Annotated in this window: 51 protein-coding genes (1 of these 51 cut by a window edge); 17 read left to right on the top strand and 34 right to left on the bottom strand. The window is 67.8% G+C overall.

The window, feature by feature from the left end:
* The 15 genes from IWX89_RS02015 to IWX89_RS01945 all read right to left on the bottom strand — a co-directional run.
* Nucleotides 1–2,547 carry the 5' portion of an FtsK/SpoIIIE domain-containing protein gene (locus IWX89_RS02015; RefSeq protein WP_196901908.1) on the bottom strand. Its footprint begins 1,998 nt before the window's first position, so the window shows 2,547 of its 4,545 coding nt (coding positions 1–2,547); the start codon lies at nt 2,545–2,547; its stop codon lies off the left edge, out of view.
* Between the two features lie 15 nt (nt 2,548–2,562).
* A complete protein-coding gene (locus IWX89_RS02010) occupies nt 2,563–3,051 on the bottom strand; it encodes a DUF6121 family protein (protein WP_196901907.1) in 489 nt (162 codons plus the stop codon).
* 49 nt (nt 3,052–3,100) lie between these two features.
* On the bottom strand, nt 3,101–4,108 hold the full coding sequence (locus IWX89_RS02005; RefSeq protein WP_196901906.1) for a tripartite tricarboxylate transporter TctB family protein: 1,008 nt from the start codon (nt 4,106–4,108) through the stop codon (nt 3,101–3,103).
* A gap of 235 nt (nt 4,109–4,343) precedes the next feature.
* Nucleotides 4,344–5,051 carry a hypothetical protein gene (locus IWX89_RS02000; RefSeq protein ID WP_196901905.1) on the bottom strand — a complete coding sequence of 236 codons (708 nt, stop codon included), beginning with the start codon at nt 5,049–5,051 and terminating at the stop codon, nt 4,344–4,346.
* Between the two features lie 2 nt (nt 5,052–5,053).
* A complete protein-coding gene (locus IWX89_RS01995; protein WP_196901904.1) occupies nt 5,054–5,719 on the bottom strand; it encodes a hypothetical protein in 666 nt (221 codons plus the stop codon).
* Nucleotides 5,716–6,765 carry a type IV pilus assembly protein PilM gene (gene pilM, locus IWX89_RS01990; RefSeq protein ID WP_196901903.1) on the bottom strand — a complete coding sequence of 350 codons (1,050 nt, stop codon included), beginning with the start codon at nt 6,763–6,765 and terminating at the stop codon, nt 5,716–5,718. The genes IWX89_RS01995 and pilM overlap by 4 nt, the downstream gene beginning before the upstream one ends.
* A gap of 40 nt (nt 6,766–6,805) precedes the next feature.
* On the bottom strand, nt 6,806–7,612 hold the full coding sequence (locus IWX89_RS01985; RefSeq protein ID WP_196902122.1) for an A24 family peptidase: 807 nt from the start codon (nt 7,610–7,612) through the stop codon (nt 6,806–6,808).
* Between the two features lie 29 nt (nt 7,613–7,641).
* A complete protein-coding gene (locus IWX89_RS01980) occupies nt 7,642–9,456 on the bottom strand; it encodes a hypothetical protein (protein WP_196901902.1) in 1,815 nt (604 codons plus the stop codon).
* Nucleotides 9,453–10,091, bottom strand: coding sequence for a hypothetical protein (locus IWX89_RS01975; protein ID WP_196901901.1), 639 nt, complete (start codon nt 10,089–10,091; stop codon nt 9,453–9,455). Before IWX89_RS01975 ends, IWX89_RS01980 begins: the two co-directional genes overlap by 4 nt.
* 74 nt (nt 10,092–10,165) lie before the next feature.
* Nucleotides 10,166–11,509: a prepilin-type N-terminal cleavage/methylation domain-containing protein gene (locus IWX89_RS01970; RefSeq protein ID WP_196901900.1), complete on the bottom strand. Its 1,344-nt coding sequence runs from the start codon at nt 11,507–11,509 to the stop codon at nt 10,166–10,168.
* 141 nt (nt 11,510–11,650) lie between these two features.
* Nucleotides 11,651–12,097, bottom strand: coding sequence for a type II secretion system protein (locus tag IWX89_RS18920; protein WP_196901899.1), 447 nt, complete (start codon nt 12,095–12,097; stop codon nt 11,651–11,653).
* Nucleotides 12,098–12,290: 193 nt separating this feature from the next.
* The gene (locus IWX89_RS01960; protein ID WP_196901898.1) at nt 12,291–13,520 is read right to left on the bottom strand and encodes a type II secretion system F family protein; all 1,230 of its coding nucleotides are present in this window, start codon (nt 13,518–13,520) and stop codon (nt 12,291–12,293) included.
* Nucleotides 13,520–15,064, bottom strand: a complete 1,545-nt coding sequence (locus tag IWX89_RS01955; RefSeq protein WP_196901897.1) for a type IV pilus twitching motility protein PilT — start codon at nt 15,062–15,064, stop codon at nt 13,520–13,522. The genes IWX89_RS01960 and IWX89_RS01955 overlap by 1 nt, the downstream gene beginning before the upstream one ends.
* Nucleotides 15,065–15,093: 29 nt before the next feature.
* On the bottom strand, nt 15,094–16,764 hold the full coding sequence (locus IWX89_RS01950; protein WP_196901896.1) for a GspE/PulE family protein: 1,671 nt from the start codon (nt 16,762–16,764) through the stop codon (nt 15,094–15,096).
* A gap of 248 nt (nt 16,765–17,012) precedes the next feature.
* The gene (locus IWX89_RS01945) at nt 17,013–19,907 is read right to left on the bottom strand and encodes a bifunctional diguanylate cyclase/phosphodiesterase (protein ID WP_196901895.1); all 2,895 of its coding nucleotides are present in this window, start codon (nt 19,905–19,907) and stop codon (nt 17,013–17,015) included.
* 336 nt (nt 19,908–20,243) lie between these two features.
* Between IWX89_RS01945 and IWX89_RS01940 the strand changes: the two genes are divergently transcribed.
* Entirely contained in the window at nt 20,244–20,615 is a 372-nt protein-coding gene (locus tag IWX89_RS01940; RefSeq protein ID WP_196901894.1) for a VOC family protein, read from the top strand.
* Nucleotides 20,616–20,669: 54 nt separating this feature from the next.
* On the opposite strand, the gene IWX89_RS01935 is transcribed toward IWX89_RS01940, so the two are convergent.
* The 3 genes from IWX89_RS01935 to rpoB all read right to left on the bottom strand — a co-directional run bounded on the left by IWX89_RS01935 (nt 20,670) and on the right by rpoB (nt 28,940).
* A complete protein-coding gene (locus IWX89_RS01935) occupies nt 20,670–21,356 on the bottom strand; it encodes a hypothetical protein (RefSeq protein ID WP_196901893.1) in 687 nt (228 codons plus the stop codon).
* A gap of 147 nt (nt 21,357–21,503) precedes the next feature.
* Complete coding sequence (locus IWX89_RS01930; protein WP_196901892.1) at nt 21,504–25,400, bottom strand: DNA-directed RNA polymerase subunit beta'; 3,897 nt, start codon at nt 25,398–25,400, stop codon at nt 21,504–21,506.
* Nucleotides 25,401–25,445: 45 nt separating this feature from the next.
* Complete coding sequence (rpoB, locus tag IWX89_RS01925; protein ID WP_196901891.1) at nt 25,446–28,940, bottom strand: DNA-directed RNA polymerase subunit beta; 3,495 nt, start codon at nt 28,938–28,940, stop codon at nt 25,446–25,448.
* A 394-nt stretch (nt 28,941–29,334) separates the two neighbouring features.
* On the opposite strand from rpoB, the gene IWX89_RS01920 reads away from it, so the two are divergent.
* From IWX89_RS01920 to IWX89_RS01905, 4 genes are all read left to right on the top strand, one after another.
* Nucleotides 29,335–30,204 (top strand): spermidine synthase, encoded by an 870-nt coding sequence (locus tag IWX89_RS01920; protein ID WP_196901890.1) that lies wholly within the window; start codon nt 29,335–29,337, stop codon nt 30,202–30,204.
* Between the two features lie 252 nt (nt 30,205–30,456).
* A complete protein-coding gene (locus IWX89_RS01915; RefSeq protein ID WP_307836341.1) occupies nt 30,457–31,128 on the top strand; it encodes a hypothetical protein in 672 nt (223 codons plus the stop codon).
* Nucleotides 31,129–31,368: 240 nt separating this feature from the next.
* On the top strand, nt 31,369–32,553 hold the full coding sequence (locus IWX89_RS01910) for a sorbosone dehydrogenase family protein (RefSeq protein ID WP_231382748.1): 1,185 nt from the start codon (nt 31,369–31,371) through the stop codon (nt 32,551–32,553).
* Complete coding sequence (locus tag IWX89_RS01905) at nt 32,553–33,056, top strand: SprT-like domain-containing protein (RefSeq protein ID WP_196901889.1); 504 nt, start codon at nt 32,553–32,555, stop codon at nt 33,054–33,056. Before IWX89_RS01910 ends, IWX89_RS01905 begins: the two co-directional genes overlap by 1 nt.
* 44 nt (nt 33,057–33,100) lie before the next feature.
* On the opposite strand, the gene IWX89_RS01900 is transcribed toward IWX89_RS01905, so the two are convergent.
* From IWX89_RS01900 to IWX89_RS01885, 4 genes are all read right to left on the bottom strand, one after another.
* The gene (locus IWX89_RS01900) at nt 33,101–33,403 is read right to left on the bottom strand and encodes a DUF427 domain-containing protein (RefSeq protein ID WP_196901888.1); all 303 of its coding nucleotides are present in this window, start codon (nt 33,401–33,403) and stop codon (nt 33,101–33,103) included.
* 77 nt (nt 33,404–33,480) lie between these two features.
* Complete coding sequence (locus tag IWX89_RS01895) at nt 33,481–34,068, bottom strand: hypothetical protein (protein WP_196901887.1); 588 nt, start codon at nt 34,066–34,068, stop codon at nt 33,481–33,483.
* A 52-nt stretch (nt 34,069–34,120) separates the two neighbouring features.
* Complete coding sequence (locus tag IWX89_RS01890; RefSeq protein WP_196901886.1) at nt 34,121–35,386, bottom strand: hypothetical protein; 1,266 nt, start codon at nt 35,384–35,386, stop codon at nt 34,121–34,123.
* Between the two features lie 109 nt (nt 35,387–35,495).
* Nucleotides 35,496–35,933: an EVE domain-containing protein gene (locus IWX89_RS01885; RefSeq protein ID WP_134508308.1), complete on the bottom strand. Its 438-nt coding sequence runs from the start codon at nt 35,931–35,933 to the stop codon at nt 35,496–35,498.
* A 43-nt stretch (nt 35,934–35,976) separates the two neighbouring features.
* Here IWX89_RS01885 and IWX89_RS01880 point away from each other — a divergent pair, with 43 nt between their 5' ends.
* From IWX89_RS01880 to IWX89_RS01865, 4 genes are all read left to right on the top strand, one after another.
* Nucleotides 35,977–36,576, top strand: coding sequence for a hypothetical protein (locus tag IWX89_RS01880; RefSeq protein WP_196901885.1), 600 nt, complete (start codon nt 35,977–35,979; stop codon nt 36,574–36,576).
* A complete protein-coding gene (locus IWX89_RS01875; protein WP_196901884.1) occupies nt 36,573–37,214 on the top strand; it encodes a DUF1684 domain-containing protein in 642 nt (213 codons plus the stop codon). Before IWX89_RS01880 ends, IWX89_RS01875 begins: the two co-directional genes overlap by 4 nt.
* A gap of 265 nt (nt 37,215–37,479) precedes the next feature.
* Nucleotides 37,480–39,030 (top strand): DEAD/DEAH box helicase, encoded by a 1,551-nt coding sequence (locus IWX89_RS01870; RefSeq protein ID WP_196901883.1) that lies wholly within the window; start codon nt 37,480–37,482, stop codon nt 39,028–39,030.
* A gap of 326 nt (nt 39,031–39,356) precedes the next feature.
* Entirely contained in the window at nt 39,357–39,890 is a 534-nt protein-coding gene (locus IWX89_RS01865; protein ID WP_196901882.1) for a GNAT family N-acetyltransferase, read from the top strand.
* Nucleotides 39,891–40,035: 145 nt separating this feature from the next.
* On the opposite strand, the gene IWX89_RS01860 is transcribed toward IWX89_RS01865, so the two are convergent.
* Nucleotides 40,036–40,623, bottom strand: a complete 588-nt coding sequence (locus IWX89_RS01860) for an NUDIX hydrolase family protein (protein WP_196901881.1) — start codon at nt 40,621–40,623, stop codon at nt 40,036–40,038.
* A 133-nt stretch (nt 40,624–40,756) separates the two neighbouring features.
* Here IWX89_RS01860 and IWX89_RS01855 point away from each other — a divergent pair, with 133 nt between their 5' ends.
* The 3 genes from IWX89_RS01855 (at nt 40,757) to IWX89_RS01845 (ending at nt 43,602) form a co-directional block, all read left to right on the top strand.
* Nucleotides 40,757–41,776, top strand: coding sequence for an ADP-ribosylglycohydrolase family protein (locus tag IWX89_RS01855; RefSeq protein ID WP_307836340.1), 1,020 nt, complete (start codon nt 40,757–40,759; stop codon nt 41,774–41,776).
* Entirely contained in the window at nt 41,769–42,737 is a 969-nt protein-coding gene (locus tag IWX89_RS01850; RefSeq protein WP_196901880.1) for a PfkB family carbohydrate kinase, read from the top strand. The genes IWX89_RS01855 and IWX89_RS01850 overlap by 8 nt, the downstream gene beginning before the upstream one ends.
* A gap of 136 nt (nt 42,738–42,873) precedes the next feature.
* A complete protein-coding gene (locus tag IWX89_RS01845) occupies nt 42,874–43,602 on the top strand; it encodes an alpha/beta hydrolase (protein WP_196901879.1) in 729 nt (242 codons plus the stop codon).
* A gap of 51 nt (nt 43,603–43,653) precedes the next feature.
* Here the strand turns inward: IWX89_RS01845 and IWX89_RS01840 are convergent, their stop codons facing one another.
* The gene (locus IWX89_RS01840) at nt 43,654–44,091 is read right to left on the bottom strand and encodes a DUF5997 family protein (protein WP_196901878.1); all 438 of its coding nucleotides are present in this window, start codon (nt 44,089–44,091) and stop codon (nt 43,654–43,656) included.
* A 76-nt stretch (nt 44,092–44,167) separates the two neighbouring features.
* On the opposite strand from IWX89_RS01840, the gene IWX89_RS01835 reads away from it, so the two are divergent.
* Both IWX89_RS01835 and IWX89_RS18915 read left to right on the top strand, forming a co-directional pair.
* Nucleotides 44,168–44,956: a LysR family substrate-binding domain-containing protein gene (locus IWX89_RS01835; RefSeq protein ID WP_196901877.1), complete on the top strand. Its 789-nt coding sequence runs from the start codon at nt 44,168–44,170 to the stop codon at nt 44,954–44,956.
* Between the two features lie 147 nt (nt 44,957–45,103).
* Nucleotides 45,104–46,336 (top strand): GAF domain-containing protein, encoded by a 1,233-nt coding sequence (locus IWX89_RS18915; protein ID WP_196901876.1) that lies wholly within the window; start codon nt 45,104–45,106, stop codon nt 46,334–46,336.
* A gap of 30 nt (nt 46,337–46,366) precedes the next feature.
* Here IWX89_RS18915 and IWX89_RS01825 read toward each other — a convergent pair whose 3' ends face one another.
* From IWX89_RS01825 to IWX89_RS01810, 4 genes are all read right to left on the bottom strand, one after another.
* Nucleotides 46,367–47,062 carry a GyrI-like domain-containing protein gene (locus tag IWX89_RS01825; RefSeq protein WP_307836339.1) on the bottom strand — a complete coding sequence of 232 codons (696 nt, stop codon included), beginning with the start codon at nt 47,060–47,062 and terminating at the stop codon, nt 46,367–46,369.
* On the bottom strand, nt 47,059–47,529 hold the full coding sequence (locus tag IWX89_RS01820) for a VOC family protein (protein WP_196901875.1): 471 nt from the start codon (nt 47,527–47,529) through the stop codon (nt 47,059–47,061). Before IWX89_RS01820 ends, IWX89_RS01825 begins: the two co-directional genes overlap by 4 nt.
* 66 nt (nt 47,530–47,595) lie before the next feature.
* On the bottom strand, nt 47,596–48,423 hold the full coding sequence (locus tag IWX89_RS01815) for an ABC transporter permease (protein WP_196901874.1): 828 nt from the start codon (nt 48,421–48,423) through the stop codon (nt 47,596–47,598).
* Nucleotides 48,420–49,415, bottom strand: coding sequence for an ATP-binding cassette domain-containing protein (locus IWX89_RS01810; RefSeq protein WP_196901873.1), 996 nt, complete (start codon nt 49,413–49,415; stop codon nt 48,420–48,422). The genes IWX89_RS01815 and IWX89_RS01810 overlap by 4 nt, the downstream gene beginning before the upstream one ends.
* Before the next feature lie 81 nt (nt 49,416–49,496).
* On the opposite strand from IWX89_RS01810, the gene IWX89_RS18910 reads away from it, so the two are divergent.
* Nucleotides 49,497–50,153 carry a TetR/AcrR family transcriptional regulator gene (locus IWX89_RS18910; protein WP_307836337.1) on the top strand — a complete coding sequence of 219 codons (657 nt, stop codon included), beginning with the start codon at nt 49,497–49,499 and terminating at the stop codon, nt 50,151–50,153.
* Between the two features lie 82 nt (nt 50,154–50,235).
* On the opposite strand, the gene IWX89_RS01800 is transcribed toward IWX89_RS18910, so the two are convergent.
* On the bottom strand, nt 50,236–51,057 hold the full coding sequence (locus IWX89_RS01800) for a transglutaminase family protein (protein ID WP_196901872.1): 822 nt from the start codon (nt 51,055–51,057) through the stop codon (nt 50,236–50,238).
* A gap of 72 nt (nt 51,058–51,129) precedes the next feature.
* Between IWX89_RS01800 and IWX89_RS01795 the strand changes: the two genes are divergently transcribed.
* The gene (locus IWX89_RS01795; protein WP_196901871.1) at nt 51,130–51,603 is read left to right on the top strand and encodes a pyridoxamine 5'-phosphate oxidase family protein; all 474 of its coding nucleotides are present in this window, start codon (nt 51,130–51,132) and stop codon (nt 51,601–51,603) included.
* A gap of 39 nt (nt 51,604–51,642) precedes the next feature.
* Here the strand turns inward: IWX89_RS01795 and panD are convergent, their stop codons facing one another.
* The 4 genes from panD to IWX89_RS01775 form a co-directional block, all read right to left on the bottom strand.
* Nucleotides 51,643–52,056 carry an aspartate 1-decarboxylase gene (gene panD, locus IWX89_RS01790; RefSeq protein ID WP_196901870.1) on the bottom strand — a complete coding sequence of 138 codons (414 nt, stop codon included), beginning with the start codon at nt 52,054–52,056 and terminating at the stop codon, nt 51,643–51,645.
* A gap of 47 nt (nt 52,057–52,103) precedes the next feature.
* The gene (locus IWX89_RS01785; protein ID WP_196901869.1) at nt 52,104–53,036 is read right to left on the bottom strand and encodes an FKBP-type peptidyl-prolyl cis-trans isomerase; all 933 of its coding nucleotides are present in this window, start codon (nt 53,034–53,036) and stop codon (nt 52,104–52,106) included.
* A 130-nt stretch (nt 53,037–53,166) separates the two neighbouring features.
* The gene (locus IWX89_RS01780) at nt 53,167–54,744 is read right to left on the bottom strand and encodes a chromosome partitioning protein (RefSeq protein ID WP_196901868.1); all 1,578 of its coding nucleotides are present in this window, start codon (nt 54,742–54,744) and stop codon (nt 53,167–53,169) included.
* Between the two features lie 122 nt (nt 54,745–54,866).
* Complete coding sequence (locus tag IWX89_RS01775; protein WP_196901867.1) at nt 54,867–56,702, bottom strand: cell wall-binding repeat-containing protein; 1,836 nt, start codon at nt 56,700–56,702, stop codon at nt 54,867–54,869.
* A 210-nt stretch (nt 56,703–56,912) separates the two neighbouring features.
* On the opposite strand from IWX89_RS01775, the gene IWX89_RS01770 reads away from it, so the two are divergent.
* Entirely contained in the window at nt 56,913–57,092 is a 180-nt protein-coding gene (locus tag IWX89_RS01770; RefSeq protein ID WP_196901866.1) for a hypothetical protein, read from the top strand.
* A gap of 22 nt (nt 57,093–57,114) precedes the next feature.
* Here the strand turns inward: IWX89_RS01770 and IWX89_RS01765 are convergent, their stop codons facing one another.
* Nucleotides 57,115–57,312 (bottom strand): hypothetical protein, encoded by a 198-nt coding sequence (locus IWX89_RS01765; RefSeq protein WP_196901865.1) that lies wholly within the window; start codon nt 57,310–57,312, stop codon nt 57,115–57,117.
* Nucleotides 57,313–57,471 lie beyond the last annotated feature (159 nt).

The raw sequence follows: 57,471 nt of genomic DNA, 5'->3' as shown, positions 1-57,471 counted from the left end.
GGCCATGATCAGGTGGATGCCGAGGGAGCGGCCGCGCTGGGCGATGTCGACGACGCCGTCGACGAACTCGGGGACTTCGGTGGCCAGGGCCGCGAATTCGTCGATGACGAGCACCAGGGCCGGTGGGCTGTCGGGGTCGCCGCGCTTCTCCAGCTCGAGCAGGTCCTTGGCCTTCTTGCGGTTGAGCAGGTGCTCCCGGTGGTGCAGTTCGGCGCGGAGGCTGGTCAGGGCCCGGCGCACGAGGTGCGGGCTCAGGTCGGTGACCAGACCGACGCAGTGCGGCAGGGTGACGCAGTCGGCGAAGGCGGAGCCGCCCTTGTAGTCGACGAAGAGGAAGGTGACCCGGTCGGGGCTGTACTCGGCGGCCATGCCGAGCACCCAGGCCTGGAGGAATTCGCTCTTGCCCGCGCCGGTCGTGCCGCCCACCAGCGCGTGCGGCCCCTGGGTGCGCAGGTCGAGGTGCATCGGGTCGACGCCCGCCGAACCGATGATGGCGCGCAGCTTGCCGGCCCGGCGGGGCTTGGGCTTGCCTCCGCTGCGGTCGTGGATCGACGTGTTCTGCTGCCAGCGGTCGATCACGGCGGCGCTGGTCTCGACCATGTCGTGGCCGAGCAAGGTCACGAGCGACACGGTGCGGGGCAGGTCGCTGGAGTCCGCGACGAGGGCGCCGGCGTCGATGACCGGGGCCATCCGCTTGGCGAAGTCGAGGGCCGTTGCCGAGTCGACCTGCTCGGTGACGACATCGGTGATCGTCTCGCCGAGGCGCACAAAACCGACGGTGGCGCTGCCCGGCTCGTCGCCCAGGGCGAGGTAGGTGCGGCAGACGGCCGGCAGGTCGGCGACGGTGGGGGCGATCCAGATCGGGTAGACGCCGGCGTCGGCGGCGACCTCAGCCAGCTGCACGAGCCGGGCCCGGTCGACGGCGACGTCGTCGGAGATGAGCAGTACGATCGCCGGGATCGGCGCCGGTGTGCCCTGCACGGTCTTCGCGGATCCGACCTCTGCGCCGCGTTCCAGGGCGGCGTCGTCCTGCACCATGGCGCCGCGGCGCCTCGCGGACTTCGCCCTGGCGAGGCGCTGAGCGATGACCTCCTCGATGCTGGCGAGCACGGACGCCCCGCTCGCCGCGCTGTCGGCGAGGTGGCTGCCGGCGATCGGGCTGTGCGGCGACGAGGTGTGCGGCATCCACTTGAGCCACCCCAGTTCGCGCGACCATCGAGGGGTCACCAGCGAGGCCACCACGAGTTCGGCGGGCGAGTGCAGCGCGGTGAGCTGCACCAGGACCGAGTTGATCGAGCCCATCGCCTGGTCGGGCGAGCCGGCCAGGCCCAGTGCGCCGGAATCGAAGAGGTTGTCGATCAGCGGCACGCCCTCGATCCGGCGGTTCGCCTCGACGACGGCGTCGAGCTTCTCCTGGAACTGGGGCAGCATCTCCCCCGTGCGGTTCTCCGCGACCGAGTTGCGGGAGTTCATGGTTCCCACGCCGAGCCGCACGTTCAGGAAGGACCAGTGCTCAGGGCGCCTGGTCCAGAGGAGCGGGCCGCGCCGCCCGGCGTCGTCGTAGGCATCGAGCGTGGATGGCGACTCGCCGAGGCGCAGGTCGCGCTCTCGAACCTGCTCGGTGGCCAGACGCGTGGCCAGCACCTCAAGCCGCGCTTCGAACCTGGCCACGGCCTTCTTCATCCGCTGCTTTTCCCGCGACTTGGACGTCATAAAGTTACCGATCAGCATGATCGGGGACATCAAACAGAAGATCAGCGTGTAGGGCTGGCGGGTGAGGGCGAACATCGCGCCGCCCATCAGCAGCGGGGTGATCATGGCAAGCAGGGGGAACGGCTGCTCGTCCTTTTCCGCGGGCACGTCGGGCGCGTTGAACTCCTGGCCCGTGTAGCGCGTCTCCACCTTCGGCGACCGGTTGAAGAAGATCGGGCCAGGTTTCGGCGCGGTATCCGCCGAGGCTCCGGCGATCATGCTGATCTCCACCTCGGAGTCGCCGAGCAGAAGGCGCTCCGCCTTCGCGATGCGCACGCGCCCGACGATGCCGCCGTCGACGACCACGCCGTTGGCAGAACCGAGATCGATGACCTCTACGGCGTCAGCGACCTCGAGGCGGGCGTGCTTCTTGGAGACCAGGTTGTCGTCGAGAACGATGTCGCAGGTCGGGTCGCGGCCGAGCACGAAGCTCCCGGCGGAGAGCGGGAACTCGCGCCCGGCATCCTGGCCGTTGATGACGCGCAGGGTGGCGACGGCGTGCGACTTCACCTGCGACGGCGCCTGGTACATGACGCCTGCGTCGGCCAGGCTCACGGATGCGCCGGAGCCGATCCACGCCTCGCCGACCGGGGCATCCGGCGGCAACATGAGCGGGTTGCCCTGACCGGGCAGGGTGGCCCGGAGGGTGAGGTTGCGCTCGGCAGAGTGAGGCACCTCAGAATCCACTCGGCTGATGGTGGTCGCGATCTCGGAGATGGTCGCCGCGGCATCCGCTGTGACGACGATGTCGCTCGAGGAGCCGGACGGGCGAACGAAGGTGAGTTTCAGGCGCATGCGTTTACATCCGAACTAGTCATCGCGGCGTTCCCACGGCCAGAGCGGGCGGCCGTGCTCGCCCACGCGCGAGGCGAGCAGCCAGGAGTAGGCCAGCGTGACGACGACGGCGAGGATGCCGGTGGCCAGGGAGAACGGGCTGAGCAGCATCGCCGCGCTGAAGGTGAGCACGTGGAAGGGCTGTCCGTCGCCCGCCGCGTAGAGAATCGCGCCGGTGACGATGAAGATGCCGAACGCGGCGATCCCGGCCGCGAAGGAGTAGCCGACGGCGACGCGCTGCCGGTCTGGCCGGGTGGCCACGCCGAGCGTGAGCATGAGCACGAAAACCAGCAGCACGGCGACGGCTGCCATGCTGGGGCCGACGAGCGGGCCGGCGTCCGGTTCGCTGATCACGTCGAGGTTCGTGGCGAGGCTGATCATGCCGAAGGCCGCCACGATCAGCGCGGCGTAGAGCACCGCCGCGAAGACCGCGACGACCGTCGCGTACTTCTGGTAATCACGCATCGCTCCCCCTGTCCGCGTCTTGCGCAGCCCCGCCTGCGCCTCATCTCGGTTAGTTGGAGCGGATGCCCTGCGGTCCGTCGGCGAGCAGGCGATCGTACTCCGCCTTGGTGGTGGCGTTGCGCGCGGTGACCGAGCGGCCGCGGCGGGCGATCCAGGCGCCGGTCCAGATCGGCACCTCGCGGGCCACGACAGCGGCGGCGATCGCACCGGGGTTCAGCCACTGCTGGCTGATGAACCGGTAGGCCTCGTCGGGGGTGAAGTTCCACGCCTGCACGCTGAGCAGGGCCGCCCCGATGTAGGAGAAGTAGACCACGACGGCCACGAGGAAGCCGAAGAGCACGTAGGCCCACCAGCCGCCGCGGTTGACGATCGCGACCAGCAGGGCGAAGGCGACGAAGAAGAAGATCACCGGCACGTAGAAGATCGGCAGCACGATGAAGTCGGTGAACTTGGCCGTGGTGTCGGCGAGCGAGCCGCTGCCGATACCGGAAAGCGCCAGGGCGACGAGAGCGTAGAGCGCGGCGAAGACGGCGGTGCCGAGCAGCGCGATCAGGATGCCGGCGCCACGGTTGCCCTTGTACTTCGGTGCGGTGGGCGCCTGGATGTAGACCGGCGGCGCCACGGTGGTGTTCACCGGCGCGGCGGCCTGGGTCGGCGCGACCGGCTGGGTGTACGAGGCCGGCTGTTCGCGGGTGGGCGCGTCGTCGCTGGCGAGCGTGGCCGCTCCAGTCCCGACCGTGGCGGCCGGCACGTAGGTGTCGCGCTTGACCGAGTCGGCGGAGACCGGCGCGGGCGCGTACGCCTGGGTGGCGGCGGAGTCGGGTGCGTCGTAGGAGATCGGCTCGCCGATCGGGTCGCCCGGGTGGGCCTGCTCTGGGTTGGTCTGCCCGGCAGGGTGGGCGGATGCCGCCGGTGCCGCGCCGTCGCGGGCGTCGGCCTCGCGGCGGGCCGTTTCGGCGTCGAGGCCGACGGGGCCGGTCTCGTGGCGTCCGGGGGTGGTTGCCGAGGCATCCGTGTCGGGGTTGATGTTGCCGTCGTTGGGCGTGGTGTCGCTCATGCTGCACTCCTCACGGGCCTGGCGGCCGTAGTTCTCTGCAGTAACCATAGCAACGCACGTGCGACGCGCCGGTGAAGCGCGGCGCAGAGTCTGGTGGCGGCGCCGGGCGGGTCGCGCCTACGTGCCCACTCCACCCTCGCCGCTCATTCCACCGCCGACATCTGCCGTTTCGGTCGAACCCGACCAGCACACCGGTCGGTTTCGACCGAAACGGTAGATATCGAAACGCCCCGGGTTACTTGGCCGCGGTCGTGGAGGCCGTGGCCGGAGGGACGAGCACGTAGACGAGGCCGGTGATCGTTGCGGTGACTATTCCGGGAGTGTCTCCCGGTGTCGTCCTGAGCCCGGAAACCAGGAAGAGCCGCTTGCCTGTTTGGAGCCCGTTCACGAAGTTCAGGGCATTCCCGTAGCTGCCCGAGACCGAGATACTGACTGCCAAAGACGCAAAATTCTCGGCCGTGATCTGTGGATTTGTTACGGGGGGAACACCGGCTGCAGGAGCCGTAGCGCTCGGCGCCGGTGTGGGTGCGGGTGTGGGAGTGGGTGCCGGGGTCGCGCCTCCTGTCACCACTGGCGCGACGGCTGGAGCAGCGACGGGTGCGTACGGGACGGCATCGGCGACAGTGATGCCGGTCAGAGTCACCTGCGATGCGCCGGCGAGGGCGTCAAGCTGGTTCACGAAAGCGGGCATTTCGGTGCCCTGCGGCACGGAATCGCTCAGTGGCGCCAACTCCTCCTTGAGCTTGTCGATCCCCGCGTAGTCCTTTTTCAACTGGGCGAGCACAGCTGCTTGCCCTGCGTTCGATGCTTCAACGCTGGCTCGCTGCTCATTGGCGGCAGCGGTCGCTGCAAGCTGCGGTTGGATCCCCACCACGACTCCCAGCACCAGCACCAACACCATGACGAGTACGGAGGCGATAACCCAGAGCCTGTTCTTGTTCACGATTACTTCCCCTCAGCGACGAAACGCTGCGCATAAGCGGCATCGTCCACGTGCATGGTGATATTCACCGTGTAGACACCAGTGTTTTCTTCCAGTGTCACCGAACCCGGGAGGGCATCCGCGAAGCCGGGCAGGGTTGCCAGGGACGTCAGCCAGGTGGGTACGTCCGGGAGCACGGGGCTTTTGGCCGTGAACGTCACCGTCGCCACGCGGGGCCCCTGGAGCGGAGCGGTCGGCTGGGTGTAGATAGCGAGGGGCGTGGCCGAGTCCACCGCCACGGTCTCGATCGTCACGCTGGTCGGCAGGATGGCCTGTACGCCCTCAAGGTATTTCTTCCAGTCGATCTCGGTCGACACGCCAACCTGTTGGGCGGCCTCGACTTTGTTGACCTCGCCCTGGATCGTGCGCACTTCCACGTACTTCGACTGCTCGGCCACGAGTCCGGGGGTCAGTGATTGCTCGTAGGCAAGCTGAAACTGCGCCTGGACCGATAGCGCCGTCGCTGCGCCACCTGCCACGAGCATGACGGCGACGACGCCGACGACGCCGAGACCCAACCGCCGACGTACCACTCTCGCCGCGCGTTCCTTGTGTACTTCCGGCGGGAGCAGGTCAACACGTGGTTCCCCGCCCATCACCAGAACGTCGTTCTTCGCGGCCCGGATCATGCCACACGCCCCAGAGCGAGCCCCAGTGCCACGGTGAGGGCTGAACTGAAGTTCTTGATCTCCTCGGCATTGATGTTCTTGGCCAGCGTCACGGTCGAGAACGGGTCGCCCACCTCCACGGCGAGGCGAGTCATTTCAGCCAGTGCCTCAGGCAAACCGCGCAATTGAGCCCCTCCCCCACTCAACACGATGCTGTGCACGGCATCCGACGGGCGGGTGTTGACGAAGTAGTTGATGGTGTTCCGAAGGCTGTTGAGTTGTTCACTGGCGATCCGGTAGATGATCTCGACCGCGCGTTTGTCTTCGACGGCGACCGACCCGGTCGCAAGTCCAAGCCGGCGCTTGACCGCATCGGCGGGCTCGCCCTCAGGCCCGAGATCGCGAAGTAGCGCCTGGGTGATGTCGTCTCCGCCAGTCGCAATGATGCGCACGAACTGGGGAACGCCGTCCGATGCAATCACGACGCTCGTGGTGCTTCCGCCGATGTCGACGAGGGCCACGGTTCCGCGCACACCCGGTCGGGACAGCAATACCCGGCTGAGGGCGAACGGAATCAGATCGACATCCACAGTGGTGAGGCCCGCCAGTTGGGTTGCGTTGACGTTCGCGAGCACGGCCTGCTTGACGGCTGCAATCAGGAGGCCACGCACCATCGGGCCGTTTTCGCCCACAGTCTCTGCGATGGGGTAGAAGTCGAGCACGGCCTCGGCGACGGGAACCGGAAGCATCTCCTGCACTTCGAACGGGAGCGATTCCCGGATGCGTGCAAGCGACATCTTCGGAACGGTCAGATCACGCGCGAGTACGCGCTGATTACCCATCCCGAGAATCACGTCCTTGGATTTGAACCCGCCCGCGGTCCAGAGGTGTTTCAAGGCCGCAGCAACGGTGTTGGGTTCAATGACCTCGCCACTGTTGACCGCTCCTTCGGGCAGCGGAACTTCGAAATAACGCAGGAGGGTGGGCTTGGACTTGCCCTGGCCTCCCACTTCCACCGCGCGCAGAGAACTGCTGCCGATATCGATTCCTACGACGCTCGTTGCCACGTGTCCGCTCCCTCACTGCTGCTTCCGAACTGGTGCATTGCTATGCCACTCCAAGTAGGTTCAGGTAACCGTCCCACACTGCGGCGCCAAAGAAGATCCCGACCCACGCTCCCGCCAACATCCATGGTCCGAATGGGATGCCGCTCTTTCGATTTGCGCGGCGTGCGACCACGAGACCCAGTGCGAAGACGCCGCCGAGCAGAAACGCAGAGAACGCGCCGACCGCCAGTTCACCCCAGCCCAGGTAGCCGAGGAACATGCCGAGCACGCCCGCGAGCTTAACATCACCAAAACCCATGCCGCCGGGATATGCCACCGCCATGAGAAGGTAGGCGACCCACAAGATGGCCATGCCGATGCCAACCCGGAGCAGTGCCGCAAGGTCGCCACCAAGGATTCCGGAAGTCCCGAGCAACACCCCGCCGACCGCGTAACTCGGCAGGACAATCGAGTTCGGCAGCCGATGGACGTCCAGGTCTATGAGCGCGAGCGCGATGCTGATGGCCGCAAGATAAAGAAAGGCAAGGAGCGTCAGGACCGTTTGAATCGGATTGGTCCCGGCCTGCAGACCGACCACCCAGGCCGTAACCCCCGCAAACGCCAGTGCGGTCCCCAACTCAACCAGGGGATAGCGCGTCGCAATGGCGACCTTGCATGAGCGACATTTCCCACCCAGAATCAACCAGGACAGGACCGGAACGTTGTCCCGCGGGCTGATTGCCGCACCACAGCGTGGGCACGCGCTCGGTGGCGACACAACGGACAGCCCGTTCGGCACCCTGTAAATGACGACGTTCAGGAAAGATCCAACCACCAGGCCAAAGATCCCGGCCAACACAACGAGCATTCCGGCAATGGCGCCATCAACCGAAGGACTCACGGAATCGTGGTCCCATCCGCTTTGAACGCCGACGCAACATCCACGTACTGAGTGACGCCGTAGGTAGTGGACGTCGGGGCAAGGAACTTCGGCGGGGCCGTCGATCTCAGGCGCGTGTCATAGCTGTAGTTCTTGGTGAATCCGGTTGAGCCGCTGCCCCCGTTCGTCCCGACTGTCCCGCGATAGGTCTGAGCGATGGCCCCGAGGACGGTGAGGATCCCGTGCTGCGCACCGACTTCGTAGTTCTGCACCTGAAAAGTGTGACCAACCGACAGGATCGCGGCATTGATCGCCCGATTCCCCAGGGGAGGAGCTGCCGCCGTAGTCGTTGTCGTGCAGGTCCGTGAAGACCCTGAGCCCGAGCACGCCGTCATCGGATTCCAGACCCAGACGGCTCCATTGCCGACAAGCCCAAGAACGTCGGAAGCTGGATCTGCGTAGGTGATGTTGCCGGTGACGTATACGAAATTCTCTGCAGCCACGGTGACGGCGCCGTTGACAACACCCTTCACGTAGGCGTCGCCCCGTCGACACTGATAGGCAGGCATTGCGGACGTCGAGGTAACGGGAACCGTCTCACCGACGATCGGATATTGCGTGACAACAGGTGAGCCGTACGACCATCCCTGGGTGCCGCCGCTCCCCGTGCAGGTGAAGTTGGCAGGTGTCGTGCCTGATGCCCAATAGTTCGGATCGCCGGCGTTCTGCACGTTCTGAACGAAGATCAGATTCTGATCAGGGACTGTTACCAGCGCACCGGTCGTCGAATTCAAGGCGGCCAGAGAGCCACATTCCGCCGGGTTCTGGCTCGCAATGCCAACGGTCAAGGATGGTCTCGTGAACTTGGTCCACGGCGACACGACCCTCATGTTTCCCGTGGCATCAAACGTGATCGATGTCGGCCCGGTATACATGCATCCCGGTCGCGGCACATCGATCGGTAGGTCCTGGCGGGTTTCATTCTTCATGTTTTGATTCGTCGGAGGCAGCGATATCTTCGCCGAATAGGTCGGTCCCACCGCGCCGGCTACTCCCCACACGATGGGATCGCTTGCGCACGTGTTGACGAAATTCGGGCTGAGTGTGGTGTTTGTCGTCACCCCCTGGCTGAATGTTGACCCGCAGATACGCATACGGTCATTGGAATGCACCGGGCCATTGAGCACGTCCGCCGACGCGAATTGAATCTCCGTGCAGTTCGAGTTGTGAGGGGCGTAGCTGACCTGCGCAGTGCCGCAGGTCGTGCTGCCCGTAATGTCCGGGTCCATGATCTCGTAGTCAGTGAAATACAGGAAGTCGATGAAGCCCTTCTGTTTGAGGTTCGCTACAACACTCCGTGTGACCTGGCCGACTTTCCCCGTCGACCGGATTCGGACGATTCCCGACATCGAGTACAGAGAATTGTCCACTTCGTAGCGGAAGGATGCCCGCCCAGATGTCCCCGCTACTCCTCCCCAAGTGCCAGAACTACCGATGCCGAAGGCAGCGTTCTCGTTACCTGTTGCGGGAAGACTTGTCGTGGTGGAACTACCCGTGGCAAGGGTGAAGGGCGCAGCCGGGTTTCCGAACTTCTGGTACGTACTGTCGTTTGACAACCTGCTCGCGTATTCATCGACCCCGGCATACGCTGCTGAAAGGGCTGCATTCCAGTCCTGATCGGTGCGCGCCTTGACCATGCCGCTCGTGGAGAAGCTGAGAGCAGTCGCAGCCAGGAGGAGCATCACGATGGACAGGCCGATGACGGCCACAAGCGCGACTCCGCCCTCGTCCTTATGGACCCTGGCGAAGGGTCCGAAGCGCCGTTTGATCATGGAGACACCGCCACTAGGTTGGGGAGCACGACCGTGTTTTCCACGATGACTGGTCCGGCAGAACTACCGCTGGTTCCTTGGACGCTAATTGTGAGGAGAACTGAGCCGATCCTCGCGAGATCGGCCGCGGGCATACTGCCCGTCGCAGGTGTGGCAATCGCAACTCCACTGGTGTCGAAGTAGCTGAAGAGTGGAGCGCCGGCGCCAGGAGCCACGTAGCTGGCACCCAGATTCAGAATCGAGTTCGCCGTGGAGGCCGTCCCAGCAAACACCCAGGCGGTCCCCGCCGCGCTCGCCGTCCACCGGCTCTCGATCAGCGCCCTGCTCGTGGGATCGATCGCGAACATGACCCGGGTTGGCCTGGCAGGCAGAAGGGCAACACTCGTCATCGCGTTGACGTCCACATTGCTGTAGAAGGTCACGCTCTCTCGTCCCGCCGCGACGAATGCCGGACTCGCGGCCGTCACCCCGGTGACCTTGAGAGTCGTGGCGAACCTCATGACCTGGCTGAGTTCATTGGCCGCATTCGACGCCACCCGAGTGCTGCCGTCCATGGACTGCCCAAAGGAAACGGATCGCGTGGCGCTTAGGTAGAGACCGGTCAGCATCGCCAGGATCAGGCCAAGCAACATCATGCTGACGAGCAGTTCGACGAGGCTCAGACCAGACTCTGACGAAGAATGCCCTCGAGACAATACTCCACGTGACCTCATCGCGCATCCAAGGCGAAGAGCCCGTTGACATCAGGTGGCAGTCCGACAGTGAGAAGCGATTGAACACGAGCAGCAGGAAGGATCGCGAGTGTTCCCGTGGGGCTGGCACTGGTGTAAAGCTTCCATGCGCCATAGGGCAGGGCGATCCGAACGGTGCCGGATGCGGGCACGATATTGCCGAAGGCATAGGTCATTGTGGTTGCCGGTGACGTCAGGCACGATGGCTCACCCGGAATCGGAGTTGCCGACTGAGATACGGCGGTCAGGTACTGCTCAGTTCCCCCCGTCAGAACCAGACCGCCCATCGGCACATTGATATTTGTGGTCACCCCCGGTGTCGCGGGAGTCACCGGCTGGCGCACGCCAACGAGAGACGGAGACACCCGCGTGTCCGGAGCCCATGCCTCAGGGTCGACGGAGGGGCATCCGGTCGCCGAGAACTTGCCGGCGACGGCCTGGTAGCCCGTGGTGTATGGATGCAGGTCGACGTGGTTGGCGGTGGCAGTCAGCGGAAAAACACCGTAGCTATTGATGAAGGAATAGTCGAGGTTCGTCGGGATCTTCGGTTGTGGAATCGGGATGTTCGACGCGTACTTTATGTTGAAGCCGGCAGCAGTGTCGTATTGGAACGGGAACGATGCGGACGTGCCAACCGTGACCGTTTGCGTGATCGAGGGATTGGCTGCCTGAGTCGAATCGACCATTCCCGTGTTGGTGAGCTTGACGGTATAGCTGCCCGCCGGCGCCTGCAGGACAAAGCTGCACCCGTCGGCATCCGTGGGCGTAGTCACCAAGGAACCAGCCGAGGAGATCGCTGTGAAGGTGATTCCGGACTTACCGAGCCCCCGGGAATCGAGCACGGAAATCAGGAGGGTACCCTTGCTCGGGTCATTGATGCGGGTGCTTGGGGCGAGCAGGGTGTCGCTCGTAACCGGGTCGGTCGACCTCATTTTTGGCCAGGAAACGGTAACCGTGACGCGTTTGTATTGCAGCGCGCCGCCACCAGCGCCACACGTCGAAGCCGAACCCGTCGGGGTCACCCAAGCGGTCTTTCGAGTGACCGTGTACGTTTCCGCGGCGGTCGTGGTGACGACATGGGCAGCGACATCAAGAACGGAGAACGGGTTGCCGATGGCACGCGCGCTATCGATCTCGGAAGCTGCGATACTCGCAGCGATCTCGCGGGACTTGTTGTCCCTTGCGATCGTCAGAGTGGAGACAAGGGCGTAGCCCACGCCCAATGCGATCATCGAAAAGATCATCATGGCTACCATGATCTCGATGAGGGATAGGCCGGCTTCGCGGTGCGGTCCCGCTATTGGCGTGCAGTTCTGTTCCAATGCTCAACCCTTCCGTCACCTAGTCCAAGATGTCCCGAGCAATGCGTCGGCGATCGTCAAAGCCAAATGACAGCGCCCTGTTGCCCAAAAGAGTGGAGCGCAAGTTCACGCTCCACTCTCCGGAACCTTCAGCCTCTTGGGCTAGTAGTCGCCAGCCACTGCCGCAGTGACGGGCGTCCTGTCGGAAACCTTCCACCAGTTACCGTTCGACCCTTGTGCCACGATCTTGAAAGTCGCAGCCGCTCCCGTGCCGGATGCCGTGAGCTTCGGGATGGACGTGTAGTTTGAAGCACTTGGGGTCACGGTTGTGGCAAGGTCGCCAACCGAAGTCGGCATCGCCTGCGTCGGGCTGCTGGTCTGGAACGCAATTGCGGCGGTCTTGAGGTTGTCGAGGTCGGCCTTCACAGCCGAGTCTTTCGCGCTGCTCTGCACGCCCAGGTAGACCGGGACGGCGATCGCGGCGAGGATGCCGATGATGATGACGACGACGAGGAGCTCGATCAGAGTGAAGCCCTTCTGGTTTTCGTCGGGGTTGGTGCGGCGGCGGTTGAGGGCTGCGAGGCTGCGAGAGAGCACGGTGGTTTCCATTCCATAGTTGTCAGTGAACTGGCCGTCGGGCCCGATCGGACTTTTATAATATTCGCAGGTATTTTTCAGCCACGACCCAACAAGGAGGGGTATTTTGCGAAATCGCGCCCCCAATGCTGGGGGCAACATGTGTCACACCAGTCACACAGGCGGTCTGACTGGTACGGGCGATCCAACGGCCGTGAGCGTGTCGTTATTTGATAGCGCCGGCGAGGCTGAAGATCGGCATGTAGAGGGCAATGACCATGCCGCCGATGACCACGCCGAGGAATGCGATCATGAGCGGCTCGATGGCGGCTGTCAGTTGCTCAGTCGAGGACTCCACCTCCTGGTCATAGAAATCGGCGATCTTCGTGAGCATCGTCTCGAGCGAGCCTGCGTCTTCACCGACCGCGATCATCTGAGTGACCATGGGCGGGAAGACGGGCTGCGCGAGAAGTGGCGCCGAAATCGACTGTCCCTGGCGCACAGACTCGCCAACCTTGGTCAAGGCATTCTCGATGACCCAGTTACCCGAGGTTTCGCCAACGATTTTCAGCGCCTGCAGAATCGGCACGCCTGCGCCGATCATATTCGCGAAGTTGCGGCTGAATCGGGCGACGGCGATCTTCTTCAACAATGAACCGAACACCGGGATCTTGAGTTTGATGGGGTCAAGGGCCTTGCGAACGCGTTCCGTGTTCTTGTTCTTCCGCCACCAGACGCTGAAGATCACGATGGCCACGACGAGCACCGGCACGATGTAGACCATCGAGTGCGAGACGTCCACGAGAATCTGAGTAGGGAGAGGGAGTCCTCCGCCTAGCCCCGAAAACATGTTCTCGAAAATTGGGACGATGAAGATGAGCATGATCATGACAGAGACGAGCGACATGATCAGCACGATGACTGGGTAGGTCATCGCCGATTTGATGGTGCCGCGGAGTTTCACTTCCTTTTCGAAGTTGACGGCAATCGACTCCAGCGCACGATCCAGAAATCCTCCGGTCTCGCCGGCGCGCACCATGTTGATCATGATCGGCGGGAACGACTCACCATGCTTGGCGAACGACTCCGAGATCGACACACCGGTCTCGACGTCGTCGCGTACCTGCTTGAGGATCTTCGCGAGCGGCTTGTTCTCGGTCTGCTCGGCGAGGATGTTCAGGGTGCGGAGCAGCGACAGGCCGGACCCGATCATGGTCGCCATCTGGCGGCTCATGATTGCAAGGTCTTTCAGCCCGACGCCCTTGGTGAAGCCGGGAATCGAGATCTCACGGTTCAGGCCGGTCCCCTCCGCGGACTCCTTGATCGAGGTCGGTGAGATGCCCATCGAACTGAGGCGGGACGCGACGGCTCCCTCGTTGGAGGCATCCAGCTTGCCCTTGACCGTCTTGCCCTTGGCATCGCGGCCGACGTAGGCCCAGGCCTGTGCGGTTGCCATCAGCGTCCGCTCGAGTAGGTGTCGCCGTAGTCGATGCCGCCGCTGCCCATGGTGCGGGAGGACGCGTCCATAGAGGTGTCGGCGCGCTTGATCAGCTGGGCCAGGCTTTCCACGTCGTGGGCCTTGTCCATGGCCGCCTGACGAGTGATCTGACCGGAGTCGACGAGGTCGGCCAGGTGCTGGTCCATGGTGTGCATGCCCTCAGCGCCGCCGGCCTGCATCATCGACGTGATCTGGTGCGTCTTGCCCTCGCGGATCAGGTTGGCGATGGCCGGGGTCGTCACGAGGATCTCGGTGGCGACCACTCGGCCCTTGTCGTTGGCCTTCTTGACGAGGGTCTGGCAGACCACACCGCGGAGAGTGGCGGCGAGCTGGGTGCGGATCTGGCCCTGCTGGTGCGGCGGGAACACGTCGATCATGCGGTCGATGGTCTGGGCGGCATCCTGCGTGTGCAGGGTGGCGAAGACGAGGTGGCCGGTCTCGGCGGCGGTCAGTGCCACCGAGATGGTCTCGAGGTCGCGGAGCTCGCCGATCAGGATGATGTCGGGGTCCTGGCGCAGCACGTGCTTGAGCGCGGCAGCGAAGCTGTGGGTGTCGTGACCGACCTCGCGCTGGTTCACCAGGGACTTCTTGTGCTTGTGCAGAAACTCGATCGGGTCCTCGACCGTGACGATGTGGTCGGGGCGGGTGCTGTTGGCCAGGTCGACCATCGCGGCGAGAGTCGTCGACTTGCCGGAGCCGGTGGGTCCGGTGACGAGCACGAGGCCACGGGGCAGGAGAGAGAACTTGCCGACCGACTCGGGAACGCCGAGGGTCTTGAGCGGCTTGATCTCGCGCGGGATCAGCCGGAACGCGGCACCGATCGAGTTGCGCTGGTGGTAGAAGTTCACCCGGAACCGGGCGCCCGCCGCGGTGTAGGCGAAGTCGAGTTCACGTTCCTCGTCGAACCGCACCCGGTCGCCGATGGAGATGATGCTGTAGAGGGCCGCGTTGACCTTCTCCGGCATCCAGACGTCGAGGCCCTCGATCGGCCGCAGGGCTCCGTCCATCCGGATGGTCGGCGGTGCGCCGACAGTGATGTGCAGGTCGGAGGCCTCGAGCTCGAGCACCAGAGTGAGCGCTTCGATCAGGTCGGGGTCGGCCTGGCGGCCGTCGGGGCCGATGTGCACCGGGGCCGGCTGGCGCACGGGCACGGTGTCGTCGGCCGGCTCGGCCGCGATGGCGGCGCGGCGGCCCGTGGGCACGTGGCGCGACCCGGGCTGATAGAGGCCGTCCACACCGGATGCCGGCGTGGGCACCGTGAGCGGCACGGTCTGGGGTTCTCCGGTGTCGATCAGGAGCGTGTCGTACTGCGAGGTGCGCGGTTGCGCCGACGGGTCGCGCAGCGCGTCGAACTGCTCCGTGCCCTGCTGGTCAGCGTCGACGAGCGCGTCGTCATCCGCGTCGACGACGGTGCGGCTGGACTCGTCGACCGGGGCCGGGTCCCACCAGGAGACGCTCTCCCCCGGTTTGATCGCTGGAATCTCATAAATCGGCTTGTCCATGCAGTTATCCCCTTCGGCATGCGCGAGCGCTATGCAACGACTCGCAAAATCTCTTCGATCGAGGTCAGGCCCATCCGGACCTTCTCCCACCCGTCTTCACGGAGGGTGATCATGCCCTCCGCCCGCGCGGCCCGGCCGATGTCCGCGCTGGAGGCACGGTCCACGGCGAGGCGCTCGATGCTCTCTGACACGGTCATGACCTCGTGAACCGCGATGCGCCCCCGGTACCCGGTCTTCGAGCAGCTCTGGCAGCCGACCGGCTGGAACAGTTTCGGCAGCGGCAGGAGCGGGTCGAAGCCGAACTTCAGGCCCTCCAGGTGCTCGGCCGAATACTCGCCGGGTGCCTTGCAGCGGTCGCAGAGGCGGCGGGCGAGGCGCTGGGCGACGACGCAGTCGAGGGCGGAGCCGACCAGGAACGGTTCGATGCCCATCTCGGTGAGCCGGGTGATCGCGCTCGGCGCGTCGTTGGTGTGCAGGGTCGACAGCACAAGGTGCCCGGTCAGCGACGCCTCAATGGCGATCTGCGCGGTCTCGTGGTCGCGGATCTCACCCAGCAGCACGACATCCGGGTCGCTGCGCAGGATGCTGCGGAGCGCGCTGGCGAAGGTGAGCCCCGCCTTCGGGTTCACCTGCACCTGGTTGATGTCCTTCATGCGGTACTCGACCGGGTCTTCGACCGTGATCACGTTGATCTCGGGCCGGGCGACGGAGTGCAGGGTCGTGTACAGGGTGGTCGACTTGCCCGAACCGGTGGGCCCGGTGACCAGGATCATCCCGTAGGGCTTCGAGTACGACTTCTTGTAGGCCTCGTAGTTGTAGTCGAGCAGGTTCAGGTCGTGCAGGCTCATGGTCGTGCTCGAGTTGTCGAGGATTCGCATGACGATCTTCTCGCCCCATACCGTGGGCAGGGTCGCCACGCGCAGGTCGATCTGGCGTCCGCCGTGGCTGACCGACATGCGGCCGTCCTGCGGTTTGCGCCGTTCGGCGATATCGATGTCGCTCATGATCTTCAGCCGGGAGATAACGCCGTTCTGGATGCTCTTCGGCGCGCGCTGCATCTCGTGGAGCACGCCGTCAATGCGGTAGCGCACGCGCAGGTTGTGTTCACCCGGCTCGATGTGGATGTCCGAGGCCTTGTCCTGGATTGCCTGGCTGACCAGAAGGTTGACGAACCGCACAATGGGCGCGTCGTCGTCGATCGAGTCGGAGACGCCGAACGAGTTGGACTCGACCGGGGCCTGCTCCTCCTCCATGGTGGTGGTGAGATTGCTGAGCTCGTCATCGGCGCGGTGGTAGCGGGCGATCGCGGCGAGCAGATCGCCGCGCTCGGCGACGACCGGAATGACGCGCATCTTCGCGGCCTCGCGCACATCGTCGATGGCGAAGACGTTGCCCGGGTCGACCATGGCGACGACCAGGCGGCCGGCCTCGATCGTGATCGGCAGCACCTGGTGGCGGCGGGACATGGCCGGGGAGACGAGCGAGACGGCCAGCCGGTCGACCGGGTATTCGAGCAGCTCCACGAACGGCAGGCCGGCCTGTTCGGCCCGGGCCTTGGCGAACTGGATCTCGGAGATGACCCCGGAGTCGACCAGGGCACGCACAGCGGTCTCGTCGGCGGGGTCGCCGGCCATCAGCTTGTCGAGGTGCTCGATCGGCAGCAGGCCGTGCAGGATCAGGATCTCCGTCAGCGTGGCCACGCGAACCTCCCCTGCTGGTTCCGGCTGCGGAGGTCCTCGGGCGCATGCAGCGGTGATTCAGCGCGCGAGGTGTGGTGTCAGGTAACGAGTAACGGTATCCCCGGCCCAGCCGCCCTGGCCAGTCCCACGATCAGGGGGTAGGCGTCGAGCGATGGAGCGGACGGGCCCGGACGATGCGACCGGCCCTTCTCTGAACTGTAGTGGCTCGCCAGCCGCCCGACCCTCGACAGGCCCGGCCGCCGGCCCGGTCAGTCGCCGAAGTACACGTCGGGGGATGCCGACGCAGCAGGCTTGGAGAACAGATAACCCTGGCCGTAGCGACAGCCCATCGCGGTCAGCAGGTCCCGCTGCCCGGTCGTCTCGATGCCCTCTGCGACGACGTCGAGGTTGAGGGAGTCGGCCAGGCGCAGGATGCCTTCGACGATTGCCCGGTCATGGTCCGAACATTCGAGGTCGCGGATGAAGGTGAGGTCGATCTTGAGCAGGTCGACGGTGAACGCCTTCAGATGGGTGAAGGAGGAGTAGCCGGTGCCGAAGTCGTCGATGGCCAGCCGCACCCCGAGGGAACGCAGTTCCTGGAAGGTGCGGGCGGCAGAATCGATGGCATCGAGCACGGCGCTCTCGGTCAGCTCCAGCCAGAGCTGGTCCGGCGGAAGGCCGCTCTCGCTGAGGGCGCGTTTCACCACGGCCCCGAAGTCGTCCTGCACGAATTGCCGCGGCGACACGTTCACGCTGACCGCCATGCGCCCGTCGAGGGAGACGGCGGCCTGGCAGGCCTGCCCGAGCACCGTGGTGCCGATCCCCTTGATCAGGCCGACCTCCTCGGCGATCGCGATGAACTCCCCCGGGAAGACGAGGCCCCGTTCCGGGCGTCTCCAACGGGCGAGCGCCTCTGTTGCGACCACGGTGCGCTGCTGCAGGTCGACGATCGGTTGGAACCACGTCTCGATCTCACCCAGTTGCACCGCGTCCCGCAGTGCCAGTTCGGTGTCGAGCCTGCGCTCGATCCTGCCGCGCAGATCGTCGTCGAAGACTTCGTAGCGCGCCCGGCCGCGGCCCTTCGCCAGGTACATGGCCTGGTCGGCGTTGCGCAGGAGCGACTCGGCGTCGTCGTGGCCGAGACCGAACGCAATGCCAATGCTCGCGTCAACGGATGCGACCTGGTCGCCGACCAGGATCGGCTCTGCGATGGCCTTTTGCAGCGCTTCGGCGATCTTGTGCACGTCCCGGTTACTGCCGACATCCGGGCAGATCACCACGAATTCGTCACCGCCAATGCGGGAAACGGTGTCGGTCGACCGAGCGTGCATCCGCAACCGGATGCCGACCTCGGTCAGCACCGCGTCGCCGGCGTGATGGCCGAGGCTGTCGTTGACGAACTTGAACCGGTCGAGGTCGATGAACAACACGGCGACGCCCTGGCCGTGCCCCGAGGCCTGCAGGAGGGCCTGGTTGAGCCGGTCCAGCAGCAGCAGGCGGTTGGGCAGATTGGTCAGCGGATCATGGAACGCGAGGTGCTCCACCCGCGCCTCGGCCAGTCGGCGGGCGGTGATGTCCTCCAGCTGATAGAGGAGTCCCCCGGTCGACTCTCCCTCGTTGATCTCGGCGATGCTGACCTTGACCCATGTTTCCTCTTCCTCGTCGCCGCGCCGCATCCGTCGGTCCATCCGCTGGCGGGTGGACGGTCCGTCGGCAAGGCTGAGTCGATCGCCGCCGCCGGTTCCGGCCGGCATGAAGATCTCGTCGATGTGCCCTTTGACCACGGCTGTCGCCCGACCGGCCAGGTCGAAAAGTCGCTTGTTCGCCTCCAGCACCTCGCCGTCAAGCGAGACAATCGCCGTGCCGAGCGGCGAGGAGGCGAAGGCCGCCTCGAATCGTGCCCGCGCGGCCGCGGCCGCTTCCTCGGCATTCCGGAGCGAGGTGATATCGGTGACGGTGGCCAGGTGTCCGGTGACGGCGAGTGAGTCCGGGTCGTGGATAGGAGCCGTGCTGACCTGGACCCAGTTCACCTGGCCGGCCGGGGTGCAGAAGCGGAGGGTCGTCTCGTAGCCGACCCCTGCGGTAACGGCCGCGCTCCACTCGGCGGACACCCGGTCGAGGTCGTCAGCGTGCATCGCCTGCGCCCAGCCGTCGGCCAGGGACTCACGGTGGGTCAAACCGCTGAGGGCCAGCCACTGATCGTTCGCGGTGAGGAGCCCGCCCAGGGAATCCAGCTGCACGATGCCGACCGGAGCGATCTTGATGAGGGTGTGAAGTTGGTCCGCTACCTCGCCGAGCTCCCTGGTGCGGTGATCGACAGTCTCCTCGAGGGTGCGGTTGACCTCGGCCAGCGCCAGCATTGCCTCAGTGCGTTGCCGGTCGAGTTCCTTCAGCTTCAGCGCCGCGACCCAGGTCAGTGCGGTACCGAGCACCGTCATGCTCGTGATCAGGATGGCGACGCCGAACACGGTGTCGAACCACCCCAGGCGCTGGGCCCAGAGACGAATCCAGCCCAGGAGGAACGGACCGAGAACGAGGGCCGGCAAGAACCGCCGCGTCAGCTCGCCCGCGCTGCCGCGGTCGCCCAGCAGTGCGACCAGCCCGACCGCGGGCCGTTGAACGAGCACCACCACGGACAGGATGGCAATGCCCAGTGCCGTGTGCAGCGCCATACTCGCGAATCCAGCCACGGTGTACAGGGAAGACACGCCGTAGGCGTAGCCGATCAGGGCGATCAGGCTGACCAGAAGTGAGGCGTGCGCGAGGACCTGCATCAGGGTCGTGCGGTGCCGCCGGCCCGCTATAGCGGCCGAACCGACCAGGATCAGGCCGACCGCCGAGATCGGCGCCATCCGCGGGTCCAGCGCGCCCAGGTTGATCCCCGGCACCCAGCCGCCGATGCCGAGCGTTGACCCGAGCGCGTAGCCGACCAGGGTCACGGATGCGAGGGCGATCGCAACGGCGGCCAGGCTCACGCCTACCAACCGCCGCGCCGATACGAGGGCCAAAGACAGCAGAATCAGGGCGACGGCGGTGGTCGGCTTCATCGGTGTGAGACCGGGGAGCACGGTCGTCAACCCGGCGATCCGGGTGTACCAACCGATCAGGACGATGAGTCCGACGGCCCCGACGAAGACCGCCCCGATCCGACTTACCAAAACCATGGTGCCCCTCTTGTGAATGGAGGAGTTGCCGCCATCAGTAGAAGAATACGGGGTTCCTGCGTGCCGACCGTTCCAGACCGCTAATGCCCCTTCCGCGACGGTCCGGGTCGGCGTAGAATCACCACGATATGCGATAGTCACCGCCCGACGATCCGACCACTGCCGGCCGGCGGACGAGGAGTTCCGGTCAGGATTCGCGCCCGTCGCCGTTCGCGGTCGGCACTCCCACTCGGAAGCAGACGCCAGGGCGCTCCGATACGTGTGGGCCCACGGACGGGTTCCTGATCGACGCTCTTCCTGAAAATTGGCCCCTTCCACGTTGAGGAGGATTCTCACATGTTCAAGGAAGTTCACACTGTCTTGCCCGCGGCGGATCTCAAGCGCGCGCAAACCTTCTACCACGACGCCCTCGACCTCGACCCTGCCGAGGTGCACGAGGGCGTTCTCGTCTACCGTCTGGATTCCGGCAACGCCTTTGAGATCTACGAGACGAGCAATGCCGGCACTGCAAAGAACACCCAGATGGGTTGGGTGACCGACAATCTCGACAGTGAGATGACGCGGTTGCGTGAGCGCGGTGTGGTCTTCGAGGACTACGACATTCCCGGGATGAAGACCGTCAACGGAGTCGCGAGCATGGACGAGATGAAGTCCGCCTGGTTCCGCGACACCGAGGGCAACTTCATCTGTGTTTCCGAGATGCTCTGACCTCGGCGGCACCGGCGGCCGGGTGGCGCTTCGGCGCTACCCGGCCCCATTCTGTTACGCGCCGCCCCAGACACTCGCGATGATGTCGTGGGTGTAGCCGTCGGGGCCGGAGTTGACGTAACGGGTGGCCAGCCAGATCCCGTCCCGGAGGAAGTGCGACTCACCTGAGGCGCCGGCGTCCCCGGTGGTTTCGCTCACGCAGCGCAGCCCGCCGAGTTCCTCGTAGCAGGTCATCCCCGCCGCGGCGAGGCGCGCCTTGACTGCCGCGCCCTGCTCCGCGGTGACCCAGACCAGATTCGTGGTGAGGCCGCTGTCGGAGCCGCCCTTCGGGTTTCCCCAGACACAGGTGAGCTTGTCGGCCGCGTCGATGAGCGTGGTGAGCTCGGCATCCGCGGTGCCGTGACGCACCTCGGACCCCGCCGCTTCGACCCACGCCGGATTGAGCACCGCCGTTCCGAATGCCGCCACCATCGCCGGGCTGTAGAGTTCGCCGCATTTCGACGGATGCGGGCCGGCCGGGGTGGCCGCCGGGGCCGGTGCCGCGGCCAGCGCCACCGGCGCCGGGGTCTTGCTCGGCTGGGGGCGTGCTCCCGCGGCGGTGTCACCGGGCAGGCCGGCGCCGCCGCGCCAGACGATCAGCAGCACGATGAGGGTCACGACCAGCGCCGAGCCGATCGCGCCGAGCAGGAACCAGAGCCGGCGCCGGGCGCGCGGCGGAGAAGACGGAGCTGGTGCGGTCATTGGCAAACCCCCTGGCAGATTGGGGCCAGCCTAGCGGCCACCGGGATGAGGGCAGGCTCGATCACTGGGCGGGTCCGATGATCGGGGCGGTTAATGACGGATGGCCCCCTGCCGAAGCAGGGGGCCATCCGGTGTACCTAGCGAACGCTAGTTGTAGGTGCCGGGGGTGAAGTCGTCCGACGAGAAGCTGTCGAAGTCGACGAAGCTCAGGTCACCCTCGTTGAACGTCGCATCATCGGTGAAGATGCGGTTCGGGTAACGCTCAGCCTTGGCTTCATCCGTTGCCTCCACGGTGACGTCGCGGTAACGGGGAAGACCGGTGCCGGCCGGGATCAGCTTTCCGATGATCACGTTCTCCTTGAGGCCCATCAGCGGGTCGCTCTTGCCTTCCATGGCCGCCTGGGTCAGAACCCGGGTGGTTTCCTGGAAGGAAGCGGCCGACAGCCACGACTCGGTAGCCAGCGAAGCCTTGGTGATACCCATGACTTCCTGACGAGCCGAAGCCGTCTTCTTACCCTCGGTGAGCGCGGTGCGGTTCAGCTCGTTGTACTTGAGCCGGTCGACCAGCTCGCCGGGGAGCAGGCCGGTGTCGCCGTGCTCGACGACGGTGACCTTGCGAAGCATCTGGCGAACGATGACCTCGATGTGCTTGTCGTGAATCGGCACACCCTGCGAACGGTAGACATCCTGCACGCCACCGACGATGTGCTTCTGCACAGCGCGAACACCCTTGACGCGAAGAACTTCCTTCGGGTCGACGGCGCCGATGATGATCTGCGTGCCGAGCTCGACGTGCTGGCCATCCTCGACAAGGAGGGTGGAGCGCTTGAGCACCGGGTAGGCGATCGGCTCGTCGCCGTTGTCGGGAGTCAGGATGACCTTCCGGCTGCGGTCGGTGTCCTCGATCGTGATGCGGCCCGCGGTGTCGACGATAGGCGACGCACCCTTGGGGGTACGAGCCTCGAAGAGCTCCTGGACGCGCGGCAGACCCTGGGTGATGTCGTCGGCGGATGCCGAACCACCGGTGTGGAAGGTACGCATGGTCAGCTGCGTGCCGGGCTCACCGATCGACTGCGCGGCGATGATGCCGACGGCCTCTCCGATGTCCACGAGCAGGCCGGTCGCGAGCGAACGGCCGTAGCAGACTGCACACACACCGACGGCGGACTCACAGGTGAGCACCGAGCGAACCTTGATGGTCTCGACGCCGGCCTCGACCAGCTTCTCGATGAGCACATCGCCCACGTCGTCACCGGCCTCCGCGACAACCTCGCCCTTGGCGTTGACCGCGGGTGCGGCCAGGCTGCGAGCGTAGACCGCGTTCTCCACGTTGGGGTGGCGAACGAGTTCTCCGAGCGGGTTGATCTCAGCGATCGGAAGCTCGAGGCCCTTGGTCGTTCCGCAGTCGTCTTCGCGGATGATGACATCCTGCGAGACGTCCACGAGACGACGGGTGAGGTAACCCGAGTCGGCGGTACGGAGAGCGGTGTCGGCCAGACCCTTGCGAGCACCGTGAGTAGCAATGAAGTACTCGGCGACGGACAGGCCTTCGCGGTAGCTCGAGATGATCGGGCGAGGGATGATCTCACCCTTCGGGTTGTTCACGAGGCCTCGCATGCCGGCGATGTTTCGCACCTGCAGCCAGTTACCACGAGCACCGGACGTCACCATGCGGTTGATGGTGTTGTCCTTCGGGAAGTTCTCCTGCATGGCCTTGGCAACGTCTTCCGTTGCCTTCGTCCAGATCTGGATGAGCTCCTGGCGACGCTCGAGGTCGGTCGTGAGACCCTTCTCGAACTGCGACTGCACCTTGGCGGCCTGCTTCTCATAGCCGGCAACGATCTGCGGCTTGTTCGGCGGGGTCAGGATGTCGCTGAGCGCCACGGTCACACCGGATCGGGTTGCCCAGTAGAAACCGGCATCCTTCACGCGGTCGAGCGTTGCGGCCACTTCCACCTTGGGGTACCGCTCGGCGAGGTCGTTGACGATCGCCGAGAGGGTGCCCTTGTCGGCGACCTTCTCGAAGTACGCGTAGTCGACCGGCATGGCCTCGTTGAAGATGGCGCGTCCGAGGGACGTGGTCACCAGCACGGTGCCGACGGCCTGGCCGTTGACCAGTTCGACGCCTTCAGGCTGGGTGCCCTCTTCGAAGTACTTGTCGGTCAGGCGGATGCGCACCTTGGCGTTGAGGTCGAGCGACTTCTGGTCGAAAGCGAGGATCGCTTCCGCGACAGAGGAGAACGCGCGGCCCTCGCCGATGACGCCTTCCTTGAGCGTGGTCAGGTGGTGCAGACCGATGATCATGTCCTGGGTGGGCAGGGTCACCGGGCGACCGTCGGACGGCTTCAGGATGTTGTTCGAGGCGAGCATGAGGATGCGCGCTTCGGCCTGGGCCTCCATCGACAGCGGCAGGTGCACAGCCATCTGGTCACCGTCGAAGTCGGCGTTGAACGCGGCGCAGACGAGCGGGTGCAGCTGGATGGCCTTACCCTCGACGAGCTGCGGTTCGAACGCCTGGATGCCGAGGCGGTGAAGCGTCGGCGCACGGTTGAGCAGCACCGGACGCTCGCGGATGATCTCCTCGAGCACGTCCCAGACCTGCGGACGGCTGCGCTCGACCATGCGCTTGGCAGCCTTGATGTTCTGAGCGTGGCTCAGGTCGATCAGGCGCTTGATCACGAACGGCTTGAACAACTCGAGTGCCATCTGCTTGGGCAGACCACACTGGTGCAGCTTGAGCTGCGGGCCGACGACGATGACCGAACGGCCGGAGTAGTCGACGCGCTTGCCGAGCAGGTTCTGACGGAAACGACCCTGCTTGCCCTTGAGCATGTCGCTCAGGGACTTGAGGGCGCGGTTTCCGGTGCCCGTGACCGGGCGGCCACGACGACCGTTGTCGAAGAGCGCGTCGACGGCCTCCTGCAGCATCCGCTTCTCGTTGTTCACAATGATCTCGGGGGCACCGAGGTCAAGCAGACGACGCAGGCGGTTGTTGCGGTTGATCACACGACGGTAGAGGTCGTTGAGGTCGCTTGTCGCGAAACGGCCACCGTCGAGCTGCACCATCGGGCGCAGTTCGGGCGGGATGACCGGGACGACGTCGAGCACCATGGCGGCCGGCGAGTTGCCGGTCATGATGAACGCGTTGACCACGCGGAGACGCTTGATCGCACGGATCTTCTTCTGGCCCTTGCCCTCGGCGATCTGCAGGTGCAGGTTTTCGCTCTCGGTGACCAGGTCGAAGGCCAGCAGGCGCTTCTTGATGGCTTCGGCGCCCATGTAGGCCTCGAAGTACATGCCGAAGCGGTCCTGCAGCTCGTGGAAGACCGAGTCCTCAGGCTTGAGGTCGCCGACCTTGAGGGTGCGGAAGTCCTCCCACACACGCTCGAGGTGAGCGATCTGCTCGTCGAGGGACTTGCGGACCTGGCTCATCTCCTTTTCGGCGGCGTCCTTGGTGCGCTTCTTCTGGTCGCTCTTGGCGCCTTCGGCCTCCAGTGCTGCGAGGTCGGTTTCGAGGCGCTGCAGGCGGTCGGCGATCCGGGAATCGCGCTGGTCCTCGATGGTCTTGATTTCGAGGCGGAGCTCGTTCTCGAGGCCGGGCATGTCCTGGTGACGGCCGTCTTCGTCGACCGTGATGACCATGTATGCCGCGAAGTAGATGACCTTTTCGAGGTCCTTCGGAGCCATGTCCAGCAGGTAGCCGAGACGGGAGGGGACACCCTTGAAGTACCAGATGTGGGTGACCGGGGCGGCGAGTTCGATGTGGCCCATGCGCTCACGGCGCACCGACGACTTCGTGACCTCTACGCCACAGCGCTCACAGACGATGCCTTTGAAGCGCACTCGCTTGTACTTGCCGCAGGAGCACTCCCAGTCGCGGGACGGTCCGAAGATCTGCTCTCCGAACAGGCCGTCCTTTTCCGGCTTGAGCGTGCGGTAGTTGATGGTTTCGGGCTTCTTGACCTCACCGTGCGACCAGCGACGGATGTCGTCGGCGGTGGCCAGGCCAATGCGAAGCTCGTCAAATGTTGTTACGTCGAGCAATTTCTCTCCTTGGAAAGTTTTCGAAGTTTTCGTCAGTGGCCGGGCTTAGATGTCGTCGATGGACGACGACTCAAACCTGGTGGAAATGTTGATGCCCAGTTCCTCCGCTGCGCGGAAGACCTCGTCATCCGTGTCGCGCAGGCTGACTGCTGTTCCGTCGGACGAGAGAACCTCGACGTTCAGGCACAGCGACTGCATTTCCTTGATCAGAACCTTGAAGCTCTCTGGAATACCAGGCTCCTGGATGTTCTCGCCCTTGACGATCGCCTCGTACACCTTCACGCGGCCGAGGATGTCGTCCGACTTGATGGTCAGGAGTTCCTGCAGTGCGTAAGCGGCGCCGTATGCTTCGAGCGCCCACACCTCCATCTCACCGAAACGCTGTCCACCGAACTGCGCCTTACCACCCAGCGGCTGCTGGGTGATCATGGAGTAGGGGCCGGTAGAACGGGCGTGGATCTTGTCGTCGACAAGGTGGTGCAGCTTCAGGATGTACATGTAGCCCACGGAGACCGGGTTCGGGAACGGCTCGCCGGAGCGGCCGTCGAACAGCTGGGTCTTACCGGAGCTGCCGATCAGGCGGTCGCCGTCGCGGGTCGGGGTCGTGGAGTCGAGAAGACCCTCGATCTCGACCTCGAGCGCGCCGTCGAACACCGGGGTCGCGACCTTGGTGTTCGGGGCTGCGCTGTGAGCCTGCTCGGGCAGACGGCCGGCCCACTTGGGCTTGCCTTCAACCTGCCAGCCCTGCTTGGCGATCCACCCGAGGTGGGTCTCGAGCACCTGGCCGAAGTTCATTCGACCGGGGATGCCCAGCGGGTTGAGGATGATGTCGACCGGGGTTCCGTCGGCGAGGAACGGCATGTCCTCGATCGGCAGGATGCGGGAAATGACACCCTTGTTGCCGTGACGGCCGGCGAGCTTGTCACCCTCGGTGATCTTGCGCTTCTGGGCGATGAAGACGGCCACGCGCTGGTTGACGCCCGAGCCGAGCTCGTCGTCGCCGTCCTGCGAGTCGAAGACCTTGACGCCGATGATCGTGCCGCGCTCACCGTGGGGAACCTTGAGGCTCGTGTCGCGGACTTCGCGGCTCTTCTCGTTGAAGATCGCGCGGAGCAGGCGTTCCTCGGCGGAAAGCTCGGTCTCGCCCTTGGGCGTGACCTTGCCGACGAGGATGTCGCCGGGGCGAACCTCGGCGCCGATCCGGATGATGCCGCGCTCGTCCAGGTCTGCGAGCAGATCCGGGGAGACGTTCGGCAGGTCGCGGGTGATCTCTTCCTTGCCGAGCTTGGTGTCGCGGGCGTCGACCTCGTATTCCTCGATGTGAATCGAGGAGAGGGTGTCGTCCTTGACCAGGTTCTGGCTCAGGATGATCGCGTCCTCGAAGTTGTAACCCTCCCACGGCATGAACGCGACGAGCAGGTTCTTGCCGAGAGCGAGCTCTCCGTTTTCGGTGGCGGGGCCGTCGGCGATGACTTCGCCGACTTCGATCCGCTCGCCGGCCTGGACGATCACCCGGTGGTTGTAGCTCGTGCCCTGGTTGGAGCGCGCGAACTTGCGCAGGTAGTAGTCCTGCGTTCCACCCTCGTCGAGCTGGATGGTGACGACGTCAGCCGACACCTCCATGACGACGCCGGCCTTGTCGGCGGTGAGCACGTCACCGGCGTCAATGGCCGCGAAGACCTCCATGCCGGTTCCGACGAGCGGGCTCTCGCTCATCAGGAGCGGGACGGCCTGACGCTGCATGTTGGCACCCATGAGGGCGCGGTTCGCATCGTCGTGCTCGAGGAACGGGATGAGCGAGGTGGCGACGGACACCATCTGGCGGGGCGAGACATCCATGTAGCCGATGTCTTCTGCGGGGAAGAGGTCGACCTCTCCACCCTTCTTGCGGGCGAGCACGCGGGCATCGGCGAAGCGCCAGTCCTTGGTGAGCGGCGCGTTGGCCTGGGCGACGATGAACTCGTCTTCCTCGCTTGCGGTGAGGTAGTCGATCTGGTCGTTCAGGACCTTGCCGTCGACGACGCGACGGTACGGGGTCTCGATGAAACCGAAGGCGTTGATCCGCGCGAACGAGGCGAGCGAACCGATCAGGCCGATGTTCGGGCCTTCCGGGGTTTCAATCGGGCACATGCGGCCGTAGTGCGAGGGGTGAACGTCTCGCACCTCGACGCCGGCACGGTCACGGGACAGACCACCCGGGCCCAGCGCGGACAGGCGACGCTTGTGCGTCAGTCCGGCGAGCGGGTTGTTCTGGTCCATGAACTGGCTCAGCTGCGACGTGCCGAAGAACTCCTTGATCGCGGCGACGACGGGGCGCACGTTGATCAGGGTCTGGGGGGTGATCGCTTCGATGTCCTGCGTGGTCATGCGCTCGCGGACGACGCGCTCCATGCGGGACAGGCCGGTGCGCACCTGGTTCTGGATGAGCTCGCCGACGGCGCGGATACGACGGTTGCCGAAGTGGTCGATGTCGTCGATGTCGATGCGGATGTCGGTGGGCTTGCCGTCGCGGATCCCGGCGATCGTGGTCTGGTTGTCGTGCAGCGCAACCAGGTACTTGATCGTGGCCAGGATGTCCTGCAGGGTGAGCACGGAGTCGCTGAGCGGGGCTTCGAGGCCGAGCTTGCGGTTGATCTTGTAACGACCGACCTTGGCCAGGTCGTAGCGCTTGGAGTTGAAGAAGAAGTTGTCGAGGAGCGCACGCGCTGCCTCGGCGGCCACCTGCTCGCCCGGACGGAGCTTGCGGTAGATGTCCTTGAGGGCTTCTTCCTTGGTGAGGATGTTGTCCTTCTCCAGGGTGAGCTCGATCGACGCGAAGCCCTTGAATTCCTCGAGGATCTCTTCGCTGGTCAGTCCGAGGGCCTTGAGGAAGACGGTCACGGACTGCTTGCGCTTGCGGTCGATGCGGACGCCGACCTGGTCGCGCTTGTCGATCTCGAATTCGAGCCAGGCACCACGGCTCGGGATGACGCGAGCGGAGTAGATGTCCTTGTCGGACGTCTTCTCCTGCTGGCGGTCGAAGTAGACGCCCGGCGAACGCACGAGCTGCGAGACGACGACACGCTCGGTGCCGTTGATCACGAAGGTGCCCTTGGGGGTCATCAGCGGGAAGTCACCCATGAACACGGTCTGGGTCTTGATCTCACCCGTGAGGTGGTTCATGAACTCAGCGTTCACGTACAGCGGTGCGGAGTAGGTCTTACCCTTTTCCTTGCACTCGTCGATCGTGTACTTCTCCGGCTCGAGCTCCGGGTTGGTGAACGACAGCTGCATCGTTTCGCCCAGGTCCTCGATGGGGGAGATCTCTTCGAAGATCTCGTCGAGGCCGGTGCGAGTCGCCATGTCCTGGCGGCCGGCCGCCTGGCCTTCCGCGACACGGGTCTTCCATTTGTCGTTGCCTACGAGCCAATCGAAGCTCTCGGTCTGCAAGGCAAGCAGATCCGGAACAGTCAGATTGTCGCTGATCTTTGCGAACGAAAGACGCCCAGCGGCGCGTCCGTTCTTGGGTGAGTTGGTGGTTGCGTTGCGCGCAGCAGCCAAGGAAATAACCTCCGTGGACCCCGTCAGGTCTAGTCACTGTTAGTAATGAATACCGAGTACGAACTCCACAGACCCTCCGTATATCTGAACCCGCTGATATAACTGAATCGAGGTATGCCTCAAGGTGGCTTGAGCACGCAAAGCCGACCGCAATATGAAGGCAGAGATTTGTCTGGGAGCGCAAAGATCAAGCATAGGCGCTTTCCCACGCCGTGTCCACCTCAATCTTGACCTTCCCGGAATTCTCAGGTATAACCCACCTTCGCGTTGTCGAGATGGACCTTTCCGGTCGAACCCGACTCGCGTAGCCGTCGGGTTCGACCGGAAAGGTAGAACTCGGCGAAACTCGGCGAGAGCGGAGAGCCGGCCGGGCGATGGGGCGCAGACTGGGGGGATGAGCAGGGTTGAAGCGCAGCATCCGTCGGTCACGTTGAAACTCAGCGGGCACCTGGCCGTGATCGAACCCGACCGGTTCACCCCGGGCAGTTTCAACCTGATCGTGGACGGGACGCCCCAGTCCCATGTGAACGTCGACCACCCCGACGAGTTGTTCTTCGAGTACGTGCAGCGGATCGGCCACGTGATCGACCTGATCGGCGAGGTCGGCGAGCCGATCACCGCGGTGCATCTCGGCGCCGGCGCGCTGACCCTCCCCCGCTACGTCGAGGCGACCCGGCCGGGATCCCGGCAACAGGTGGTGGAGCTGGAGAGCGACCTGATCGACTTCGTGCGCGCCGAGCTGCCCTGGGACAAGCGAGCGCAGCTGCGGGTGCGGCACGGCGACGCCCGCGAGGTGCTCGGCAAACTGCCCGCCGGGCTGCACGGCTCGGTCGATCTGGTCGTGGTAGACATCTTCTCCGGCGCGCGCACCCCCGCGCACGTGACCAGCCGCGAGTTCTACGAGCTGGCCGCGCCACTGCTGAGCCCGAGGGGCATCGTGGTGGTCAACGTCGCCGACGGGCCGGGCCTCGCCTTCGCCCGCGCCCAGGCCGCGACGCTCTCGGCCGTCTTCGACCATGTGCTCGCGCTCGCCGAGACCCAGGTGCTCAAGGGGCGCCGGTTCGGAAACATCGTATTCGTGGCCGCCCACACTCCGATCGACCTGAGCTGGGTGTCGCGGCTGCTCGCCGGCGGGCCGCACCCGTCGAAGGTGGTCGAGGGGGCGGAGTTGCGCCAGTTCATGGCGAGCGCGCTCGTGACGACGGATGCGACGGCCACCCCGTCGCCGCTGCCCGGCCGCACGGTCTTCCAGATCGGCAACTGAGCTAGTCGAGGGTCTCTCCTGATTCCACATTCCCTGTGGATAACTCAGCTTCCCTGTTGATAACCGGTTGGGTGGGCGCTGCCCCGCGCGGTTACGCGTGGCTAACTCAGGAGATCCGGTGCCAGCCACCCACTGACAGCCGGAATCGCGCGGGCGCGGCTCGGCGGCATCCGGGATCTCCTGAGTTAGCCACACCGCGGGCGCGGCGAGGCGGGCGCGGCGAGGCGGGCGCGGCGAGGCGGGCGCGGCGAGGTGGGCGCGGCACGGCATCGGGTGCGGAGCCCGGCGCAAAACGCCCCAGCACTGGGGCTGGCGGCCGCCGGGTCCGGGTTACTCTGGAGGCGACCCGTTTTCACCCGCGGCACGCCCTGGCCGCCCTCGTTTCAGGAACACACCCTGCCCATCATCATTGGCTACGACGCCGTCACCCTGCGTGAAAAAGTCGATCTCCGCGCTGCCGGCCTCCGTCTCGACGAACTCGGCGAACTGCGCAGTCTGTCCGCCCTCAACGAGAAGGTCGCCCTGCTGCGGTTGACCGGCCGCCTCGACGAGGCCTGGGACATCGCCAACACGGCGCTGCGCCAGGCCCGGTTCACCGGGTCGCGGGAAGAGCTCGCAGCCAGTCGCATCCGTCGCGCCCAGGTGCAGCAGTTCCAGGGCAAGCTAGACGAGGCCGCGGCCGAACTCACGCACTGCGTGCTGGAGTCGGAGACCCACGAGTGGGCCGGCGTCGCTGCGTTCGCCCGGGAGAACCGAGGCAAGGTCTACTTCGAACAGGGCGACCTCGAGGGTGCCCTGACCGACTTCACGGCCGCCGTGTTCCTGCGCGAGAAGGCGGGCGCCTCCTCGGAGCACCTCGAAAGCTCGCTGATCGCCGTGGCCGTGGTGGAGTCGTTCATCGCTGAGCAGCGCCAGGCCCGGTAGCCGGCGGCATCCGCTCTCCCGTCCCGTCCTTTCCCTTCTCCGTGCATAACTCCTGCGGATCGGCTGCGGCCGCGATGCCCGCCCCCGGTTTCACGAGGACGTCCGGCTGCGGGCACCGAATCTGCAGGAGTTACGCAGGTGGGGCATCGGGGGCATGCTGGATCCACGCCGGGTGAGCCCGTGGTGCGGAGCCCCGGTGGGTGCGAGACGTTGGCGCGAGACGAGTGAGGCGAGGCAGCGATGACCGGCGAGCAGGGACGGGACCGAACCATGCGGCCCACCGGCAGGCGGAACCTCGCGCTCCCGGCGGCGCTGCTCCTGGCCGGGGCGCTGGCGGGATGCTCGGCCAGCGCGCCGCCGCCGCCGAGCGCGACGACCGCGACGCCGGCCCAGGCCCGGCCGACACCTTCCCGGAGCGCGCCGCCGAACACCGTGCTGTTGCCGGTGCATCCAGTCGGTGACCCCGTGGTCATCGCGTCGGGGCTGGACGCCCCCTGGTCCATCCTGCGCCTGCCCGCCGGCACCCTGATCAGCGAACGCGACACCGCGCTGGTGCGCGAGCTCCTCCCCGACGGCAGCCTGCGGGATGCCGCCGAGGTTCCGGGAGTGCGCCCCGGCGGCGAGGGCGGCCTGCTCGGCCTCGCGTTCCTCGCCGACGCCGCAGCCCCGGGCGGAACCGGCTGGGTGTACGCCTACTTCACGGCCGCCGACGACAACGAGATCGTGCGGATGCCGCTGTCCGGCACCCCGGGCGGCCTCGGCCTCGGCTCGCCCGAGCCTGTGCTCTCGGGCATCCCCAAGGCCGGCAACCACGACGGCGGCCGGCTCGGCTTCGGACCCGACGGCCTGCTCTACGCCACGGCGGGCGACGCGGGAAACACCGCCAACGCCCAGGATCTCGGCTCGCTCGGCGGGAAGATCCTTCGAATGACGCCGACTGGCCAGGTGCCGGTCGACAACCCGTTCGGCTCGCTCGTCTATTCCTTCGGGCATCGCAATCCGCAGGGCATCGCCTGGGACTCCCGCGGCCGGCTCTGGGCGAGCGAGTTCGGCCAGAACACCTGGGACGAGCTCAACCTCATCGTGCCGGGCGGGAACTACGGCTGGCCGGTCGTAGAGGGCGCGGCCGGGAACCCCGACTACCGAGACCCGGCAGAGCAGTGGCGCACGAGCGAGGCGAGCCCGAGCGGGCTGGCCATCGTGAACGACACCCTCTTCTTGGCCGCGCTGCGCGGCGAACGGATCTGGCGCATTGATCCCTCCACCGGGGAGACCAGTGCGTGGTTTGTCAACAGCTTCGGCCGGCTGCGCGACGTGGTGTCGGGCCCGGATGGCACACTGTGGTTTGTGAGCAACAATACGGATGGCCGCGGAGACCCGTCTCCCGGCGACGACCGGCTGTACCAGGTGCGGGTGGCGCCCTGATGGCCGACCTCGACCGGGTGCGGCGCTGGGCCGACGCCCTCATCGTGCTGCACCTCGACCTGACCTGGACATTCGCCTTCGACAACGCGAAGAAGCGCGCGGGGCTGTGCAACTACACGGTGCGGCGGATCACCGTGTCGCGGTACCTGGCTGCCCGCTACGACGACGATGAGGTGCACCAGATCCTGCTGCACGAGGTCGCGCACGCCCTGGCCGGCCCGCGCGCCGGGCACGGGCCGAAGTGGAAGGCCGTCGCCAGCGGACTCGGCTACGACGGCAAACGCACGCACGACGGGGAGATCGCCGACGAACTCGCCCCGTGGGTAGGAGTGTGCCCGGCCGGCCACATCCACTACCGCTACCGGCAACCCACCCGGGCCTTCGCCTGCGGGCTGTGCGGAAAAGGATTCAACCGCGCGCACCTGATCGACTGGAACCGGAGGGAAATCACCGCGGCGGCACGGCGCCGCGCGGCGGCGGCCACGGTAGCAGGCACGAGGTGACGACGTCCCGGGACGATCACCCCGTGGCCGTCAGTCGGCGACCGTCAGTCGGCGACCGTGACCTCTTTCCAGAAGGCGACGTAGTTGCTGTAGTCCTGGCCGACCCGCTCGAATGAGGCCGGGTACGGCGTGGGATAGCTGAACGCCCGGTCCTGCAGCAGGGCGTCGCCGTTCTTCACGCTGAAGTACTGGCATTCGCCCTTCCAGGAGCAGGTGTACTGGGTGGGGCTCTTCACCAGCAGGTCGGCGTTCACCGACGCCGGCGGGAAGTACCAGTTGCCTTCGATCCTGACCAGGTCGTCCTGCGGTGCTTCGGCGAGAACGGTGCCGTTGAGTACTGCCTTCATGGGAGCTTCTCCTTGGGTCGGTGCCGGGCGTCTCGGCAGTCGGCCGAGGCCGTGCTCCGGCCGTGCTGGGGGGAACGTCAGGCCGGGAAGGTGAATTCCCGCAGCAGCGGGATCCCAGCCGATTCACGGCCGGCGTGCGACGCGACCGTCGCCCGGTCCGGCGCGCCGATCGCGGCCGCCACCTCGGCCTGCCGCCCGTCGGCGACGAGGGCGAGGGCCGTCTCCGAAGCGGTGATCAGGTGCCGCAGCGCCTGCCGGAGCCCGGTGAAGCTCGCGGCGGCCGCCGCCGCCTCCGGCGAGACGTGGTCGATCCCGAGGCCCGCGAGCGCGTCGATGACCGCGCCGGCGAGGAGGAAGTCCTCGACCGCGAACCGGGCAGTGCCGTCGTTGCGCCGCTCGCCCACCGCGATCACCGCGACGGCGAACCGGTCGGCCTTCTCCGCCTGCCGATTGAGCACCCATTCGGCGACGCGCTCGGCCGTGCCGAGATCGGCCCCGATGACCTGGTGCGCGGCCAGCCGGGTGGGGATGCCTTGCGCGTAGCCGGTGGGCGGCAGCGCGTCGGCCAGGATCACGACGTCCGCCTGCCCGGCGAGGGCCTGGAAGCCGACGAGGCCGACGTCGAAACGGACCTGGTATTTCTGCTGGGGCTCGGCGGCAATCACGTCACCAGAATATCGGCAATGGCCCGGCGGACGGGAACCCTGCGGGCGCAAGCTAGTGGACGTCGAACCGGGCCAGCGCGTCGGCATCCGTCGCCAGCGTCATCGCCCGACGCGCGCCGTCCAGCGCCGCGACCGGGTCGGTCTCGGCCACCGCGAGGGTGAGCTGGCGCTCGGACTCGGCCAGGCGCGTGCGCGCCTCGGCGCCGACGCGTCCTGGGTGCCCGGTGATGAAGTCGCGGGTGACGGTGAGCTGGCTGCGCACGGCGAGCAGCGCGCCGGAGAGGGCGCCGCGGGCGTTGTCGAGGCGAAGCTGCCGGTTGCGGGCGTCCGAACGGATGACGTCCAGCCCGTCCATGGCTTCCCGGAGCCTGGCGAGGTCGGCGGCCGGATCGCTGAGGCGCTCCGGCCGGCGCAGCTCGCCCAGCGCCGCGTCCGCCTCGGCGATGACACGGTTCAGGTCTGTGCGGGCCTCGGACTCCTCGTGCGCGTCGCGCAGCGTGCGCGCCTCGGCCAGTTCGGCGTCGGCAGCGTCGAGTGCCCGGGTGAGGGCGGCGAAGCCGAGGTGCAGCCGGTCTTCTCCGGTCTCGATCGCGTCGAGCAGCTTGCCGCCCCGGAAGAGGCCGTGCTCCGCCGCCTGGAGCTGGTCGCCGACCGGGCGGGCGGCGTCGGCGGCGAGCTGGGCCGCCGCCGCGTCCGTGGCGGAGCGCGCCTCGTCGAGGGCGGCCTGGGCGCGGCCGGCGTTGTCGCTGATCGAGGCGAGCGCGGCCGCCGAGTACGTGTGGGAGAGGCGGGCGAGGCTGGCCGCCCCCGCCGCGACGCGGTCGGCGACCCGGTCGAGGCGGCGCTGCAGCTTTTCGAGCAGAAGCGGCGCATCCCGTTCGAGGCCCCGCCGCGACGAGAAGTCACGGGCCTGGGCCTGGATCCGCACGGTGGCCTCGTCGGCGAGCTGGGCGATCTGCTCGGTCCAGCGGCGGCGTTCGGTTTCACTGTCGGGGATGCCGTCGTCGAGCTTCTGCTGCAGCGCGAAGGCTTCCTTGAGCTGGCGGGTGGACAGGGCGAGCGCGGCGGCGAAGTCACGGGTGGCCCCCTCCCCGAACTGGGCGAGGGCGAAGGCGAGTTCGTCGGCGTTGGCTTCGATCAGGTCATCAGCGCGGACCAGGGCGATCGCGGCGGCGCGGGAACGTTCGGCGGCGGCCTCCGCCAGGGCGAGGTCGCGGGCCCTGGCCCGGCGCCGGGCCAGGCCGACCAGCAGCGCCACGACGACGCAGACCACCCCGAGAACGATGGCCGAGGGCACCCACCAGAGTTCGCCAGTCATACCGGCGAGTCTAGCCAACGCCGGGGCCAGGTCTCCGCAGCGAAACCGCCGATCCTGAGCCCATTCGCCGGCACCGCGGAGGGCACCGGATGCGGCGCCGGACGACCGGCTAGCCGCGCCGCATCTGGCGGCGGATCAGGTCGTAGTCGTGCCGGGAGATCTCGATCAGGCCGCGCCGGAGCTGGTAGCCCCAGTCGGGATCGTCGCGGGTGAATTCGAGCACGGTGAGCAGCGGGCGGATCGACGCGGCGACGGCATCCGTGTCGTAGTCGACCGGGTGCCGCCACGGCCGGTAGGACCCGGACCCCGCCTGGCCGGCCTGGCCCGTGCGGCCCGGGGCACCCTCGGCGATCCACCCGATCGCGGTGAACTCGCGCAGGGTCTCGCCATCGGATTCGGTCTTCGGCGAGTAGTAGACCACGCCGTCGGATTCGCGCATCTCCTCGAGGGCCGCCCGCGACCCGTGATTGGCCTGCGCGAGCCCCATCGAGACTCCGCGGAGCACCTGCTCACGCGGCGCGACTCCCAGCCAGTATCGAATTGCCACCCTCTTAGTTGTACTGCATCAGGATGCGCCACAGACTAGGGGCATGCGTGTACTGCTGAAAGAGATACTCGACTGCTCCCCCGATGCCGCATGGCGCGCCCTGCGCAGCCCCGCCGTCTTCCGGGAGGTGAGTTCGCCCGTGGTGAGCGCCGAATCGCTCGAGGCAGGCGGGTTCCCGACCGTCTGGGAACCCGGCGAGCACCCGGTGGGCCTGAACGCGCTCGGCCTCGTGCCGATGGGCGAACAGGTGATCCGGCTGACCATGGAGACCACCCGGAAGGACGGGGTGCGCATCCTGCGCGACACGGGCCGCGGTGTCTCCGGCGCGCTCGCCTCGGTCACCCTCTGGGACCACCGGATGGCCGTCGCCCCCGACCCGGCCGGCACGGGGAAGACCCTGTTCCGCGACCAGCTGATCTTCCGGACCGGTGCGCTCACCCTCGCCAGCTGGCCTGTGTTCTGGGCCCTCTGGCAGTGGCGGATGCGCCAGCTCCGGCGCCTGGCCCCGACCTGGCGGCTCGACCTCGGCGTCGACCTGCCGTCCGATGACGGCGCCTCGGCTGACTCGTCGGCAGCGGCCGACGCCTCGGCCGGCGCTGTGTCCGGCGCCGATTCCGCCGCCGTTTCCGGGGTGACCGAATGACCACCACGCTCGGCGCCCTCCAGGTGGCCGACTGGCGCCGCCGGGTGTTCGGCCTCTACGCCGGGGTGCGCCAGCTCAGCGCTCACGACCCCGCGGCCGGCCACGAACTGTGGCGCAGCGGCCGCGACGACCTGTTCGCGGGGCATCCGTCGTCGCCGTTGATGCCCGACGACCGGTCCGCGTTCACCGGCCTGCCCGTAGCGGCCTACGACCCCGACTGGCGGTTCGAGGTGGAGGTGCACCGGGCCGAGCAGCCGCATCGGATCCAGGTGGACACGGGCACGGATGGCACGGTGCCGTTCGACCTCGTCGGCACCGTGCGCCTGCCCTACCTCGGCGCGATCGACCTGTGGCGCCTGGCCAGCTACGGCGGCGGGCTCTTCCTGCCGGTCAAGGACGGCCTGGCCGGCAAACCCGGCGGAACGTACGGCGGCGGCCGGTACCTGCTCGACACCGTCAAGGGCGCCGACCTCGGTCCGGGCGCCGACGACGACACCCTCGTGCTCGACTTCAACTTCGCCTACAACCCGTCCTGCGCCTACGACCCGATGTGGGCCTGCCCGCTGCCGCAGGCCGGCAATGTCGTGGCCGTCGAGGTGCCCGTCGGCGAGCTGTACGCCGGCGCGGAACACGGCTGAGGCCGTTCCTGGGAAGCCGCTTGACAGCATCCGCTAGAGTGGGAGCTTGCGAATGCGTAGTTGCGTTTGCTGCGTCGTAGAACGCCCTCTTCTTTCTTTCTCCGTCGGTCCACTCGTGGGCCGGCCGGATTTTGCGAATGAAACCTTCTTACGGCGAACGGATGTGCCCATCGGCACCTTCGCCATGTGAATCCTCCTGGCTCCGGCCACTGCCTTTGCGCAAAACCGGTCCGCGTGAGGAATCTGATGCCCGAAAGGCACCACTTTGTCTGAAACTTCCTTTGGCACGCTCGGCGTGCCGGCTCCCCTCGTCGCCGTTCTCACGGCGCAGGGAATCGACAGCCCCTTCCCGATCCAGGTCGACACCCTGCCCGACACCCTGAACGGCCGCGACGTGCTCGGCCGCGGCAAGACCGGCTCGGGCAAGACCCTCGCCTTCGCACTGCCGATGGTCGCGCGCCTCGGCGGAAAGCTGTCCGGCGGCAAGCGCCGCCCGGGCCGCCCGCTCGGCCTGATCCTCGCCCCGACCCGCGAGCTCGCCACCCAGATCACCAACGCGCTCACCCCGCTGGCCGAAGCTTACGGCCTCAACACGACGACCATCTTCGGTGGCGTCTCCCAGGGCCGTCAGGTCTCCGCCCTCAAGGCCGGCGTCGACATCGTCGTGGCCTGCCCCGGACGCCTCGAGGACCTCATGAAGCAGGGCTTCGTGAGCCTCGATGCCGTCGAGATCACCGTGCTCGACGAGGCCGACCACATGGCCGACCTGGGCTTCCTGCCCGTCGTCACGCGCATCCTCGACAAGACGCCGAGCAGCGGCCAGCGCCTGCTGTTCTCCGCCACGCTCGACAACGGCGTGGACAAGATCGTGCGCCGCTTCCTGCACAACGAGGTTCTGCACTCCGTCGACGAGGCCACCAGCCACGTCTCCGCGATGACCCACCACGTCTTCGAGGTCGACGGCGTCGAATCCAAGAAGGCCCTGATCGAGAAGCTCGCGTCGGGCACCGGCCGTCGCATCCTCTTCATGCGCACCAAGCACCACGCCAAGAAGCTGGCCAAGGCCCTCACCGAGGCCGGCATCCCCGCCGTCGACCTGCACGGCAACCTGTCGCAGGTGGCCCGTGACCGCAACCTCGCCGCGTTCAGCGCCGGCGACGTGAGCGTTCTCGTCGCCACGGATGTCGCGGCGCGCGGTGTGCACGTCGACGACATCGAACTCGTCATCCACGTCGACCCGCCGGCCGAGCACAAGGCGTACCTGCACCGCTCGGGCCGCACCGCCCGCGCCGGCAGCGCCGGTGACGTCGTCACGCTGGTTCTCCCGGAACAGCGCCGCGACACCGACGCGCTCCTGCGCAAGGCCGCCATCAAGGTGACACCGCAGCGCGTGAACGCGGACTCCCCCGCCGTCGCCGCACTCGTCGGCGACGTCGCCGCGTACGTCAAGCCGCTTCCCCGCACCGAACAGCCGCAGCGCCAGTCGCAGGGCGGCCGTTCACAGGGCGGCGGACGCTCGCAGGGCGCCAACGCCCAGCGCAAGCGCGACGAGCGCGACAGCGGCACCCGTGGCGGCCGTGACGGCGGCCGCGGCCGCAGCGGCGACTCCGTGCCGGCCGGCGGCTCTGCCCGCCAGGACCGTGCCGGACGCCCCGCGGCATCCGGTCGCAGCCACTCCCCGCAGGGGAACGGCGGAGCGGCCCGCACCGGCCAGGGCTCAGGACGCTCCGGCGGACTGCAGGTCGGCGGCCTCGTGCGCGGTGCCGGCTCGACCGGCGGCGCCCGCCGCTCGGCTCCCCGTCGCGCCCAGGGCTAACCGTCCCGCGCGGTCGGTTTGCCGCACTCCAGCTCATTGAAACGGGCCGGCCTCCCCCGAGGCCGGCCCGTTTTCCGGTTTCTGGTCTTGTCGGGGGGGGGGGATTCCGACCCCGCATGTGCCCGCTGCGGGCCGTACACCGTGCATAACTCCTGCTATTCGCACCGGGTGGTGCGCGCATCCGCAGCAATTGGCGTCGGCAGATTCGGCCGAACCCGATTTGCAGGAGTTATGCGCAATGGCCGGACGAAGACCGGCCGGCCGAGCGGCACCAGGGTGGCACGGGAACGTCAAAGGGGCGGCCTGGTCTGAGCTAGTCTCGGGTCATGGTCACCACAGCGCTCATCCGTCCCGTCGTCGAATCGGATGCCGAGAGCCTCGGCCGCGTGCACGCCACCTGCTGGCATGAGACATACGACAACCAGCTCAGCGCCGCCGCTCTCGAGCAGCTCCAGCCCGCGCGCCTGGCCGCGATGTGGCGGCGTTTCAGCTCACAGGGGCCGCAGTACCGGCAGGTCGCCGCGCTCGTCGACGGCGCGATCGTCGGCTTCGCCGGCAGCGGTCCGGCCCGCGATGCCGACAAGCCGGCCCCGACGGAGCTCTACTTCATCTACCTGCTGGATGCCTACCACGGCACCGGCATCGGCCAGCAGCTCTTCGACGCCGTCATCGACGAGGGACCGTCGTGCCTGTGGGTCGCCGCCGAGAACGCCCGGGCCCACTCGTTCTACAAGCGCAATGGCTACGCCCCGGACGGCCACGAGCAGGACCAGGAAGTCCTCGGCGAGGAACTGCACGAGGTGCGCCTGGTGCGGCCCCGGTCACTCGCCCGGCGCCTGTCGCTCGCCACCGCCGAATAGCGCCCCGCGCCGGTCTGGCGCCGGCGCCGCCGGCGCGCGGACGGTCGGGATGGAGATTTTTCGCGACCCGCCGCATCCGTCGTCGGCAAGCTCGGCGTGGCGCGAGTTTCTCCACCCTGAACGAGAGCGGAGCGCTTCTGCCGGGCTAGCGGAGCTGCCCGACCGACGCCAGCGCCATCCGGAGGAGGGCGCCGCGGCCCCCCTCCATCTCCGCGGAGACGGCCTCAGAGGAGGCCTCGGCCGGCGTCATCCAGGTGAGCTCGAGGGCATCCTGGCGCGGGTCGCAGGTGCCGGTGACCGGCACGACGTAGACCATCGAGACCGCGTGCTGGCGGTCATCCGTGAACGCGGTGATGCCGGGCATCGGGAAGTACTCGGCCACCGTGACCGGCACCGGGCTGGTCGGCAGCTGGGGGAACGCCATCGGGCCGAGGTCCTTCTCCAGGTGGCGGAACAGCGCGTCGCGCAGGGTCTCCCCATAGAGGACGCGGCCGGAGACGAGCGTGCGGGTCATCTCGCCGGTCGGCCTGGCTCGGAGCAGCACTCCGACAGAGACGACCTGGCCGAGCCCGTCGACCCGTACGGGAACGGCTTCGATGTAGAGGATCGGCAGCCGGCGCCGGATCTCCGCCAGTTCGACGTCGGTGAGCCAGCCCGGGTTCACGTTCGGCGGCGGTACACCGTCGGGGCCAGGCGTCCAGTCCGGATCAGGGTCAGGGGTGCGCACGCTCATGAGTTCATTCTGTCCTACCCGGCGAGCGGATGCGCGGCCCCGCCCCTCGTGAACGGCCAACCAGCAGGGCCGGACCCCGGATTTCGCCCGCGGAACACGCCGGCGAACGCCGCCACCCGGTACAGTCGGCCTCGTGAACAGTCACACGGCAGTCGCGGAGCGGGATCGCGCCCTGGGCGCGTTCTACGGCCTGGCCCTCGGCGACGCGCTCGGCATGCCGACCCAGTCGATGTCCAGGGCTGAGATCCTGGCCGACTACGGCTCCATCGCGGGTTTCCGGGACGCGGGCCCGCGTCAGCGGATCGCCGCCGGGATGCCGGCCGGCAGGGTCACGGACGACACCGAGCAGGCCGTGCTGCTGGCCGGGCTGCTCATCGAGGGCCGCGGCCGCGTCGACCCGCGGGTGTTCGCGGCCCGCCTGCTCGATTGGGAGCAGGGGATGCGGGCCCGCGGTTCGCTCGACCTCCTCGGCCCGTCCACGACGGCCGCGCTGGGCCGCCTCGCCGGCGGTGAGTCACCGTTGACGAGCGGCCGGTTCGGCAGCACCAACGGCGCCGCAATGCGGATCGCCCCGGTCGGCATCGCGTTCGGCCTGGAACCGCTGGGCGCGTTCGTCGACGCGGTCACCGAGGCGAGCCTGGTCACCCACAACACCACCCTCGGCATCGGCAGCGCGGCCGCGGTCGGCGCGGCGGTGAGCGCCGGCGTCGCCGGGGCAACCCTCACGGGCGCCATCGAGGCCGCGGTCAGCGCCGCCGCGGAGGGCGAACGCCGCGGGCACTGGGTGGCGGGGGCGTCGATCGCCGCGCGCATCCGCTGGGCCGTCGCCCACCTCGCGGGAATGCGGGAGGACGACCAGGCGGATGCCGTGTGCGCCCTGATCGGCACCTCCGTCGCGGCCCAGGAGTCGGTGGTCGCCGCGCTCGCGCTGGCCGCGGTCTCCCGCGACGCCTGGCGAACCCTCTGCCTCGTGGCAGGTCTCGGCGGCGACACCGACACCATCGCCGCGATCTGCGGGGCGGTGCTCGGCTCCGTGCACGGCCTGCGAGCCTGGCCGACGGCCGAAGTGGACACGCTCGGCCTGGTCAACGACCTCGAGCTGGCCCCGCTGGTCGACGGGCTCCTCGAGCTGCGCCGGGAACACCGTGGCTGAGCCTCCCCGCCTCGTTTTCACCGGCAACGTCATCGTCGACGTGGTGCTGACCATCGACCGGCTGCCCGAGGCCGGGAGCGACACCCTCGCCTCCTCGTCCCGGCTCACGGCCGGCGGCGGCTTCAACACCATGGCCGCCGCCCGGCGCGACGGTCTGGCGGTGACGTTTCTCGGCCGTTACGGGCAGGGGCCGTTCGGCGACATCGTGCACGCCGCGCTGGGCGCCGACGGCATCGAGGCGGCCCAGCCGGCGCTGCCCGGCCTTGACAGCGGCTACTGCGTCGTCCTGGTCGACGACTCCGCCGAGCGCACCTTCGTGACCTGGGTCGGCGCCGAGGGGCGGCTCGACCGGGGCGACCTCGACTTGGCCGAGGTGCGCCCCGGCGACCTCGTGTACGTGTCGGGGTACAGCCTCGCGCATCCGGCGAACGCCGCCGCGATCCCCGGCTGGCTGCGCGAGCTGCCTCCCGCCGCCCGGGTGATCACCGACCCGTCGCCGCTCATCGCTACCCTCGACCCGGCCACCCTCGCCGAGGTGATGGCCCGCACCGACGTGTTCAGCGCGAACGCACGCGAGGCCCGGCACCTGACCGGGACGGGCGAGCCCGGTGACGCGGCGGCCCGCCTGGTCGGCAGCATCCGTCCCGGCGGCTTCGTCGTCGTGCGCGACGGCCGGAACGGATGCTGGCTCGCCGGCGACACGCTCGGCCTGCTCCCCGTGCACGTGCGGGGTTTCACCGTGCATGTCGTGGACACGACCGGCGCCGGCGACACCCACTGCGGGGTTCTCGCCGCCGCGCTGGCCCGTGGGCTGACGCCGCGGGAGGCGGCCCGGCGGGCGAACGCGGCGGCCGCCCTGGCCGTGACCCGGCCCGGGCCGGCGACCGCGCCGGCGGCCGCCGCGATCGACGCGTTCCTGCGCGACGCCGGCGCACCGGCGGCTGAACACCCCGACGCCTGAGCACACCGGAGGCTGAGCGCCCCGATGCCTGAACACCCCGGCGCGATCACAGCGCCGGACGCGCCGGCCCCCGCCGCAGTGGAAGACTGGGACCAGTCGCCGCGAGCCGGCAGCCACCCGAAACGAAAGGTCCGAGATGGGCAACAGCGAACAGGGCAACCCCGAGCGGATCCAACCAGAGCGGATCGAACCGGCCGCCGAGCGGATCGAAGCGATCGACCCGGAGGCCGTGCTCTGGTCATCCGGCCCCGCGGACCGGGGCGGCCGCCCCCTGCTGCTGATCCTGCACGGCTACGGCTCGCACGAGGGTGACCTCTTCTCCCTCGCGCCGCATCTTCCGTTGCACCCGGTGATCGCGGCCCTCCGCGCGCCGCTCTCGGCCGGTCCCGGCTGGGCCTGGTTCCCGATCGGTGCGGCCGGGGCGACGGTCAACCCCGGGGCGCCGAGCGCCGACGCCCTCACCGCGGCCGCCTCCGGCGTGCTGGCCTGGCTCGACGCCCTGCCGGAGCAGCCGACCTCGGTGGGCCTGCTCGGCTTCTCCCAGGGCGGAGCGATGGCCCTCCAGTTGCTGCGCCAGGCGCCCGACCGGTTCGCGTTCGCGGTACAGCTGTCGGGTTTCGTGGGCCGCAGCGAGCATCCGGGCGACGTCCGACTGGCCGAACTGCGCCTCCCGGTCTTCTGGGGTCGTGGCACGGCCGACCCGGTGATCCCCCAGGATGCGATCGAACGCACGCAGGCCTGGCTGCCGGGCCACTCCGACCTCACCGAGCGCATCTACGAGGGGATGGGGCACTCCATCTCGCAGGCCGAACTCGGCGAGATCGTCGGCTTCCTGCGCGAGCAGTACGCGAGGCTCGCTGTCTGACCGGTGGCCGCGCGGGCCGGGCAGCCTCTCCGCGGGTCAGCGGCCAGCGGCTTAGCGGCCGCGGCCGGCCTTTTCGTTCTGGGCGGCCTGGCGAACGATGTGCGCCGCCTTGCGGGCACGCTCGGCGTCGCGGTCCTTGACCCGGATCTGCTCTTCGCGGACCTCGAACTGGGTCGCGCGCTCGGTGACCAGCCAGGCCGGCGGCTGCTGCAGCAGGGCCAGGATCTCGGCCGTGGTGAGCGGCTCCGTCACCTTGCCACGCACGAGGCCGGAGATCGACACGCCGAGCTTGGCCGCCACGACCTGCTTCGGGTGTGGGCCGTTGGCACGCAATTCGAGCAGCCACTCCGGCGGGTTCGCGTCCAGCGCGGCCAGGTCGGTGCGCGAAATGGGCGAAGACTGGAAATCCTCCGGGGCTGCTTCGAGCAGAATCCCGAGCTTCTGGGCCGCCGTGGCGGGCTTCATGGTCTGGGTCTTCTTCTCGGTCATTAGTCAAGCGTATAGCCTGAGAGCGGTATCGATCCGGCGGGTCGGCACCGATCAAACCGAACCAGAGAGGATGCCGGTGACTTTTTCCATTGCCTTCGTCGCCGGTGTGACCCCCACCAAGTGGACTCGCATCTGGGCCGAACGCCGACCCGACCAGCCGCTCGAGGTCTTCCGCACGGAACCCGCGGAGCAGGACCAGGTGCTCCGCGACGGTCGCGCCCAGGTCAGCCTGGTGCGGCTGCCCATCGACGAGACCGACCTGAGCCTGATCGCCCTGTACCGCGAGATCCCCGTGGTCGTCGCGGCGAAGGACCACTTCATCGCCGACCAGGACAGTGTTCTCGTCGCCGACCTGGCCGACGAGCACCTCCTGCAGGACCCCGACGCCGTGCCGGAGTGGCGTGCGGTGGCGACCGAGCTCCGCGACGGCACCCGCCGCGCTCTGCCCAAGATGCGCGACCTCGATGAGGCGATGGAACAGGTCGCGGCCGGGGTGGGCATCCTGATCGTCCCCCACTCGATCGCCCGGCTGCACAGCCGAAAGGATGTCGTGTCCCGGCCGGTCGAGGACGTGGCGGAAAGCCAGGTGTCCCTGGCCTGGCTCTCGAGCGAGACGACCGAGGATGTCGAGGAGTTCATCGGCATCGTGCGCGGGCGCACGAAGGACAGCTCGCGGATCGACTCGCTGCCGGCCGAACGGGTGAAGAAGGAAAAGAAGACCGACAAGGCGAAGGCTGCCGCGAAGGCGGTGCGCGTCGCCGCCGCGAAAGCGAAGCCGGCCGTCTCCCGGAAGACCCCGAGCGCGCCCGGCCGCACCCGCCCCACCGCGAGCCCGAAGAAGGGCAAGCGCCGCGGCTCCCGCTAGCCGGCGGGCCTGGCAGCCGGGCGCCGGCGGCCGCTGCGAACCGGTCTGCGCCACCGCGGCGACTCGCGCTCGGCGGTTAGCTGATATAAGCTCAACGGGCTCCACGATTTGCCGGCTGGAGATTCATTTCGGTCTCGAGGAGTTTCAGTGGGGGAAGTCATCCGCTGGGCGATGGCACCCGTCATGCGCGCGTGGATCGCCGCCAGGACGCGCGACTACCACACCTTGCCACGGCCGAGGGATGCCCCGCAGGCCCACGCCGCCGGCATCAACAGTGATCGAATCCTGCTCTTCGGCAGCGGGCCTGCGGTCGGCTGGGGTGTGGTCAGCCACGACCTCGCCTTGCCGGGCTCGCTCGCGCGGGCGCTGTCGGCGCGCACGGGGCGCGGCACCGACGTCGACGTCGTTCCGAGTCCGGCGGTCACGATCAGGTCCGCCCGCGCCGAACTCGCCGGGCTGAAGCTGTGGCGCTACGACGCCGTCGTGGTCAGCGTCGGCACGACCGATGCCGTCGGCCTGATCTCGCCCCGGGTCTGGCAGCGTGAACTCCAGGCGATCCTGGACCAGCTCAGTCGCAGCACCTCCCGGACCACCCGCATCTTCGTGCTCGGCGTGCAACCCATCCGTTCGATCGCGGCCTATGACACCGCCCTGGGCTCCCTGGGCGCCACGCATGCACGGGCATTGAACGACCTGACCGGCGCGGTCTGCGCCCCCCTCCCGGACGCGCACTTCGTCGCCATGCCGGCCGGCCGGGCCCGCACGCCCGGCCGCATCCGCACGGCGGCGGACTACGCCGCCTGGGCCGAGAACCTCGCCGACTCGATGAAGGGGCCGCTCGACGCGGAACATCACAACGGCCCGTCCTCCGAGATCGACCACGACGGTTCACCGACCGGCCATCCCGAGTGGCCCGGCCCCGAGGGGGCGCGCGCTGTCATCGCCCTGGGTCTCCTCGACACCGACCCGGAGGAACGTTTCGACCGGGTCGTGGCGCTGGCGCGGCGCTCCTACGGCACCCGTTCGGCCGCGTTCACCTTCGTCGACGGGGACCGGCTGTGGGACAAGTCCAACCTGGGCGAGGCACCCAGGGTCTATCCGCTCGCCGGTTCGGTCACCGCCATCGCGGTCCGCTCCCCCGGCGCGCTGGTCATTCCGGACACACTGCTCGACCCGCGCACCCGCGAGCATCCCCTCGTGGTTGGCGAGCCGCACACCCGCTTCTACGCCGGCTTCCCGGTGGAAGCAGAATCCGGTGAGCGGATCGGCGTGCTCAGCGTGTTCGACCCCTCGCCTCGGTCTCCCGACGAGATCGACACCGTACTGCTGCGCGAACTCGCCCTGCTGATCCAGGCCGAACTGCGCCGGCGCCCCGAGTAGACGGCGCCGGGCATTCCAGGCCGGTGCGGTTCAGAGCCGGCCGACCGGCTGTCGCAGCACCGTCTTGAGCCTGGCCGGCTCGGTCCGCCGTGGATCGCTGAGATACACCTCGTGGTGCCGGCCGTTCAGGCGCAGCCCGTTCGCGGCGAGGAAGTCACCGTGCAGGGCGGCGAGCACCGGCGCCTCGTCATCGTAGGGGCCGAGGTGCAGCAGTTGGGCGGAGAGTCCCTCGTCGAGGGTCTCGGTGCGCACCCTGGCGAGGGCAGGCAGCTTCTTCTTCGCGCTCGCAGCCGCGATGACCTGGCCGACGAAGGCATCCGTCACCCAGTCGGGCTCGCTGATCAGCATGGTCCAGTGCCACTGCGACTTCGACCCCGCGGTGAAGACGGATGCGTCGTCGGCGTACCAGAGGCCCTCCAGCGGCGCCACGACCGCGTCACGCCCGAGCTCGCGCTTGGCCTGGAACTTGATGCCGTAGGCCACCGCGTAGAGGGCCTCGACGGCCTCCGCGTAGGCAGTCGCCGTGTTCGGGTCGCCGCTCCCGTCGACGGCGATGAACCGTTGCGGTGGGACCTCGACGAGCTCCCACTCCCGGTTCGCCGGCGCGTAGAAGGGCTTGAGCGCCTTCTTCACGTCCCACGGGCCCGCCCCCGCCGGCGCGGTGTTCCGCGGCGCCCGGAGCTTGCCGGTGCGCCGGTCGGTCCTGAACGGCACTTCGGCGCTCACGCCGGAGCCCCGTCGTCCTGGCGCAGGTCGTCCTGGCGCAGGTCGTCCTGGCGCAGGTCGTCCTGGAGCACGTTCTGGAGCACCGAGAGGATGTTGCCGGCCGGGTCGGTGAACCAGGCGATCTGCGGTCCCCGCGGGTCATGGGCGATGCCCTTGTCGTCCTGGGGAGACCCCGGGTAGCGTTCGAAGCTCACCCCGCGGGCGAGGAGGGCGTCGACGGCCGCGTCGATGTCGCTGACGGCGAAGTTGAGGATGGTGAACACGGCCGGCACATGGTCCGGCTTGGGGTACACCATCACCTCGGCTCCGCCGGGCAGCTCCAGCCGCAGCAGGCCCATCCCGCCATCCCGAACGGTGAGTCCGAGGGTGTCGGCGTAGAAGGCGCGGGCCGCGTCGATGTCGGGAACGGCGAAACCGCTGAAGGCGGCGACGATACCGAGGCCCGGTGTGGTCTGTGGCTCTGTCATGTCAGTCTCCATAGGTCGGTGGGATCCGGGTCGGTGGGATCTGAGCCGCCGGAGCGTGGCCGCCGGTCACCGGGAGCTGATCGAGGCGAACTTGCGGATGCACAGCGGCACGAACACCAGCAGCATGACACTGATCCCGATCAGCACGGTGGCGATCGGGTTCTGCATCGTCCAGATGTCGGGAACCGGCGCCGTACCCTCGTTGCCGAACAGCTGACGGGCCGCCTGCACGAGGGAGGAGACGGGGTTCCACTCCGCGAAGATCCGCAGGGGGGTCGGGAGGGTGTCGCTCGGCACGAAGGCGTTTGAGACGAAGGTGAGCGGGAAGAGGATCAGGAACGAGGCGTTGTTGATGACCTCCGGGCTCTTCACGCTCATCCCCAGCAGTGCCATCACCCAGCTGAACGCGTAGCTGAACAGCAGCAGCAGTCCGATCCCGGCCAGGAACTCGGGCGCTGAGGAGTTCACCCGCCAGCCGACCGCGAGGCCGGTGCCCATCATGATCACCATCGAGATCGTGTTGAGCACGAGGTCGCTGTTGGTGCGGCCGATCAGCACGGCCGAGGAGCTCATCGGCAGGCTCCGGAACCGGTCGATGATGCCTTCCTTGAGGTCCTGGGCCATCGCCGAGCCGGAGAACGTCGAACCGAAGACCACGGTCTGGGCGAAGATGCCGGCCATCAGGAATTGCACATAGTCGGTTCCCTGCACCGAGATGGCCCCGGCGTAGACCTGGCTGAAGAGGAGCACGAACATGATCGGCTGGATGACGGCGAAGACGAGCATGTCGGGCGACCGCTTGATCTTGATCAGGTTGCGCTTGGTCACCGTCCAGCCGTCGGAGTACCACATCGACAGCGGGTTCCAGGCGGGGAGGGTCGCGGCGACGCTCATTTGACGGTCTCCAATTCGGCGTCTTCGGCCTGCTGGGCGGCCTTGTCGGCCTTGTGGCCGGTGAGTTTGAGGAACACGTCATCGAGGGTGGGCCGGCGCATCCCGGCGTCGTGCAGGCCGATCTTCGCCTCGCCGAGCGCCGCGAGCACGTGCTGCAGCACGAGCGGGCCGTCGTTCACGGCGACCTCGAGGCCGCGGCCGTCGGTGGTCACGATCGGTTCGCCGTCGCCGAGCCTGGCGAGGATGCCGCGGGCGGTGTCGCTGTCCGCGGCGTCGACGAGGGCGATCTCCAGCCGGTGCCCGCCGATCTGCGCCTTGAGCTGGTCGGAGGTGCCCTCGGCGATCACCCGGCCGTCGTCGATCACGACGATGTCATCGGCGAGCTGGTCGGCCTCTTCGAGGTACTGGGTGGTGAGCAGCACCGTGGTGCCGTCGGCAACGAGGCCTTTGATCACCTGCCAGAGCGCGATCCGGCTGCGCGGGTCGAGTCCGGTGGTGGGTTCATCGAGGAACAAGACCTTGGGATTGATCACGAGGGCGCCGGCGAGGTCGATCCGGCGGCGCATGCCACCTGAGAAGCCCTTGACCGGTCGGTTTCCGGCGGCCGTGAGCTCGAACAGGTCGATCAGCTCCTGGGCCCGGCGCCGGGCCAGCGCCCCGCCGAGGTGGTAGAGCCGGCCGACCATTTCCAGGTTCTCGAACCCGGTCAGGTTCTCGTCGACGGCCGCGTACTGGCCCGACACCCCGATGATTCGCCGCACGCCCTTCGGGTCGGCCACGACGTCGATCCCGTCGACGAAGGCGGTGCCGGCATCCGGCCTGATCAGGGTCGTGAGCATTTTCACGACGGTGGTCTTGCCGGCCCCGTTCGGGCCGAGCAGGGCCTTGACCGACCCGCGCGGGACGGAGAGGTCGAGTCCGGCGAGAGCGTGCACCGGTCCGCTCTTCGAGCGGTAGGTCTTGGTGAGCCCCCTGGCTTCGATGATGGTCATGAGAGTGTGCCTGCCTGCCCTGGTGCGCTAATGTAGACGTTGTACACATTGTCTTGACCATGGTAACGAGGCAACGGGGCTGTGACAACCATCGGAATTCCACCGGGCGCGAACATCGGCGGCCGGGACACCTACCGGCACGGCGACCTCAGCCGCGCCCTCGTCGAGGCGGGCGTCGAACTCGCCCGGGCGGGAGGTCCGGCCGCGGTGGCGCTGCGGGCGGCCACCCGCCGGGCCGGCGTCTCCCCGAACGCCGCCTACCGGCACTTCGCCGACCGCAGGGCCCTGCTCGAAGCGGTGTGCTCGGCCAGCCAGGGGCGGGTGGCGGAGGCGATCGAGGCCGAACAGGCCCTGGTAGCGGATGCGACGGACCCGGTCGCCGCTGCCCGGTTGCGATTCCGCGCGGTCGGCACCGGCTATCTGCACTTCGCCCTGGCCGAGCCCGGGCTGTTCCAGACCGCGTTCACCGCCTCGACCGACCTGGAGAGCGCGACCAGCGGGTCACGGGCCGGCACCTCCGGCCGCACCCCCTTCCAACTGCTCACCGATGCGCTCGACCGGCTTGTCACCGTGGGCGCCCTCCCGGCGGAGCGTCGGGCAGAGGCCGAGTTCCTGGCCTGGTCGGCCGTGCACGGGCTTGCGATGCTCCTGATCACCGGTCCGCTCCGGGCGCTCGGGCCGGAACAGGCCGAGGGCCTCATCCGCCGGGTCGTCGACATGGTCGAGCAGGGACTCTAACCGCGCCCGGTTCTGCAGGCCGCTGCCGCGGCAGCGGGCTCCGGCTGCCGCAACCGGCGCGGCCCCGGCACTCTCCGACGGGTCAACGCAACTGCACGAGCTCGGTCACGTCGTCCCGGGGCAGCTCGTCGGCGACGGCGGACACCTCGAGGGTGTGCAGCAGCACCCCGCCGCCGATCGTGGTGAGGAAGGCGGTGTCCGCCGCGTCCCGGCCAGTGGCGATCCGCACGAGCGTCTGCCGGGGCGCGAGCGTGGTCGCGTCGACCACGTGCCAGGCGCCGTCCACGAAGGCCTCCGCCACGGCGTGGAAGTCCATCGGCGACAGGCCGGGGGCGTAGACGGACACGAGCCGCGCCGGCACATCCCTGGCGCGCAGCAGGGCGATCACGAGGTGGGCGTAGTCGCGGCAGACACCCTGCCGGGCGAGGAGGGTGCGCACGGCGCCGTCGGTGGGCAGGCTCGCACCGGGAACGTAGGACAGCCGGCTGCCGACCCAGGAACTGACCCCGGCCAGCAGGTCCAGCCCGGCCAGGCCCGAGAACTCGGCCTGCGCGGTCGGCCCGAGCCGGTCGGACTCGCAGTAACGGCTGGGGCGCAGGTACCGGATCAGGTCGACCTCGCCCACGCTCGCCGGAGCAGCCTGGCCCGCCACCTCGACGTGGTACTCGACGTCGACCGGGCCGGCCTGGACATCCGCCAGGTGCAGCCTGGTGCCGTGCTGGTCGACGATCTCACGCACCGCCACGGATGCCCCGGCCTGGCCGATCGAGAGGCGCTCCACCGCGGTGAGGCCGGGCGCGGCCGACCCGGAACCATCCGCGTCGGCGGCAACGGCCACCGACACGACGAGACGCGCCGGCGCCAGGGCTTCGAGGGCCAGATGCGAGGAGGCGGTGCGTTTCATCCCCCGATGATACGCGGCGGCCGGGGACCAAAGGCACTGGCGCCGCACCCGCAACCGGGTGAGAATTGCGGCATGCTCGGCGAACTGAACGACCAACAGATCGAAGATGTGCTGCACGCCGCCGTGATCGGGCGGATCGGCTGCCACGTCGACGACCGCACCTACATCGTCCCGATCACCTACGCCTACTCGGACGGCAGCGTCTACGGGCACAGCGCCACGGGCCGGAAGGTGCGGATGATGCGCGCCAACCCCGCGGTGTGCTTCGAGGTCGAACACGTCGACGACCTGGCGAACTGGCAGAGTGTGATCGCCTGGGGAACCTTCGAGGAGTTGCAGGGCGATGAGGCGGAGGCAGGGATGCGTGCCCTCGCCACTCGACTGTCGCCATTGCTGACCAGCACGACCGCGCAGCCTCACCTCGGCCCGGACGGGACTCCGCTGGCCTCGTCCCACGCGCACGACTCCGGCACTGCGGTGCACGAGAGGCCGGTGCTCTATCGCATCCGGCTCAGCGAGAAGACCGGCCGGTTCGAGAAACGGTGACACCGGGCGGGGGCCTGGCGTCCGGCGGCTGAGTGTCGCCTAGCGCAGGCTCAGCGGCGGCCGGACCAGCCCGTCGACGTGGGTGCCTGCCGGGTCGGTGTCCACGGCCACGATCCGGTTGCGCCCGTCGACGTGGACCACGGTCGGCGTGTAGGCCCTGGCTTCCTCGGTGCTCATCTGGGCGTAGGAGATGATGATGACAAGGTCACCCTCGAGGGCCAGCCGGGCGGCGGCGCCGTTGACGCCGACCACCCCGCTGCCCCGCTCCCCCGCGATCAGATAGGTCTCGAACCGGCTCCCGTTGTTCACGTTGACGATGCTCGCCAGCTCGCCGGGCAGCAGGTCGGCCGCGTCCAGCAGGTCCAGGTCCACCGTCAGCGAGCCGACGTAGTGCAGGTCGGATTGCGTGACGGTGGCGCGGTGGATCTTGGATTTGAACATGGTGCGTTGCATCGGCGCGCAACCCTTTCGACAGGAGAACCGGTGGAGACCGCCGAACGTTACGCCGAGGCGAGGATGTCGACGACGAAGACCATGGTGTCCGTGCCGGTGATCCCCGCTGCGCTTTGCCCAGCTGTACCGTAGCCAAGGGCCGGGGGGATGACGATGACGACCTGGGACCCGACCGTCTGGCCAACAAGCCCCTGGGTGAAGCCGGGAACGAACTGGTTGACGGCCAACGTGTAGGGCCCCGTTTTGCCCCAGCTCTGGTCGAAGACCTTGCCGGTCCTCCAAAGGAGGCCGACATACTGCACCGTCACGGTCGCGCCGTCGGCGACGAGGCCGCCGGTGCCCTTCTTGAGCACCTCGGTCTTGAGCTCGGTGGGAGCGTCCGTCTTCGGCACCTTGACGGTGGGTGTGCCGTCCTTGGCGAGCGTCACGGCCGGGAAGCCGTCCTGGGGCTTCTGGTCCTTGCCGTTCGCACGGGTCGCCACCTTGCCCTTGACGTCGATGACGAAGATGATGTTGTCGGTCGCGGCGACCTTGAGGTCGGTGTTGCCCTTGGTGCCGAACGCATCGGCCGGCGGCACGACGACGGCGACCCGGGAGCCCACGTTGGAGCAGGCGATGCCCTTGAGGATGCCGGGGATGATGCTGGCGGTCTCGGCGACCGTCACGGTGAGTCCGGCAGCCTTGCCGTACCCGCCGCCGTTCAGCTTCGCCCCGGTGGAGGCGTTGTAGGCCGTGTAGGCGATCTCGACGGCTTCACCGTTCTTGACGGCCGCGCCCTTGCCCTTGGTGACCACGGTGCGCTCGGTGGTCTTCGCGGTGAGCGGCGAGGTGAACTTCACGGTGGGTTCGGCGTCAGCCTTGCCGGTCACCTTGACGGCATCCGAACTCTTGCCGGAATCGGTGCAGGTGAGCGCCGTCGCGGTCGAGGTCGACTCGGCCGACGGGGAGCCACTGCACCCGGAGAGAGCGAGAACGGCCACTGTGGCAACGGAAATGAATACGGGGAGTTTACGCACGCTGATCTCTCTGTTCGACAATGGGCCTCGAACAGTATGACGTGTCGACATCCGTGCTAGCTGTGTCCGTCCTTCCCGGGGGCCGGAAGCGGGGTCAGAGTCCTTCGGCGATCGCTGCCGTGGCGAACAGCCAAGCCTCGCGTGTGCGCGGCGCGAGAGCCTCGATGTTGAGCGGCCCTCCGGCGACGAGGGCCGGGTCGTACGGCACGTCCACGACGGCGCGGGTGAGCTGGCTGAAGTGGTCGTGCAGGCGGCGGGACAGCGCCCTGTCCGCCGTCTTGGCCGGCGAGGCGAGGATGGTCACGGCCTGGGCGACCTTGTCGCCATGGCCCTTCAACCGCAACCCGTCGAGCAGCGACGCCGCCCCGTAGGCGGTGTCCTCACGGATGGTGGAGACCACGACGAGCTGGTCGGCGGTCTCGACGGCGGCTTCCCAGTTCGAGGCACGCATGTTGTTGCCGGTGTCGATGATCAGCACGCGGTAGAAACGGCTGAGCGCGGCGTGAAGCTTCCCGAAGGCCACGTCGTCGATGCTGGCGGCCCCGGCCGGGTCGAGGTCGGAGGCGAGGGCGTCGAAACGGGCGTCGCCCTGGTTGCGCACGTAGTTGTCGAGGTCGCCGACCCGGGCCGAACTGGAGTAGGCGAAGTTCTCCAGGTCTCGGAGGAGGTCGACGGCGGTGTTGGTGTGCTGCGCCGTCTGCGCCCGCACGCCGAGGGTTCCCATCGTCTCGTTGTTGTCCCAGGCGAGGGTGTAACCGCCGCGGTGGATGCCGAAGGTCGCCGCGATCAGCAGGGTGGCGGTGGTCTTGTGCGCGCCGCCTTTCGGGTTCAGCACGACGATGGTGCGCGGGCCGATCAGGCTGCGCTGCACGGAGGCGACCGCCGAACGGTGGGACCGTTCACCGGTGCCGGGGCCAGGCGAGACCAGCCCGCCGGTCAGCCGGCGCACCGTACCCTGCCAGCCCTGCAGGGCGGGGCCCTCCACCATCGGCGGCCGTGAACTCATGAAATCCGACAGGTTCGGGCCCGCGGTGCCGGGCGTGGTGCCGGAAGCGGATGCGGGGCCGGACGCAGATGCGCTCACCGGCAGGCCGGCGGCCGCCAGGCGATCGGACGGTTCCGCCGGCTCGTCATCGTCGACGTCACGGTCAAGATCGCGGTCGAAGACGAGCTTCTCGAACAGCCCGGCGCCGGGGACCGCAGGAGGAGCGGCCTCCGTGGATTCGGCCCGGTCATCGTCCGCCGCCGCACCGGGAGCGGACTCGACCATCACAGGGCGGTACGCCGCCGGTTCGACGGCGACCTCCCCGGAATCTGCGTGGTCGCCGGAGCCGGCGTGCTCGCCGGAGTCCGGCGCGGTTTCCGCTGGGAGGACGAGCGGGCGGGTCGCACTGGGCAGAGCGGCCGCGGGGATGAAATCCCCGTCCGCGTCCACGTCTCCGTCGGGGTGCACGATCAGGGGCGACTGGCCCTGCTCGTCTTCCGCGGTGAGCCGAACCGGGCGACCGAGGGTGCGAGCCGTCGCCGCGACCCGGTTGATGATCTCCTCGCGGACGCCCGCCTCGTCGACGGCGGTGATTTGCTGGCTCTTGCCGTCGATGGTCAGCTCGCCCGTGCCGTCGCTCCGGATCATGGCGCGGATGCTGGGAAGGGCGATGTCGTTCTTCTTCATGGTGGGCCTTTGTTCGTCGAGCTCAGCTCAATAAGCGTGAGCACGTCGAAGTTGCGTCGATCGTGCCCTCTCCAGCCTAACCGGGCGGTCGGTGTGCTCCCCCCGTTCGGCCGAGACCCGGGTCAACCGGCGACCTGGCTGGTCGTTTCCACGAGGAGCCACGGGCCGGCGGGCACGTTCGCCCGGTCGACGAATCGCCAGTCCACGTGGTCGGTGTCGCCGTCGAGGTCGGCGAAGCCGAGGCATCCGTTCAACGCCGGCGAGACATCCATCCCCGCGCCCTGGCTGCTGTCGCCGCTGAACTTGCGGTTGACCGGGCGCGCGTTGGCGCTCCCGAACACGTAGGCCGCGTCGTGGTAGAGCGACCCGCTCGACGGTCCGGCATCCTCGACCTGGCCGTAGCAGACGTGTCCGTTCGGCCCGGTGATCTGCACCCAGTGGTTCTTCAGATAGGAGAAGGCAGAGTCGGCGCAGCGGCCTGCGCCGACGGATGCCGCCCACGGCACGACGGCGCACCGCTGGGCGAATGCGATGGGATCGTTGACGTCGTCGAACGGGAGATCGAGGTAGAACGGGTTTTCGAGCGGGCGGGGCTGCGTCGTGGGGAAGTACCCGTTGGCGGCGGTGCGGGGCTCGGTGGAGCAGGTGAACGTCGTCAGCGTGGTTCCGGAGGAGGGGCCATCACAGCCGCCGACCGGGGAGCCGCCGCAGCCGGTGTCGATCGAGAGGCCGATAGTCCGGCCGGTGTGGCGCAGCGCCCACTTGGAGTCGTACGTCGAGCACACCTGCGACCCATCGGCGAGGCTCGCGTTGAAGATCTCGCCGACCCAGAACGAGGTCGCCACGACATTCGTGTGCAGGGGCAGGGCGGTGGCCGGGGCGGCGACCGACCCCGCGGGAGTCGGTGCCGGCGTGGGTGTGGGCGTCGCTGCGGGCGGCTCGGCGGCTGTGCACGACGCGAGGTTCTCGATCCCGGCGCCGAGCACGGAGGCGCCGCCGAGAAGGATTCGCCGAGTGGTACCCAGCGTCTGCAGGTCAGCCAGCATGTACGCCGGGATGCAGTTGTTGGGGACGACGTAGAGAGGGGCGTGGTCACGGGCGGCGAGCGCAGCCCCGGCGAGCCCGTCGGCGAACCCGGTGCCCGCAGCGAAATAGGCCGTGGGAGCGCTCGTGAAGGATGCCCGGTTCACCGCGGCGGAGGTGGCATACCGGTCGGCACCGGAGAGCCGGGTGACGGATGCCGATCCCAGCAGTGCGCCGAGGTCTCGTTCGATTCCCGTCGAAACGCTCGGGGAGCCCCCGGCGATGACGGCTGCGGTCACGCCCAGCGCACCGAGAAGGTCCCGTGTGGCCGCGTTGAGGCCGGTGGCTGCACCGTCGACGAGCACGACCGGCTTCGCAACGCCGCCGGCCACAGCGGACGCGCTGAGTGCGTCGGGGAAGTTGGCCCCGGTGGCGATGAATGCCGTCTTCGCGCCGGCTCCGAATGCGTTCTGGTTGATGATCCGCGAGGTCTCGTAACGGTTGGCGCCGGCGTCCCGGCGGGTCGGGGCGATCAGGGCGAGTTGGTCGTACACCGCGGCCGAGACGACAGTCGGACCGCCGGCCACGACGATGTGCGCGGGCCGCAGTCGCGTGATCTCGGCTCGCACCGACGCAGGGAGAACGTCCTGGGGCGTCAGCAGCAGCGGTCCACCCTGGGCGGCCGCAGCCGGGGCGGCGCTGAGGGCATCCGGGAAGTTGGCTCCGGCCGCCACGTACACGACACCGACCCCTGCCGCGTATCTGCCGGCCACGGCGACGGCGGTGGCATACCGGTCCGGGCCCGAAATTCGTTCCCACTCGCTGCCGGCGGCGGCGGTGGCGGGCATGATCCCGGTGGCGGCGGCCGGGGCGGTGACGACCAGGGCAGAGAGTGCAAGGGCAGGGATGAGCGCGAGGACGAGTGCAGGACGCATGATTCCAATCGGCGGAGACGTTTGCTAAAGCCGGGTTTCGGGGCAGAGAGCAAAGGTTCGGGCCGATGACATCCATTGACAGCATGCAGAGATTCGGGTGGTCGTGACAGGAACGACGCGCCGACAATTTCTCAGCTTACGTACGGCGGGGCGGCGGAATGAACGGAAAGGGGATTGCGATGCCCCCAAAGCGGGGGTCATCATTGAGGCATGAAGGATCGTGACTGGGTGCTGCTCGCCTATTGCCGGTCGTGCGGGGTCTACGGCACGGCAGTCATCGGTGACGACCACCGCATTTCCTGGCCGGAAGTCGTGCACGAACTCGATTGCGACCTCGCCGAAGCCCAGGACGCCAGGGAGGAACACCCCTGGACGATCGGCGCGGCCTAGCTCGGTCGTCGCAGCGCGCCGTTCAGGCGGGAAGCGGTCCGAGGCCCTGCTGTGCGAGCCAGCGGAGGGCTCGCGCGCCGGCGCGGGTTCCGTGGGTGTCGTCGTGGCCGCGTTGCCGCCGGCATTCCACCAGGTCGTCCCCCGGGGCGATGTGGGGATCGCGGCAGGAATTCGCGTAGCTGGTGTAGTCGGTTTCGAGCAGGAGTTCGTCGTCAGTCATGGCTCTGTGTTTCTGGTTCTGTCACACCTGGTGCCAGCGCCGTTTCCGGCGTCGGTGCGTGGAACTTGTTCGGTTGCGGTCGTGCACGTGCTGATCCGCAGCTGGCGGCGGACCGGGGTTCACTGTCGCACCGGTCGGCCTGAAATCACTCGGAGACTG

It is taken from the genome of Cryobacterium sp. MP_M3 (assembly GCF_015752155.1).
Classification (GTDB): domain Bacteria; phylum Actinomycetota; class Actinomycetes; order Actinomycetales; family Microbacteriaceae; genus Cryobacterium.
Note: the sequence above shows the minus strand (reverse complement) of the source record. Positions and strands in the feature narration are given on the sequence as shown.

Excerpts from the sequence above, each read along its gene's own strand:
- IWX89_RS02010 (WP_196901907.1), bottom strand. The coding sequence starts at position 3,051 with ATGCGTGATTACCAGAAGTACGCGACGGTCGTCGCGGTCTTCGCGGCG.
- IWX89_RS02005 (WP_196901906.1), bottom strand. The coding sequence starts at position 4,108 with ATGAGCGACACCACGCCCAACGACGGCAACATCAACCCCGACACGGAT.
- IWX89_RS01995 (WP_196901904.1), bottom strand. The coding sequence starts at position 5,719 with ATGATCCGGGCCGCGAAGAACGACGTTCTGGTGATGGGCGGGGAACCA.
- IWX89_RS01985 (WP_196902122.1), bottom strand. The coding sequence starts at position 7,612 with ATGCTCGTTGTGTTGGCCGGGATCTTTGGCCTGGTGGTTGGATCTTTC.
- IWX89_RS01980 (WP_196901902.1), bottom strand. The coding sequence starts at position 9,456 with ATGATCAAACGGCGCTTCGGACCCTTCGCCAGGGTCCATAAGGACGAG.
- IWX89_RS01975 (WP_196901901.1), bottom strand. The coding sequence starts at position 10,091 with ATGATGTTGCTTGGCCTGATCCTGGCGATGCTGACCGGTCTCTACCTA.
- IWX89_RS18920 (WP_196901899.1), bottom strand. The coding sequence starts at position 12,097 with ATGGAAACCACCGTGCTCTCTCGCAGCCTCGCAGCCCTCAACCGCCGC.
- IWX89_RS01960 (WP_196901898.1), bottom strand. The coding sequence starts at position 13,520 with ATGGCAACCGCACAGGCCTGGGCCTACGTCGGCCGCGATGCCAAGGGC.
- IWX89_RS01955 (WP_196901897.1), bottom strand. The coding sequence starts at position 15,064 with ATGGACAAGCCGATTTATGAGATTCCAGCGATCAAACCGGGGGAGAGC.
- IWX89_RS01945 (WP_196901895.1), bottom strand. The coding sequence starts at position 19,907 with ATGGTTTTGGTAAGTCGGATCGGGGCGGTCTTCGTCGGGGCCGTCGGA.
- IWX89_RS01940 (WP_196901894.1), top strand. The coding sequence starts at position 20,244 with ATGTTCAAGGAAGTTCACACTGTCTTGCCCGCGGCGGATCTCAAGCGC.
- IWX89_RS01935 (WP_196901893.1), bottom strand. The coding sequence starts at position 21,356 with ATGACCGCACCAGCTCCGTCTTCTCCGCCGCGCGCCCGGCGCCGGCTC.
- IWX89_RS01920 (WP_196901890.1), top strand. The coding sequence starts at position 29,335 with ATGAGCAGGGTTGAAGCGCAGCATCCGTCGGTCACGTTGAAACTCAGC.
- IWX89_RS01910 (WP_231382748.1), top strand. The coding sequence starts at position 31,369 with ATGACCGGCGAGCAGGGACGGGACCGAACCATGCGGCCCACCGGCAGG.
- IWX89_RS01905 (WP_196901889.1), top strand. The coding sequence starts at position 32,553 with ATGGCCGACCTCGACCGGGTGCGGCGCTGGGCCGACGCCCTCATCGTG.
- IWX89_RS01900 (WP_196901888.1), bottom strand. The coding sequence starts at position 33,403 with ATGAAGGCAGTACTCAACGGCACCGTTCTCGCCGAAGCACCGCAGGAC.
- IWX89_RS01890 (WP_196901886.1), bottom strand. The coding sequence starts at position 35,386 with ATGACTGGCGAACTCTGGTGGGTGCCCTCGGCCATCGTTCTCGGGGTG.
- IWX89_RS01880 (WP_196901885.1), top strand. The coding sequence starts at position 35,977 with ATGCGTGTACTGCTGAAAGAGATACTCGACTGCTCCCCCGATGCCGCA.
- IWX89_RS01875 (WP_196901884.1), top strand. The coding sequence starts at position 36,573 with ATGACCACCACGCTCGGCGCCCTCCAGGTGGCCGACTGGCGCCGCCGG.
- IWX89_RS01865 (WP_196901882.1), top strand. The coding sequence starts at position 39,357 with ATGGTCACCACAGCGCTCATCCGTCCCGTCGTCGAATCGGATGCCGAG.
- IWX89_RS01860 (WP_196901881.1), bottom strand. The coding sequence starts at position 40,623 with ATGAGCGTGCGCACCCCTGACCCTGATCCGGACTGGACGCCTGGCCCC.
- IWX89_RS01845 (WP_196901879.1), top strand. The coding sequence starts at position 42,874 with ATGGGCAACAGCGAACAGGGCAACCCCGAGCGGATCCAACCAGAGCGG.
- IWX89_RS01840 (WP_196901878.1), bottom strand. The coding sequence starts at position 44,091 with ATGACCGAGAAGAAGACCCAGACCATGAAGCCCGCCACGGCGGCCCAG.
- IWX89_RS01820 (WP_196901875.1), bottom strand. The coding sequence starts at position 47,529 with ATGACAGAGCCACAGACCACACCGGGCCTCGGTATCGTCGCCGCCTTC.
- IWX89_RS01815 (WP_196901874.1), bottom strand. The coding sequence starts at position 48,423 with ATGAGCGTCGCCGCGACCCTCCCCGCCTGGAACCCGCTGTCGATGTGG.
- IWX89_RS01810 (WP_196901873.1), bottom strand. The coding sequence starts at position 49,415 with ATGACCATCATCGAAGCCAGGGGGCTCACCAAGACCTACCGCTCGAAG.
- IWX89_RS01800 (WP_196901872.1), bottom strand. The coding sequence starts at position 51,057 with ATGAAACGCACCGCCTCCTCGCATCTGGCCCTCGAAGCCCTGGCGCCG.
- IWX89_RS01795 (WP_196901871.1), top strand. The coding sequence starts at position 51,130 with ATGCTCGGCGAACTGAACGACCAACAGATCGAAGATGTGCTGCACGCC.
- panD (WP_196901870.1), bottom strand. The coding sequence starts at position 52,056 with ATGCAACGCACCATGTTCAAATCCAAGATCCACCGCGCCACCGTCACG.
- IWX89_RS01780 (WP_196901868.1), bottom strand. The coding sequence starts at position 54,744 with ATGAAGAAGAACGACATCGCCCTTCCCAGCATCCGCGCCATGATCCGG.
- IWX89_RS01775 (WP_196901867.1), bottom strand. The coding sequence starts at position 56,702 with ATGCGTCCTGCACTCGTCCTCGCGCTCATCCCTGCCCTTGCACTCTCT.
- IWX89_RS01770 (WP_196901866.1), top strand. The coding sequence starts at position 56,913 with ATGAAGGATCGTGACTGGGTGCTGCTCGCCTATTGCCGGTCGTGCGGG.
- IWX89_RS01765 (WP_196901865.1), bottom strand. The coding sequence starts at position 57,312 with ATGACTGACGACGAACTCCTGCTCGAAACCGACTACACCAGCTACGCG.